Consider the following 57,671-nt stretch of genomic DNA (forward strand, 5'->3'; position numbering starts at 1 on the left):
TAACCATAACTAAGATAGCTTAAAAATAGGTGGTGGGGCATTATCACTTTACCGATAACTTGTTATGATTTACGAATGGTTTTTAACAAATGGATGGAACCTTATGAAACATTTATGATTTGCGCACATATATTTAATGCTAAAAAAAGATATCTTGAAATCGCTTAACAACTTAAAAACGAACATCATGCGAAATATTATTCTATTGTTTTTTTCTACAGGCATCTTTTTTACTGCCAATGCCCAGAAGTCTGATTATCAGCTTGTAGAGCAAACTTTAAATTATTATATGGAAGGTGGTTCCAACAAGGATTTTGATACGCTTAAAAAAGCTTTTCATGAAACCGCAACGATGAAGTACATTACGGACGAAGGTTATAAAGAAGTAAACGCTCTAGAATTTTTTAGTGGAATGAAACCGGGTCCTAGAGTTGATAGAAAAAATCGGATTGCAGAAATCACAGTATCCGGTCATGCAGCAAATGCTCGCTTAGAACTTGAATACGCTAACTTTACTTTTGTGGATTTCATGAACTTGCTAAAGATTGATGGCGAATGGAAAATTGTAAGCAAGATTTTTTATAAGAGAGCAGAATAGTCCTTTTACTTATTTATAAAATAAATACGGTAATTGCTATAGGTAAAGTACCTTGGTTTACAAACTCACCCTCAATTCCTGTCAAGGAGGCGTTATCGATACCCGTATATGGCCCGCAGCAAATGCTCCCTGCTCCAGAAAAAGTGGTCAGGGTAAAATTGAATGAAACTGTATCCCCTAATAGTATACGATAATCTTGGTTTCCAATAGTTGTGTTTTGCAGGTCAACTACCAAGGTGTCTTCATTTTCAAAGTCCTTTTGCAGTTCAAAGTTTACAGGGTTGGAGTCTAAATCGACAATTTCAATCTGAGTTGCATCATATGTGCCATCGGTAATTAGGTTTTCGCCAGAGGTGTTGTCAACGAACGTAATATAAATTGAATTGTCAACAGCTACACAGTTGACAAGGGAACAGTCTTCAATATCTTCCTCAGGGCAGCACAAAGAAGCACATAGTAGAATAGAAGAAAACATTAGTTTTTTTAAAAACATAAGAACATATTTACATGTGAAGATGATATAATTGAACGGAAGTTGCGTCAAAAACCTAAGATTAGGCTCAGGGCATTACCAGCCGCCAGAGGCACCTCCGCCTCCAAATCCTCCACCTCCGAAGCCACCTCCAAATCCTCCAGACCCAAAACCACCCCCAGAAGAAGAGCCACGGTATCCGCCGCGTCCCATATTGCTGAGAATAATCATGTCCCAAATATCCATTCCTGATTTTCGGCCACCACCACGACCACCACGATTGTTCTTATTCCGTCTGGAAAGAATAATGATGATGATGATGAAAATGATAAAAGGAAGTAATGATTTTAAAGAGAATCCTTTATCATTGCCAAAAGTGCGATCTTCTTTAAATTCCCCGTTCAGTACTTGAAAAATGGCATCGGCACCTTTGTCCAGTCCACCGTAATAGTCTCCTTTTTTAAACTCGGGGATGATAACCGATTCTATGATCCGTTTAGACATGAAATCGGTTAAAGAGCCCTCTACACCATAACCGGTGTTAATAGCAATTCTGCGGTCGTTCCTAGCCAGTAGCACAAGAACGCCATTGTCCTTGTCCGCTTGCCCAATACCCCATTTTTGACCCCATTGTGCACCTAAGAAATTAATGTTTTCTCCCTCAGTAGAATTAATGACGGCCACAACGATTTGAGTAGAGGTGCTGTCGGAATACCGAATTAGTTTTTGCTCCAAAGCTTTACTTTGGGAAGCGGACAATAGGTTTACATAATCGTAAACACTGGTTTGTTTTTGTGGTTTTTCAGGAATGGTGAACTGACTCCACCCAATAGAAACAAAACATAAGGCAATAAGAAGACTAACCTTTGGATATAGCATCGCTCAGTTCATTGGTATCATTGTGGTTCCATGGAAAGTGAGCTTCCAATTCTTTGCCGGTTTTTAGGACACCTTCTACAATCCCTTGTTTAAAATTGCCTTGTTTAAAGTGTGAAGCGATAATATCTTTGGTGGTATCCCAGAAACCCTTGGGAACAGCGCGATCAATGCCACTATCACCATAAATGACAAACTTTTTGTCATCAACGGCCACATAAAGTAAGACACCATTCTCTTCTTTGGTGTTGTCCATTTTTAAGAAGTGAAACACTTGCTGCGCTCTACTAAAATGGTCTATTTGGGTAGTAGCTTCAATATGTACTCGAATTTCTCCCGAAGTGTTTTTTTCAGCCTCAAGGATAGCTTCTATAATTTCCTGTTCCTCCTGAGCAGTTAAAAATTCTTCTACGTGCGACATACTTAATTAAAATCGAAGTTCACATCTGGAGCATTTTCAGCACCGGAATCAGCTTTATAGCGTGGCATTTCACCAAACCCAAACCAACCCGCAAGCAGTTTTCCAGGGAATTTGGTGGTATGAACATCATAGATGTTTACCTTTTCATTGTATCTGTTCCTTGCAATATTGATTCTATTCTCCGTACCCTCCAACTGTGATTGCAGTTCCAAAAAGTTTTGATTGGCCTTTAGGTCGGGATAGCGCTCTACAGTGACCAAAAGTCTTGAAAGGGCAGAAGAAAGACCTGTTTGCGCTTGCTGAAATTGAGCCAATTGCTCAGGCGTAATGTTGTTAGCATCTATATTAGTGGAAGTGGCTTTTGCCCGAGCTTCAATAACGTCCTTTAAAGTACCTCTTTCAAAATCTGCGGCGCCTTGGACTGTTTTTACCAAATTCCCAATCAAATCATTTCTTCGCTGATAGGAGCTTTCTACATTTGACCACGCGGTTTTAGCATCCGCTTCATATTGCACTGCGGTATTATTGAATCCTACCGCCCATTGATAAATTACAAATGCAATAATGGCGACAACGATTAACGGAATTAACCATTTTTTCATTTTCTTAAGTTTTAGTGTTTATAGTTGTTCTTTAATTTTTAGGAGTTCAGCCTTCACCATTTGGAGCTTTTGAATGACCTCAAAATTGGACAGGGTTTTTTGCTTTTCTTCTTTCAAATGAATTTTAGCACCTTCCAAGGTAAACCCGCGTTCCTTTACCAAGTGATAAATCAACTGCAGATTCGTAATATCTTGTGGTGTGAATTTTCGGTTGCCCTTGGCATTCTTTTTAGGTTGAAGCACATCAAATTCCTTTTCCCAAAACCGAATCAACGAGGTGTTCACGCCAAATGCCTTGGCTACTTCACCAATGCCGTAATATCGCTTTTCAGGAAGATCTACATGCATTAATCCAGTGATTGGTTCTCTTGGTTGGCGAATTTGAGCATGTTTTCAAACTCTTCCGCCGTCAAACTTCCATAGTAGAAGTTAATAGGGTTGATGCGTTCTTCATCTTTGAAGACTTCATAATGCAAATGAGGAGCTTCGGAACGCCCTGTATTTCCAACAAAGCCTATTAAATCTCCTCGTTTTACCTTTTGCCCTTTACTAACGTTGTATTTGCTTAAATGGGCATATAAGGACATATAGCCATACCCATGATCTATTCTAATGTGTTTGCCATATCCAGAAGAGCGGTTGTCTGCGCGTTTGACTGTGCCGTCACCTGTAGCATAAATTGCAACTCCCCTTGGTGCGGTAAAGTCCATTCCCCAGTGCATTTTTCTAGCTTTAGTGAAAGGATCGGAACGCCAGCCATAACCAGATGCCATTCTGGTCAAATCTTCATTTCTTACAGGTTGTATGGCAGGAATAGCGGCTAAAAGTTTTTCTTTTTCTTCGGCCAATTTGGCAATTTCATCCAAAGACTTGGACTGGATTACCATTTGTTTTTGGATAATATCTAAACGCTTGGTAGCATTGGTAATGATTTCAGAATTATTAAAACCTTCTAGGGATTTATATCGGTTTATCCCTCCAAAACCGGCTTTGCGCTGTTCTTCAGGTATTGGATTTGCCTCAAAATACAATCTATAGATATTATTGTCCCGATCTTCTATATTGGCCAAGACCTGCTCCATTTGCTCCATTTTCCTCGTCAATATTTCAAACTGAAGCTCATAATTATGAACCTCGCGATCTAGTGAAAGTTCTTTGGGAGTGTTCAACCAATTCGTATTTAACAATACTATAAGGCCAATAAGGCCAAACAAAGCAGCTCCTACAATGAAAAAAAAGAAGTTCCGATACCTTTTTGACTTTTTAGGTTCAATCTTCCTGTAAGAAAGTGTATCTGGATCGTAATAGTACTTAACTTTAGACATGAAGGGATTTTATCCTATTTTTGCGCATTCTTCTAATCAAAACAAACAAATATAAAAATTGTTTTGCTTAAAATGTTAAATTTAATAAAACCCTAGCAATTCCAATGACATCCCAAGAAGTTAGAGCTCAGTTTTTGGACTTTTTTAAAGAGAAAAAGCATAAAATAGTCTCTTCTGCCCCTATGGTCATGAAAGATGATCCCACTTTGATGTTCACCAATGCCGGAATGAATCAGTTTAAAGAGTTTTTTTTAGGGAACTCCACTCCAAAATCCAAACGAATTTCTGATTCCCAAAAATGCCTAAGAGTAAGCGGAAAACATAATGATTTGGAGGAAGTAGGCAAAGACACTTACCACCATACAATGTTTGAAATGTTGGGAAACTGGAGTTTTGGCGATTACTTTAAGAAAGAAGCTATACAATGGGCATGGGAGTTATTGACAGAAGTTTATAAAATTGACAAGGACAGCCTTTATGTTTCTGTTTTTGAAGGGAGTGATGATGCGGATAATTTAGAAATGGACAAAGAAGCTTTTGAACTATGGAAAGCCATTGTACCTGAGGACCGAATTATAATGGGGAACAAAAAGGACAATTTTTGGGAAATGGGCGATCAAGGCCCCTGTGGCCCATGTTCCGAAATTCATGTTGATATACGTTCAAAAGAAGATAAAGCAAAAGTCTCTGGTGCTTCTTTGGTGAATCAAGACCATCCTTTAGTTGTGGAAATTTGGAACCTGGTTTTCATGCAATACAACCGAAAAGCAAATGGCGCTTTAGAAAATCTTCCCGAAAAACACGTAGATACGGGAATGGGCTTTGAACGTTTGTGTATGGTCTTGCAAAATGTAAAATCTAATTATGACACTGACGTTTTTATACCCCTTATTAGGGAGATAGAAACTATCACCGGACGTAAATATGAAAAAGACGAAGAGGTAAATATTGCTATTAGAGTTGTTGCCGACCATGTTAGGGCAGTTGCATTTTCTATTGCTGATGGGCAATTGCCAAGTAACACGGGAGCGGGCTATGTAATTAGAAGGATTTTAAGGCGTGCCATAAGGTACGGGTTCACTTTTCTGGGCACCAAAAAACCATTTATTTACAGGCTAGTGAAGGTGTTGGGAGAAACTATGGGTAAAGCATTTTCTGAACTCCGTGAACAACATCAGCTTATCGAAAATGTAATAAAAGAAGAAGAAAATTCCTTTTTAAGCACTTTGGAACAGGGATTGATGTTATTGGACTCGGTAATTAAATCCTCCAAGAATAAGACCATTAATGGTCAAAAGGCTTTTGAATTATATGATACATTTGGGTTTCCAATTGATCTTACTGCCCTAATTTTAGAAGAAAAAGGGTATCAATTGGATATAGAAGGTTTTGAAAAAGCTTTAAAAGTGCAAAAAGACCGTTCTAGGGCTGCATCTGAAGTGTCCAAAGAAGATTGGACAATACTTTTGGATGATGCTGAACAAGAATTTATAGGTTATGATAGCCTTGAAGCTGATGTGAAATTGGTGAAGTACCGAAAGGTGAGCAGCAAAAAGGAAGGAGAACAGTTTCAATTGGTCTTCAACCTCACCCCATTTTATGCAGAAGGAGGAGGTCAAGTAGGAGATAAGGGATATTTAGAGGCGGCAAACGGAGATGTTGTTTATATAATAGATACCAAGAAAGAGAACAATGAAATTGTTCATTTTTCTGAGAATTTACCCAAAAATATTTCGGGCACGTTTAAAGCCGTTGTAGATAAGAAACAACGATGGCGGACTGCTAGCAATCACACAGCGACCCACTTGTTGCATCAGGCATTACGGGAAATTTTAGGCACCCATGTGGAGCAAAAAGGTTCGGCCGTACATTCCAAATACCTCCGTTTTGATTTTTCACACTTTTCTAAATTAAGCGTTGAAGAACTTAGAAACGTAGAGAGTTTTGTGAATGCACGGATAGAAGGTCAACTCCCTTTTGAAGAGAGCAGAAATATTCCTATCAAAGAAGCAATGGATCAAGGAGCAATGGCTCTTTTTGGTGAAAAATATGGTGATACGGTACGCACAGTACGTTTTGGACAATCCATTGAGCTTTGTGGTGGTACTCATGTAAAGAACACTTCGGATATCTGGCACTTTAAAATAGTATCTGAAGGAGCGGTAGCTGCTGGAATAAGAAGGATAGAGGCCATTACTTCAGATGCTGTAAAGGAATTCTATTTTAAGAACAACCGTATGCTTTTTGAAATAAGGGACTTGTTGAACAATACACAAGACCCTGTTAAAGCGGTAACCGGGCTGCAAGAAGAGAACACTGCCTTAAAAAAACAAATAGAGCAGTTGTTAAAGGACAAGGCAAAAGGGCTTAAGTCTGAACTGATTTCTGAACTAGAGGAGATCAATGGTATCCAGTTTTTGGCCAAGAAGGTTGATTTGGATGCCAATGGCATCAAAGACCTTGCTTTTGAAATAGGAGGGCAGTTTTCCAATTTGTTTTTATTACTTGCAGCAGAAAATGACGGAAAAGCACTTTTGTCGTGTTACATTTCCAAAGAATTGGTGTCCAATAGAAAATTGAATGCAGGGAATATCGTTCGCGAATTGGGTAAATATATTCAAGGCGGTGGAGGTGGACAGCCTTTCTTTGCTACTGCTGGAGGCAAAAACCCTTCAGGTATTCCAGATGCTTTGAAAAAAGCTACGGAAATGGTCAATCAAATGGAATAGCCTATGCGATTTATTAAACTTGGAGAAATCAATTGGAAGTACATTCTTAGTGAAATCTTCTTGATTTTTGTAGGGATAAACCTTGCCATTTGGTTTAATGACTGGAATACTTCAAAAACAACAAATTCCAATATTGAAATTGCTTTGCACAAAATAAAAGGCGAACTCAATACTAATTTAGAGCAGCTTACAGAAAATAGGACAAACAATCAAGAAATCACTTTCTTCCTTGATGCTATTAAGGAAATACAGAAGGAGAATTCAGGTAAGTTATTGGTTTCGCCAAAAACCATGAGTGCCTTTGAAGATACATACAAGGATTTTTTCACAGTAACCGATTCCACTTATGTTGATACAGATTTATACAATTATGAGGGGGATACCTACATTAACCTTGATATTACAGAACTGAGCAGAATTGCATGGGAAACCTCAAAATCTACAGGAATATTTCATGAATTTGGGTATGAATGCCTTTATGAGTTAGAGGGTATATACAATACCCAGAATTTGGTTCAAAATGAGATTGATAAAGCCACGGAAGCTTTGCGAAATCAATCTATTGATGATTTGGGTCGTATTTTAAAATTTGTGAACCAGCTGGAAATACAGCTAGAATCTCAATACAAAGAAATGATTAAGGATTTAGAAAATTGCAGATAGTTGAACGGATACTTCCAAAATGAAACTCCAAACCACAGTCCCTCTTATAAAATTTGAAAATCCAATAGATTATCAGAGTAAACTATTGTTGCTGGGTTCTTGTTTTGTAGAGAATATAGGAGACAAATTGAAGTACTACAACTTTCAGCAATTGCAAAATCCTTTTGGAATATTATTCCATCCATTTGCAATAGAAAATTTGGTGGAACGCGCTATTGAAAATCGCAACTATCAGGAAAGTGAAGTTTTTGAACAAGACGGAAGATGGCATTGTTTTGATGCCCATTCTGCCAATAGTGCCACTTCTAAGACGATATTACTTCAAAATTTAAACGAAAGTCTTGAAGAAACCAAGCAGCAACTAGAACAGACTACCCATATCATTATTACTTTGGGTACTGCATGGGTATATAGAGACAATAAAACTAAAAAGGTTGTTGCCAATTGCCATAAGGTTTCCCAAAAGGAGTTTTCTAAAGAATTGTTGTCCATAGAGGTGATTAAAAACAGCCTTGCACGATTGATTGAATTGGTGCATTCTATAAATGAAAGTGCACAGGTAATTTTTACAATTTCCCCAGTACGGCATTTAAAAGATGGCTTTATGGAAAATCAACAAAGCAAATCACATTTGATTACTGCCCTTCATGGTGTTTTGTCATCTCGAGCTCAGTCGAGAGGGATTTATTTTCCATCTTATGAAATTATGATGGACGAATTACGAGACTATCGTTTTTACGGGAAGGATATGGTGCATCCTAACGAATTGGCAATAGATTACATCTGGGAGAAATTTAAATCCAGTTGGATTTCCTCACAATCTTATACTGTTATGGAAGAGGTGGACACAATTCAAAAAGGCCTGCAACATCGAGCTTTTAATCCTGATTCTGAAGAACATCAAAAATTTAAAAAGTCGCTCCAGGCTAAAATCACGTATCTTAAAGAAAGGTACCCGTTTATGAAATTTGACTAAATGAAAAAAGTACTCATTGGTGCAATCATTGCCTTGGCATCAGTTTTGATTTATAAATCCTGTGCTGATGATAATGCACAGCAATCGATTCTTAAAGAAGAATCAATGCTTATTCAGCAAGAGTTAAAGCAGGTATCCAAACTCATTGTTACCGAAGGGCATTTTGTTGAGGTTTACAATTATGCAGATTCCAAAGAATTGTTCGGTACATTGATCACAGCAGATAAGAAAGCATTAGTGGTGGTTAATGCAGAAGCAACAATTTCATATGATCTTTCTAAAATTGAATATGAAATGGACCAGACCCAAAAAACAATTCGGATTAAGTTAATCCCTGAGCCTGAAATCAAAATCAATCCAGATTTTGAATATTATGATGTTACCGCAGATTATTTTAATCCCTTTAACGCCGAAGACTACAATGCCATAAAGCAAAATGTAACCACTTCACTGGTAAAAAAGGTAAAAGCATCATCGCTAAAATCCAATGCGGAAAATAGGTTGATAAGTGAACTTTCCAGAATATTTGTTCTTACAAATACCCTAGGGTGGACTTTGACTTACGGCGAAGAAAAGGTTACCTCCATTGATGCACTAGAGACTATGGGAAAAGCTATTATTGATTAAGCCTACACCGTCATCAATTAAATGCCCGACTTTTGGGTTGTTTAGCTTTACAGTTTCTAAGTGCACCAATATTTCTTGTTGAAAACCCTTGTCATCACTTTTTTTGGCCAGCTCATAAAGTTCGATGGGTAGAAGCCAATCATCTGGATGGTCTTTCTTAATTTCTTGAAAAACCTTGTTTCTGGAAATGGTTGTATTAATACCCTCTCTAAAATCTCTTATTTGAGCGTAGTACAATTCCAATTGCATTCTTTTTGTACTTTTTTCAGGTTTAATGGTGGTTTCTGTTAGCTCATGAGAGATAAGGTCAAAACTATTTAAATCGGCCGGGCCATTAAAAGCAGAGACCACTTTTTGACCCACTGCCATATGATATAATCCCCAATTGGGCAGAAATAAAAGCGTGCCATCATAAGTTACCGTGCAATCCTTAAAGGTTATCAAGATGATTTTACCTTGCAGATTTCGAGTTCCGGTAACAATGGTACCTTCTATTTTTACACCTCCTTCAAATTCCAATGAGGTTTGCTCGCCTTCAAAAATTTTGTACGCCTTTAAATCGCGTGGTCCCATATCTTCAATGGCAAGGTTGATGCCTTTTAGTTTTCCTACTGGGGAACCAAAACCTTCTGGATGCTGTTCGGTACTATGCCCTACCAATTCCTTTTCCCGATAAGCTAAGGCAGTGGGGCCTACTGTTCGTATGTAAACGGGTTTGCCGTTATACTCAATAACCGAATCAAATTGTCCAGATACTTGAATTCCAGTACTAAGCTCAATACTCCCCAAAGCTTTGGAGTCTATTAGCTTTTGTACTCCAGTTAAGCCTCCGGTGCGTAAGGCCATGATGTTGGCAAAATCTTCCAAAACCTGGCTAAGGTGAGCAAAATTTGGCGTGACAAAAAGTTGCGGTTGCGGTTTGGTAATGTCAAACGCTTTTTGGGCCGCCTCAATGGTATAGGGCTCTTTAACAACATCGCTTTGCATGCACCATTTACTTTCTCCAATGGAAGAAAGAAGTCCTGCTCCATATATTTTTGGCTGGTCCAATGTGCCAATCATACCATATTCCACCGTCCACCAGTGCAGGTTGCGGATAAGGGCCATTTCACTGGGAATGCCCATATTTTTCTGAAGTTCTTCAATATGCTTTTCAGACTCTTCTATTTCCGCTTGTGAAGTCCCTGTTGCTTCTTTGATAATGGACAGGTGTCTTACAGCTTGGTAGAGTTCATAATCTTTGGCGCTTGAAATAGCTTTGCTTCCAATTTCTCCAAATCGTCTTAAGTATTCAGCGTATTCTGGGTTCGCAATGATGGGGGCATGTCCTGCACCTTCATGAATGATATCGGGTGCTGGAGTGTATTCAATGTTTTCCAATTGTCTAATGTCCGAAGCAATGACCAATACATTGTACGCTTGAAACTCCATAAAAGCGGAAGGAGGAATAAAACCATCCACGGCAACGGCCGCCCAACCAATCTCTTTTAGGATACGGTTCATTCCGTACATATTGGGAATGTGGTCAATGGAAATTCCCGTTTTAAGCAAACCATCTACATAAGATTTGTGGGCCACTTTGCTCAAATAATCCACATTTTTACGCATTACATAGCGCCAAACTGCTTGGTCAATGGCGGAATAGTCGTCATAATTCTGCGGTTTTATAAATTGCTTTAGATGTTCTGGAAGCTTGTCTAGGATGGGATTGGACTCGTAATTCATTGCACTTTTTTAATGGATATAAAGATACAACATCGTAACGTGTTTCTTTTTACTGGATAGTAAGACAAAAAAACCGCCTCAAGAGCGGTTCTAATTTTTTAGTTTGCTGCGATTTCAGCGGATGGCGGATACTCTTTTAGAATACTAGCTACAAATTCACGAATCCGCTCCTCTTTTTTATCAATATTCTTGGTATTGTTTAAGGTGCCTACACCACGACCCTGCCACACCAATCCTTTGTTTTTGGCGTCTATCAAATCTATGTACAGAGAACCCTCGGTTCTAGTACTTACATTATTTCCAAAGCCTCCACCTGGGCCCCAAAGCCATGGGTTGTAAAAACCCCCGTAACCCCAACCCCAGCCGCCCCAGCCAAAGTTGTTGTTGTACACATCTACTTGTTCACGTTCTTTGGTGAAAATATTTACTAATAAATCTGGTTGTTGAGATTTTACAAAACCTCGAGAGCTCATTTCTACATCAATGGCTTTCAGAATTCGTTTTTTATCCAAATCGGAGATTTGGGCCTTATCTATTCCTGTTTTATAAAAAGCATATGTTTTGTATGTTTTAAAATCAGCTTCTTTATCATAGTCGGCAACAACCCTAACTGAACTGCAGGATGCCAAAAAAGTAACTGCAAGAGCAGTCAAGGTAAATAGTTTTAAATTTTTCATAGTAATCTTTTTTTTTGAGTTCACTGAAATGACTATAAACAATTCACAAATATTATGCCGAATATTCCCGTTTAACGCCTGACATTTGTTTTTTTGTCATACCCATAAGGACAATGTCTACAGCCACTTTCACAGCAATAACCACGTTTTAAATGGTATTTTTCAGTAAACACTTTATACCCTTCTTCAGAGAAGTAAAAATCACCCTCTTCTAGGGGAATAAACTCCTTCATATCTTACCAAACCAATTTCATCACCCATAAAATTAAGGTATTCCAGCGAATAGGGCTAAGACTTTATGATTTGAAAAAACCTGAAGTAGTTCAACGAAAATGTTAATGTTATTATCGAAACAATTTAACTTTCACCATATTTTGCTATTATATTTGTAGGAATCTTATGATAGTTTTAGTGTGATATTAGTATTTAAACACTTTTTTTATCGAAATTATGTAGGTCTGTCCCTTTGGCCTTTCATCATCTTAAAAGAGGATGCGCTCAAAAGAGATGAGACACTCATTAACCATGAGCGTATACATCTTAAGCAGCAGCGAGAACTACTTATTCTTCCTTTTTATATCCTGTATATTTCAGAATGGTTGTTGAGAACACTACTTTATCTTGATAGCTACAGAGCTTATCAAAATATAAGTTTTGAGCGCGAAGCATACGCCAATGAAGAGGATAAAGGTTATCTTTCCCGCAGAAAAATCTTTGGTTTCTTGGACTATTTGACGCGATAAACTCACAACTTGGTAATTCCCAATCAAAAAGTACACTTACCTCTTCTTGAGGAAAAAGACGTAACACTTTATATCAAAAGGGAAGATACAGTGCACCCATTTGTCTCTGGTAATAAATACCGAAAGTTAAAGTACAACGTGATTGAGGCAAAAAAACGGGAGTATACCGGGTTGCTCACCTTTGGCGGTGCATTTTCCAACCATATTGCAGCCACAGCATTTGCAGGTAAAGAAGCAGAACTAAAAACGCTTGGAGTTATTCGTGGTGAAGAACTAATAGATAACTGGCAAGAAAACCCCACTTTGAAACAAGCCAAGGAACATGGAATGGAATTCCATTTTGTATCACGAAGTGATTACAGAGAAAAAGATTCTACTGAATTTATAAAAAAATTAGAAGCGCTTTTTGGCGACTTTTACTTGCTTCCAGAAGGCGGAACCAACACCTTGGCGGTAAAAGGCTGTGAAGAGATTTTAAATGAAACAGATACAGATTTTGATTTTATTTGCAGCTGCGTTGGTACTGGCGGTACAGTGGCCGGACTCATCAATTCGTCAAAACTCCATCAGACCGTTTTAGGGTTTCCAGCGCTAAAGGGTGATTTTCTAAAGCAAGATATTCTTAAATTTGCCGGTAATAAAAATTGGGAGCTTATTTCCGATTACCATTTTGGAGGCTATGCCAAGGTTAACGAAAACTTGATTGATTTCATCAATACCTTTAAAAAAGAAACGGGAATTCCATTAGACCCAATTTACACAGGAAAAATGCTTTTTGGTATTTTTGATTTGATAAAAAAGGACACTTTTAAAAAAGGAGCCCAAATTTTGGCCATCCATACAGGAGGGCTACAAGGCATAAAAGGCATGAACCTTGTATTGAAAAAAAGAAGTTTACCCTTATTGGACGTATGATTAGGCGAATAGGATATGTAGTAGTGTTGGCTTTGTTGGTTGCAAGTTGTGGGGCAAAAAAGCGAACAGCATCAAAACAAACAAAAACGGTGGTCAAGGCCAAACCAACCCGTAATCCCAATGCAGGAATCCCCAAAGATGATTCCAAAGAAACTGCGTTGTATCCCTTACCGGCAAATCCAGGAAGATTTGTAAAGTTTCCGGTCGTTAACACACAAGAGTATATTGAAACCTTTGCTGAGATGGCCCAATACGAAATGAGGGCCTTTGGTATTCCTGCAAGTATCACCTTGGCCCAAGGTATTTTGGAAAGCGGTTCTGGTAAAGGGGAGTTGACCCGGAAGACGAACAATCACTTTGGCATTAAGTGCCACACTGGTTGGGACGGCGAGTTCGATTTTCATGACGATGATGCCAAGGGCGAATGCTTTAGAAAATACAACCACCCCATGTATTCGTTCAGAGATCACAGTATCTTTCTTTCTTCCCGTTCCCGTTATAGTTTTTTGTTCAATTACCGTCGAGATGACTATAAAAAATGGGCCCACGGACTGCGCCAAGCAGGCTATGCGACCGACCGTAAGTATCCACAAAAGCTGATTGCCTTGATTGAACGATACCGTCTTGATCAATACGATGAGGAGGTGGTGCGCGGTGGATTGGAAACTGTTCGCAAGCCCAAGAGCTACGAAGTATTTACCCATGTGGTGGAAAAAGGGGAAACGCTGTACGCCATCTCCCGAAAATATGCCATTTCAGTGGACGAACTCAAACAGATCAATAATTTAGGCGGCAATACTATATCAATTGGACAGATACTGAATATCCGAAAAGAAAAATCAAAATAACCCTTGTCATCCTGAGCCTGTCGAAAGGAGACAGTATAAAAAATTACAACTCAAAACTAAATGCTATACCAACGAAGTAGCGCCTTGTTTGCCGAGGCCAAAAAATATATCCCCGGAGGGGTAAATTCCCCAGTTAGAGCTTTTAAAGCAGTAGGGGGAGATCCCATTTTTGTGAAAGAGGCAAAAGGTGCCTATCTCTATGATGAAGACGGTAACCAACTCATCGACTATATCGCTTCATGGGGCCCACTGATTTTGGGTCACGCCCATGAACCTGTAATCAATGCGGTAGTGGAGAAGGCCAAAAAAGGAACTTCCTTTGGCATGCCTACAGAAATTGAGACGGAACTGGCAAAATTGGCCGTTTCCATGGTGCCCAATATAGATAAGATCCGTTTTGTAAATAGTGGTACCGAAGCTTGTATGAGCGCTGTAAGATTGGCGCGGGGCTATACAGGAAAAGATAAGATCATCAAATTTGCTGGCTGCTACCATGGCCATTCTGATTCTTTTTTGATACAAGCGGGAAGTGGTGCCGTAACCTTTGGGAGCCCAAATAGTCCTGGGGTAACACAAGGAACTGCCAAGGATACCCTTTTAGCGGATTATAACGATTTGGAAGGCGTAAAAGCGCTGGCCACAGCTAACAAGGGTGAAATTGCAGCAATTATTTTAGAACCCGTTGCAGGGAATATGGGCTGTATTATTCCAACCGATGAATTTATTCAAGGATTGCGAAAATTATGCACAGAAGAAGGTATTCTGTTGTTGTTTGATGAGGTGATGACAGGTTTCCGATTAGGAAAAGGTGGTGCACAGGAAGCTTTGGGAATTGATGCAGATATCGTTATGTTCGGAAAGGTAATAGGAGGCGGACTTCCTGTAGGAGCTTTTGCAGCAAAGGCAGAGATCATGAGTCATTTAGCTCCAGATGGGCCAGTATACCAAGCAGGGACCTTGAGCGGAAACCCTTTGGCCATGAGTGCCGGGCTTGCCATGCTTACAGAATTGAACAGCAAACCAGAAGTTTTTACCAGTCTGGCCAAGAAAACTGAATACTTGCACAAAGGCATTGCCAGTATATTGATGGAAAAAGGCGTAGCAAATCAAATTAATAGATATGGAAGTATGATTTCAGTGCATTTTTGCGAAGAGCCAGTTGTTGATTTTGCTTCTTCAGCCAATGGGAACAATGATACTTTTAAAAAATACTTTCATGGTATGTTGGATCAAGGGGTTTATTTACCTCCTTCCGCATTTGAAAGCTATTTTTTAAACGACGCCATCAGCTATGCTGATTTGGATAAAACCATTGAGGCGGTTAAGAACGTTTTCTAAACAACCCCAACAATCCTAGAATAGGACCAATAGCCAATATCACATACAAATAATTGAATTGGATCGCGGGTTGAAGCGCAGTAATTAGCTGAATACTTATGATAGTGATGGCAAAGCCAATAGAATTGACAATGGTCAATGCCGTGCCCTTGATTTCTATAGGAGCATTTTGCGCGACAAGGGTAGAGAATAGAGGTGAGTCTGCAATGACCACCATCCCCCAAAATATTAGGAAACCAACAAATATTTCTTCTGAGTCTACCATAAAAAATAACGGTGATAGTAAACAGCAGGCCCCCGATAAAAGCAAGGCCGTAGCAGCTGTTTTTTTAACCCCCATTTTTTGGGAAACATACCCGCCAATTACGCAAGCCAACCCACCTAAAGCAATGATTACAAAAGATAGGAGTGAAATGTTGAGGCCCGTATGCCCATGCGCTTGGGTGTAGGCATGCAGCATTATAGGTACAAAGGCCCAAAAAGTGTACAACTCCCACATATGGCCAAAATACCCAAATGCTGCAGCCCTAAAATTTGGTTTTTTAAAGATGGTAAAACAAGCTGTAAGGTCTAGATGCAGGCTAGATTTTCTATAGGGTCCGTTTGGTACAAGGGTTACGATCAACACCCCACCTAAAACCGTTAGGGTTGAGGTGGTCAATAAAACCGATTGCCATGAAAAAATAGAGGTAAACCCTTTTAAAAGGTGTGGTAATGCGGTGCCAATCACCAAAGCTCCTACCAGATAACTGAGTGACTTTCCCAAACCCTTATCAAAGTAGTCTGCGGCTATCTTCATGCCTACGGGGTAGATGCCGGCCAAGAAGAAACCCGTTAAAAACCGAAGCCCTAAAATACTGCCTAATGTATTGCCCTGCCAAATAACCCCTGCATTACATAAAGCCCCAAGCAAAGCACTTACCAAAAATACTTTTGAAGGGGAGTACCGATCTGTAAGGGTAAACATGGCAAAAAGAAGGGTGCCCAAAATAAAACCAAACTGTACCGCTGAAGTTATGTGACCCAAAGCAGTGGATTTTAGCCCAAAATTGGTAACCAGATCATCCATAATTCCATTGCCGGCAAACCATAAAGATGTGCAAAAAAATTGCGCAATTACGATAATGGGAAGAATATGCTTAGGAGGTTTCACAAATTTATTTGAAACTGAAAAATAGTCATTTCGAGGGAGCTAAGAGACCGAGAAATCTAAAATTAGAGGATAGATTTGTCATATTCGTTGGAAATGAGGAGTAAACAACAATGGAGAAACCTCTTTGCTAAAATAAAATCAGTTTAATCCTTGATTATAGCCCGTAAAAAGGCCTCAACGACTGGAGAACGCCCCAACGGCTCCAAAAAGCAGGTGTAGACATTTACCAATACGGCCAAATAGGTAGCAGGGTGTTTTAGTTTTTTATATTTAAAGGCGGCCAACAAAATCATACCAATGATCAAAAATTGGGTAAAGTACACAGGGAGCATAATATCGATATGCGGCCAATCCTTGGCATTGATGCCTACATAGACATTTTGTATGCCACGACCCAAAGCAGGCATCATAATGATAAAAACCGTGGTGATTAGCCACCATGCATGGTCTTCCAGACGTTTTCGTTTTAGAATGCTCATGATCACGGCATAGCCAAAGGCCAAGATCATAACAATTTCTACAGCGGCCACCCCAATAAAGAACCAAGGCTCAAAAGGCCCAAAATTATCTCTTAATTGAGCAGAATCGTTTGCATTGGCAATATCTCTAAATAACATGCTAAAGGCGGTAATGGCAACACCTCCAGCTAAAAACATGCCTATAATGCCATTGGTGCGGTGTTTTGCCAATTGGCCATGGGTTGCATAGTATGGTTGCATGATCAGGTATAGGTACCAGATGGTCCCTGTCCAATAATGCACATGCACAGCCCAACCGTTTCTGGTGAAATCTCCCCAATAGTCCCTGAAAATGCCAAATTGCATTAATACCATCGGTATGATCATCCATTTGTAGAGGCTTTTGTAGTGGTCCATTACGCTACTTTTAGAGGTTAGAAAATGACATTGCTAAGCACACTGCATGGGGATATGCAGTTAATGTCTTAAAAAAATAGGGGGAGTTTGCTGATTACAAGATAGTTAAAAATTATTTTGGACTATAAAACTTCTTTTGTCACCTCGATATGATGAGCTAACGAAGATTAAAAACCCTGAAAGGAGAATTAGTTCTCTTACATTCACTTTGCTTGGCACAAAGCGATGTGAGTGTTAAACAATGTTAAAATTTAACCGAACGTTCGGTAATATTGAAATTATTCATACATTTGTCCCATGAGAATAGCAAAAGTATCAGATCAAGAAATTTTAAACGGCTTAATGTCGGTGTTCCGTGCAAAGGGATATGACGGAGCTAGTTTAAATGAGCTTGCAGAAGCAACAGGTCTAAAAAAAGCTAGTCTCTATCATCGTTTTCCTGGAGGCAAAAAGGAAATGACCGCAGCTGTGCTAGACTTTATGGAATCTTGGATCAATACCAAGGTATACAAAGTACTGTCTGATGATAAAATAGTACCCACCCAACGCTTGCATGAAGCATTGGTAAACATAAAAGCGGTTTACAACAATGGTAAGGAAGTGTGTTTGTATCGTTCACTATCAATGGATACGGGAATGGCCCTGTTTGGCGAGAAAATAGAAAAAGGAATCAATCAATGGTTGAAATCGTTTAGCATTATTGGTATGGCGCTGAATCTGGATGAGGTAGTGGCCATGCAAATGGCCAAACAAACCTTCATTGAAGTGCAGGGAAGCTTGGTTTTGTCTAAAGCAATGGACAGTACTGAACCATTTTTACATGCAATGAAACAAATTGAAACGCGATACACCAACACTTAAAAAAATTTGATAAATAAAATTACCGAACGTTCGGTAAATTAAATAGACACAATTAAATCTAAAACAATGAAAACTAGAAAAATCACAGTAGCACTTTTTACATTGGCAGTAGTATTTGCCATGAACCTTAACGGACAGAACAAAAGAAAATCCGTAACAACAAATAGTTATCCAACAACGTTTCATACGGCCAAGGTTGCCGGATTGGATATTTTCTACAGAGAAGCGGGACCTAAAGATGCACCAACCTTACTTTTATTGCACGGTTACCCAACTTCTTCGCACATGTTCCGTAACCTAATTGAGGACCTATCATCTGACTATCATTTAATTGCTCCGGATTACCCTGGCTATGGTCGTAGTTCCCAACCGGCAATGGCAGATTTTGAGTATTCTTTTGACAATTTTGCTGAAATCGTAGATGGGTTATTGGTGCAGTTAAATGTAGAGCGTTATAGCTTGTACTTAATGGATTATGGTGCTCCTGTAGGCTATCGCATCTTTGAAAAACACCCAGAGCGTGTGGATGCATTCATCGTTCAAAATGGGAACGCATATGAAGAGGGATTGGTGGACTTCTGGATTCCCCTAAAAAAATATTGGAATGATTACACCGTTGAAAATGGGAAGCCTTTGGAAGGATTTCACCAACTGGGAGGTCTTAAATGGCAATACCTACACGGGGTGCAGGACAGTACCAGGATTAGCCCGGATAACTGGAACAATGACCTACAACATTTAACACGGCCAGAAAACAACGAGATTCAATTGGCCATGTTTTATGATTACAGAACCAATGTTGGAAGATATCCTGGATGGCAAAAACTTTTTAGGGAGTATCAAGTACCTACCTTAATCGTTTGGGGAAAAAACGACTACATTTTCCCACCTTCTGGAGCACATCCATATAAGAGGGATTTGAAAAACGTAGAGTTACATTTGCTTAACACAGGTCACTTTGCCTTGGAAGAAAAGGGTGATGAAATTGCAAACTACATCTCCAAATTTTTAAAGAAAAATAAGATACAATAATAACTTCGCTGCTCGTAGCATTTTTTCATGATACTGCGGGCAGTTTTTTTGTTTTTTACGACTCAATGGTAAACAATCATAACAAGCAAGATATGGAACAGGAAGAAATAAAATTACCTAAACCTCCTTTTACTTTAGAGACGGCAAAACAAAAGATTCAGTTGGCAGAAGATGGTTGGAACAGTCAAGACCCAGTAAAAGTTTCAAAAGCTTACACCCTGGATAGTGAGTGGCGCAACCGTTCTCAATTTGTTAATGGGCGAGAGGAGATTCAGGCGTTTTTAGCGGATAAATGGGAAAACGAGCGTAATTACAAGCTTAAAAAGGAATATTGGGCACATACAGCCGATCGGATTGCCGTACGTTTTGAATATGAATACCAAAATAAAGAGGGTCAGTGGTTCAGAGCCTATGGTAATGAAAACTGGGAGTTTAATGAAAAGGGATTAATGAAGAAACGTTATGCCAGTATCAATGATGTTGCTATTAACGAAGAGGAACGAAAGTTGAGGTAATTTTTGGTTAGCGAGCTGTGGATAAATAACTTTCTTAAGAATCTTGAGAAACTGCACAGATTTCTACTTTGTCTTTTTTTCCTTTGAGAGGAATACTCCCCATAGTCTTATAAGCAAAGTCACTCGAAGCCAATTGACCTTTTAGGCTTTCTGAAAGCAATAGAGCACTTCCTAAGGTATTGCATTGTCCTTGAATACGTGCTGCGGTGTTGATGGTATCTCCGTGATAGGCGATTTCCTTTTTATATTTTCCAACTTCGGTAACGGTTACCAACCCTGCATGTAGCCCTGCCTTAAAGAATGGTTTGCAGTCGTATCTTTTTTGATAATGGTCACTCTTTTTTTGAAGTAAGGCAACAAAGTTGTAGTAAGCCCTAAGGCAATTTTCATTTTGCAACCCTTGTTTCAATTTCCATGTAAGTACAGCTTCATCTCCTACATATTGGTATATCTCCGCTCCATTTTTTGCCGCTACTCCCAAATCGTTAAAGCAGTCTTGTACAAGCATACTATATTTCACATGTCCTAACCGTTCTGCATGTTCAGTAGAGGATTGTAAATCCAAAAACATGAAAATACGTTCTTCTTCCCGGGGAGTATAGAACTTACCGAGTATTAGTCTACCCAGATTGCCTTCGCCCAGCATTAAATTTACCTGACGGAATATTGCCAAAAGCAAATCCACAACAATTACATAAAAATAAATAGCGACACTACCTGTATCAAAAGCAAAGGTGATAATGTCAATATGAACACCAAAGTACATTTCGTAGACGCCATAGGCAATAATGACGAGCAATATGATAAATAGTATTGAATATAGACTGTTTATTAGCAGAAGCCTTCCTATAGAGACATGCCTGTATACGCGTTCCTCCATTAATATTTGGGCAACTGCTGAGCCTGTCCCCATTATTGGGCCAAGAGTGAAAGCAATCATTAGGCTAGGAATAAAATCAAATTTTAGGGCTCCCAATTCCTCCGTTCCCACGCCTCTAACAATGCTAAGAAAAACAAATGCCAAGGTCCAACCAATAAGGTAGAACCTAATAACACGCCATCTACGTTTGTTAATCAATTTGGATAAAAAAGAAATCATAGCTTTAAAGGTATCCTTTTTGAATAAATTTTATGACCTCCCCTGGCTAAAAAGAAAAACGGGGCAATTGCCCCATTTTTACAACAAACTAACTGAAACTAAACCAAACTAAATCGGTTTTATCCAAAGCAAATGTTTCCATTTTGCTTTTTCTTTTAATACTAAAGCTATATTAATGGCAAACAGGCCTCCAGTCTGCAATAGCTCACCCATTTCATCAGATTCTAGAAAGACGTGGAACAAAAAAATATGTAAGGTGATGGGCAACAAGAAAACAGCTCCAATAAAACTAGTTCCTTGCAAGAGGAGCAGCAGCCCAAAAAAGAGTTCGCAAATACCTAGAAGCTGCCAAAAATAGCCAGTCTGTTTCGCTCCGCTGATATATAATATCTTTTGAAGTGTGTCCGCTTTTTCTGGAGCTTTAAATTTTTCGGCTTTTTCTACAACTTCGATTGGATAGGGAATTGGTTGTTGAAATTTTTGAATTCCACCATAAACCATCATCCCACCCAAAATCAGTCGTAAAACAATGAATAAAATGTTGATTGCTTTCATCTTATTCTACTAACGAGGTTTCACCTTCATTTGGATTGTATACATATTTGAAGGTATATACACGTGACTCATCGCTCATTGGATCTGGCTGAGCGGGAGCGTCTCTATAATAGCTTAAGATTTCAATTTTAGCATATTTACCGTCATGTGTTCTAATAACTAAAATTTTACCTGGAATTGGGGTAATCGTAAATGTTGCAGGGTTATAGTTATACCAACCATTGTCGCTACCCGCTGGTACTGCAAATGCCCCATCAGTGTCCTGTGTAAAAGTAAGCCCAGAGGCGCTTGCAACCTCTGAAAAAGTGCTATTTTCAATGGCAGCTCCTGCATTTCCATTACGTTCAGGCTCGTCAGTTGTGCCAGTTGTGGATCCTCCATTAACGGCAATGCTCGTTCCCCTAAAGGCTATGTCCCAATCGGTTTCGCTGTTTGTAGTTGTACCAGTTTCAAAACTGAATTTTGTAAAAGGTCCACCAACCGGTTCTCCCTGTCCACCTGTTTGAGGGGCAGGAATATTGCTGGCAGTATTGGCTTCTATGGCAACTAGGTCAGGTACATCATCTTCATCATCACTGCAAGCTATAAAGGCGACAAACATAAATAATAAGCTAAAAAGTTTTAAAGCGGATTTCATCATGATTTAAAGTTTAAAATTGAATATTAAGTTTTGTGAATAATTGTATTCCTGGGTTAATCAGCACTTCGCTGTCTTGTGCTGCAAGGGGGTTATTCCCTTTAAAATCCAGAAGGTTGTTCACCCCCAGTTGCAGACTGTAATGTTTAAGAAAAGTTTTTCCAAAAGCCATGTTGACCAATGCATAGCCATCAACGAAGCTGTTATCAAAATCGTCCAATAGGTCATTGCCGTTGCGATCAGTTAGCCCAAAACGACTGCGGTAAGTAATTCTTAGGTTGGCATTGGCGTTCCATTTGGGAATATCATAAAAGGCCTTAAAATTGAAGGTATGGCGAGAGCGGTTTTCCAGTCCAAAATAGTCTGATCTGGATAGGCGAATGGTTTCTAATGTCTCTGGGTCACGAGCAAAGACCTCTCCATTATCAAGTGCGTTTTCCTTGTCTTTGTCAAAAGCGAACAAGAGCTGATACCCGGTGGAAAGGTTCAGTGTTTTAAAGAGTTTATACTTCAAGTCCAATTCAAGCCCTTGGGTGTATACGCTCTCACGATTAATATAGCCAAATACGTTTTGGCCATTCGTTTTTGCGGCAAGGATTCTAGTATCAATTAGGTTTTTAAAATCGTTTCTAAAGAAGTTGAGTTCTGAGGACAGTTTTCCTTTTTTGTAGGCGAATCCAAAATTGTAGCCAACCGAACTTTCCGCGTTCAAACTTTCTCCCAATTGAGAGGGTTCCACCTGTAGCGTGGCTATTTCACCATTTTCTTCAAGTCTTTGAATTCCAACAGTTTCAACCTCTTTTCCGAAAACTGAATATCCACCACCAGTGGCATTTGTAAAGTCTAAATACAATTGACGAAAGTCTGGGGCTTTGAAACCGCTTCCAACGGATGCTTTTACTGCAAAAGAATGCGAAATATCGTATTTGGCAGAGATTTTTGGGCTTAGTTGAGCGTTGTATTCACTATGATTGTCAAAACGGGCACCGGTTATGATATTCAGTTTCTCGATAGGTTTGAAATCGTATTGAGCAAAAACATATTGCGAGTTAAAAGTGATTGTTTCAGCAAAAAGGGAACGCTCTAAATTTTCAAAATTGTAGCCCCCTCCAATGGTCAAGGTATTATTGGGATTAAAAGAATGATTAAATCGTATTTCTGGTCTGAAGAGTTTTTGGTTAAAATCATTGGCAATTAACAATTCATCATCAATGGGGTCAATGACCTGCTCATCTGTAATATAGTTGGTATAGTAAAATTCATATTGTAGGTTGGTTTTCTTTGAAACATTATGATTGATTCTTAGTTGTGCGTTGGCGTCCTTTTCCTCGCTGGTGCTTGGCGTTACATCAAATTCTTGAAAGAAATACCTGCCAGATGCAAAAACATTTATGTTTTTGGAAACATCAAAAAAAATCCGACCATTAAAAGTGTAATTTAAAAAAGGGTTAACGGTTTGTCCATCTTGCGTAGGGGTAAGGTCATAACCATCTGTGCTTAACCGATCTGCAAAAATGGAATATCCTATTTCCTTGGTTCGCTGGTTGAGGCTGAGGTTCGTATTTTGATTGTTAAAAGTTGCTGCACGATGGGAAACTTGACCGGTAATGTTTTCGGAAGTAGGTTTCTCTGTAATGATGTTGATAACACCGCCAAGGGCTTCTGAACCAAAAAGACTGGACGAAGGGCCTTTCACAACTTCAATTTGTTTAATGTTGCCAATGGCAAAACGGCTTAAATCTAAGTTCCCAGAACTACGGCCTACAACAGGAACCCCGTCTATAAGAACCAATATATAATCTGAAGCTATGCCTTGAATCTGCACTCCCTCACCACCCCCAGTAGTGGCATCGGGAGTCATGATAATTCCTGTTTGTTCGTTCAATATCTCGTTTAAACGGGTTACCCCCGTTCGTTGTAATTGTTCTTTTCCTATTAGTGTTACGGGTAATGGTAATGACGAAAGTTGTCTAATTGTGCGGGTTGCGGTTACGATTACTTCATCTAGGTTTTCAATGAGGATAGAGTCATTTTTGTTTTCAACCTGTTCTTGGGCAACACTTAAAGCACAGAAAAAAAGTAAAAAATAAAAGGTGATATTATTTTTATTTAGACTCATTCTAATTAGATTTGCGGCAAATATATATTTATTTTAAATTAATCTAAATAAGAATAGTCATTATTTTTAATTTTTTTTTGAATCCAAAAAACAACACATTTAGAATGAAAAGAGTAACACTTTTTAGCATGTTATGCTTAGTATTTGCATTTACAACAATTGCACAGAACAAGAAGGAAAAAGACAAAAGGGCCATAAAGGACATGTGTGGCTGCTATGACATTACTTTTAAGTACACCGAAACTTTTGCACCCGAAATTGATTACGAGAAAAAGATGGATTATACCGCTGGTGCCTTAGAATTGGCACTTCCCATCTTAGATGAGGAAAACAAAATATCTATTCAGCATCTTCTGGTCGTCAACGATTCTATGGTGATTAAGCACTGGAGGCAGGACTGGGAGTATGAAAACCAAAATGTGTTTTACTATGATAAGGATAACAATTGGAAATTTCAAGACTTATCTGCTGAGCAAGTCAAGGGGCAATGGACCCAGAAAGTATATCAGGTGGATGACAGTCCGCGTTATTCTGGGTCTGCATCATGGATCCATGCGGATGGAAAACACTATTGGGAAAACAAAACGGATTCACCCTTGCCCAGACGGGAATACACCAAAAGAAGCGACTATAATGTAATGCTACGTGGTAATCGTCAAGAAATCACTGATTATGGATGGGTTCATGAACAAGATAATGATAAAGTGGTTCGCGCAGATGGTCAGGAGGATGTTTTATTGGCCCAGGAAAAGGGAATGAATATTTACAGGAAAGTAGAGGATGCCAAATGTAAATTAGCCCTTGACTGGTGGAAAGAACACCAAGACTTTTGGGCAAATGTTCGAAGTTCATGGGATCAGGTTTATAACCGCAAAGGAGATTTGACCCTACTTAAAAAAGTTGAGGACAAGCCTTTGTTCATGCACTTTTACCCATTGGAGAAAGAGGGAGCAGATAGTGATAAAATTACCGAAGTAATTTTAAAGTTTGTCACGGAAAATAAAACAACTACTAGTGCGCAAGGCAAATAACTTTTGGAAATACAAATTGGCCATAGTATGCATAGCTTTTTTGTTTTCAAGTTTTGCGCCAAAGAAAATTTCACCTCTTTTGCAGCAAAAGCTAAATAGCGCTGTTCAGACCACCTTTGCAGTTGAGGTTTTTCAATTGGATATGATTCAAGTAGATCTTGGAACGGATATTCTGTTTAAAATCAACCAAGAGAATGAGTTTTTGGGTTATGCATATTTGGGTAAGGCTCCAAGCATGAAGGATATTTTTGATTATGTGGTGCTTTTTAATCCAGATTTGAGCATTAAAAAATCCAAAGTTCTTATTTATAGAGAAAATCACGGCAGACAGATTGGAAGTCAGCGATGGTTAAAACAATTCATTGGAATAGGGATAGGGGACACCTTGGATTATGGTAAGGATATTGATGCTATATCTGGAGCCACCATTTCCGCTAAATCAATGACCAAGGCCGTAGAAAAGATGCTAGGGCGCCTTGCAGTTTTAAAAAAGGAAAAAGTTCTATAAGAACTCCCCCTCAATATTGAGACTAAAGAAAGCGAGGCCAAAGGCCTCGCTTTTTGCATGTAAGAATTGTTTCTTATTGAATGGCTTCACCAATTAAAAACACGAGGTTTTTTAAGCTTGCATCCCGTTTTGGAAAAAGTGCCTTCATTCTAGGGTCCTGGACCATGCTTTGCATCCCTTCTTGGCTGTCAAAATAAAACCTGTGGATTTCGTCAGGTTGCTCTTGAAGGTTGTTGGCTGATGCAAAGGGAATTAAAAAACGCTCAAAGTGGGTTCCAAATTCTGGAATAATCTCGCAAGCTGCATTGTGGTATTCGGCAAATTGCTCTTGGTATTTTTCCCCTTCTTTGTAATAGATCAAGGCAACGCCATAAGTTTTGGTAGCATCACCAATTTCCCTGTAGAATTTAAAATTGGGATCTTTTTTGGTGGTAAAACCAAACATCTTGTCCACAGATGTTGCAATATAGTCTTGCTTCAATTTTATAAACTCCGGGTCTTGGTCAAAAGCCTCTTTAGCCTCTTTATTGGGGTAAACTGCAAAATGGATTTCATCTGGCAATTCCAGTTCCCCTGCAGCTAGCATTTTTGGTTTTATTACACGTTCTATTTTAGCGCCATACTTTTCCAATAGAACATTTCCACGACTACGTAGTTTTTCAAATTCTTTTTCTTTTCCTTTTTTGATATAAAAGAATCCGGTATTAATGATCTGTTCGTTGTCCTCTACAATTTTTTCCATGCGCGTTGATTTAAGTTTTTTAGAAATGATGAACCCACTTGATATGGTGAGTGCCAATAGCGATACAGTAATGATGTGTGCTTTTTTCATGATATCATTTACGAGTTTTATATAATGGCACAAAGATCTTTTTATGGCAGGGAAAAGAATTTTACCAGCGGGTCAACTATTTACCTGAGAGGGTCTTTCTGTAGAGAGAAGGTGAGACACCAAAGCTTTCTTTGAACTTTTTGGAGAAATGGTTAATGGTCTTAAAACCACAATCAAAGGCGATATCTCCGATGGACTGTTCTGATATGGCCAAAAGTTCTTTGGATTTTTGAAGTCGACGGGAATGAATGTACTGCAATGGAGGGGAGTGGTAGGTAGCTTTGAATTTTCGTTTGAAGGAGGAAAGGCTCCTATTGGTGAGCTGTGCTAGCTCGATCAATGTAATATCTGAAAAAAGATGGGACTCTATGGTAGTTTTGAAATCCACAGTGCGCTCTTCAAATAGATTTTCCAGAATCTGAAGCACATTTGGTGCGTTTTGGGTTTGCATCAACAACAAAATGATTTCTTTGGTTTTTAGGATTAGGATTTCTTCATTTACCAAATGTGGATTTTCAAAATAAAACAACACATCTTCCACATATTTATCCACTGGAATGGAAGCTTCCATTAAGACCATGTTGGTTGCTATAGGATTTTTCTTGGGTTTGGTTAGAAATTTTGGAAGGTTGTTCATATAGATTTTCCTGAGCACATCTGGATGAAAGTGCACCGCCACGGCCTCATAAAGACCAGTTTGCTTATCAGGAAGTATTTGGCCCAAGAAGTTCCCACATTTCATTAAAACCGATTGTCTCTTAATGGCGCTTAAGAATTCATCTTCTGAAATAGAATTGTACTTCCCTTGTCTGATATGTAAAAAACAAGCTTCGTTGTTCATGGGATTGGGCCTTTTTATAGGGGGCTTTATAACCGCTCGCTCAAAAAGCATTTTACCAAAAAGGTCTATTCTTTTATAGTCAATGATCATTAGAAGTTTGTTGGTATGGTTGAACAAAAGGAAAAGTGGGGCAAAAAGCCCCACTAAACCATAAATTAAGAATACATTCTCATTATAGCATTGGAATGTCTTGCATTACCCAGGCCACATCTATTTAGTTCTGGGCAACTGTAAGCAGATGCTCCATTTGCAATGTTTCCTTAATTAATGCATCTTGAATGGGTTGGGTTTTTTCATTGTACTCAACCGTTCCATAATCAATGCCTGAAACTGTTCGTGCTGGGCGCGTTCCTTTTTCCATTTGAATCAACTTTAAGGTATCGTCCGCTACCAATTGCGGGTCAAGTGCATCCTCACTATTGAAAAAACTTTCAAAATTCTTCAGCATGGCATGAGGCACTTCTTTGAAATCTCCATATTGCTCTATGGTGTTTTTATCTGCTTCCTCTGGACCGGTAAACAATAAGTTGGTTCCAAAAGGTCCTGGTTCAACAATACTTACTTCCACACCAAAAGGGGCCAACTCGTACCGTAACGACTGTGAATATGCTTCAACCGCATGTTTACTGGCGCAATAAATACCAAAGTATGGGAAAGCCAATCTACCTGCCAAAGAGGTGGTATTGATGATCAATCCATCCCCAGCTTTTCGCATATGTGGAGAAACTGCTTTTATCATTCTTGCAATACCAAAAAAATTGACATCAAATTGTTGTTGAATCTGGTCTATACTATACGCTTCTGTTATTCCAACAAACATAAACCCCGCATTGTTGACCAATACATCAATATTACCATCTTCAGCTACAATATTGTTAATTGCTTTTTCTATGGAAAGAGAATCGGATACATCCAATTCTATCACTTTAATTTGAAGGTTTTCATTAGTTGCCAGTTGCTCCAGTTCCTTTTTTTTAGGGGCATTTTTACCATTTGTATTTCGCATGGTCGCCCAAACTTTATGGCCTTCCTTTGCTGCACTAAGTGCAGTTAAGTAGCCAAATCCACTACTACTTCCTGTGATTACTATGTTTTTCATAATAAATAAATTTATAGTAGACTAGTCGTCTACTGATTGAATAAAAAAATTTAGGTTAATAAACTATCTGTGAATTCTATGAATAGAGATAAGGGTTTTTCACTTTTTTTGGATTTCATCCGCAAGATGGCTCCTTCCCAATTGTTGAGTATATAGGCTGCTAATTTTTTGGCGTCTGAAGGATTACCAATGCTACCGTCTGCCTGACCCTCTGCAATACAAGTTTCAAAAATGTTTTCCCATCTATCAAGCTCATGAGCTATTCCATGGGCATAGCTCGACTTTAAATCGCTGAGCTCCAAGCTGCAATTGCCCAACAAACACCCTTCTGTAAAGTCTTTTTGAATATAAACCAACCTAATATCTCGAAAAAAGGACATCATTCGTTCCTTAGGGTCTTTAGTTTTGTCATTGAAATAACTGCTTAAGAGTTTTAATGATTCATCTCCATAGTTTTTAATGACCTGCAAACCAAAGTCTTCCTTACTTTTAAAATAGTAATAAAATGAGCCCTTGGGTATATCCACAGCGCTCAGAATTTCGTTGAGCCCTACATTATTAAACCCTTTTTGGATAATAAGTTCTCCTCCAATTTTAAGGATGCGTTGAAGTGTGGTTTCTTTTGCTGTTTCCATTTTATATTAGACCAGTCGTCTACAAAGATAATGGAATTTTTTAAGCAACTATAAAAAGAACAGTTTTTTTAAGGTGTTATTATTTAGATGTTTGAATATTAAGCGGGTAGGGGAAAATAAAACCTCAATGGCATCCTTTTTTAACCAGATGTTTGGATATCCACCAGTAATTTCCCGCAGGATCTATGATTCCTCCTTGACGGTCTCCATATGGCATATCCGCAGGCTCAAATACAGTTGTTGCGCCATGGGTCAATGTATTCTGATACAATGTATCTATATCTTCCACATACAAATAGATAACAGTGCGCATTCCTTCAAACTGACCTCTTGCCTGACTGATCGTAAAGCAACTATTCCCAATTTTAAGGATTAGATTGCTAATATCGCCGTTGGTTTCGTTGATAGATCTATTTATCTCTTTGGCATAAAATACTTTCTTTAAAAAGCCCACTAGCTCTTGTGGCTGGGCCACGAATAAATAGGAATTTAGGGTTCCAAAGCCATCTGGAACATATGTATTAAAAAGTTGCTTCATGGTTAAACCTAGGTTATAAGATAACTGAATAGCATTCCTGCCAAAATTGCCATTCCAAAACTTAACAAAGTACCTATAAGGACATATTCTGTTAGCTTTCGGTTTTTGCCTTTGTTCACATCCCCAAACCTAAATACAGATTTAGCTATAATCAACAAGCCGATAGCGGTCCATAGGTCAGTTAGGATAAATCCAAAAAAAGCGAAAAACCCCTTCTCTATATTCAGAAAGAGCTAATTGTTTTTAATTTGAAATTTTCTCTCGATAATTCGGAATCAATTTTCCTTCTACCCAACTCAACTCTCTGGTTTCCGTTGTAATTTTTGTCCATTTAGAGGTATCATCTAAATTTTGGAAGCGTTCTTTCTTGAAGAGAATTCTTTCTGGAACACCACCCTCGTCAAAAGGAAAAATGAATTTTTCCGAATAAAAGAATGCCCCGGCATCTGAAACCTGTGAAAGAGAAGCGACCCTGGTAAGTTCATCATCTTGGACGAAAAGGTAAATACCTCCTCCTTCCATGCCACATGCTTCAGCGTAATAATCAATAAACAACATTCCATCTAGATCAGGGATGCCTTTGTCATCCATAACTTTGATATGAATATTTGTGTTGGCCAATGGAATCTTTTTTTCAATATAAGAGCCGTTTTTTATGCTTCTTATATTTAAAAAAGTGGTCTCACCTTCTTTGGAATAGGCAAAAAAATAGTTCTGATCATTCAATACTTTTTTTTCAAAAGACAATAGGCCTGCTAGGATGTAACCCGTTACACCGGTATCGTACTTTACTTTATAAAAAGCAGAATCAAACCCTCTATAGGGCCATGTGAATTCTGTTTTTTCTATGATTTTCACCCATTCTCCAATTTTCAATAGTTCCAACACTTCAGATTCGGTGTCCGGTTCAGCTCGCAACTTAACATCATTTCCAAACAGATATACCTTCTCTCCAGGTTTAAAGTCACACTCTTCCAATGGACAGTTGTGTCCATTCTGAGCTGTAATTAAAGAAATTGTAAATAGGGTTGTTAGGACTGTACTGTAAAAAACTGCTTTCATCTTTTCTGATTTTAAGGATTAAACAGTTCTTAGGAGGGTTATGATATATACGGAGTAAACTGGTAAAATGGTTCGTCACAATGGATAATTCGGTAATAACAGGATAACAATAATAGCGGAAGATCTTTGTCTAAATTCATAAAAAAAGCCACGTCCATGGCTGACGTGGCTTTTAAAATCAACAAAAAACATTATCCTCTTCTTCCTTTCTCCTGCATTTTCTTTTTGCCGTTCATTGCCTTTCTCAACTTCAATTTTTTCCATGTTTGGTACTGCTCATCTGACAGTACCTTTTTCATTTTTTGATGTTGTGCAATTTGATAATCCAATCTTGCATTTTCTATTTCAAATCGTTCTTCTGCCGTGGGTTTTTTCCAAACACCACTTTCTTTTTTTGCCCTGATCTCTTCGTGCTTGGTCTTGCGCATTTCAGCTTCTTCCAAACTAATTTGCATGACCTGTTTTTGTTGCCCTTGACTTAGGTCCAGTGCTAAAGTCAATTTTTTAGTGTGTAATGTGGCAATTTGGGCTGCGGTCATATCAGCTTTTGCGCTTTTTCCCGTCCTAGGGCCTTCATGTTTTTGTGCCGTTGCACTCATTGTGGCCAATATGACCACTAATACTACGAATCGTTTCATATGTTTAAACTTTTAATGATTTGGTTATTGGACATGGGTTGAGACCAATGGTTTAATAGCCAATACATTATTTATAAAGCTTTTAACAATAAAATTTAGAGGGGAGACCTACTCTTCTTTTTCTAAAAGATTTTCCTTGGATTTTTCTTGTTTGTTGGCATCTTCAAAGTCAGCTTCAACAAACTCCTTGGACTTTAATTGAGCTTGAAACTCATCTTCCTGTTGAATGCCATTGTAGATAAAAGCGGCAACTACAAAACAGGACAAATAGATAAGACTTTTGATTTTGTAGGTCATGATACTAAGATTTGGGATTACTAAATTAGGGAAACCATTTTGCAATCTTTATGATATGTTGCGAAATGGTCTTTTATAGATGTGAAACTGTCAAAAAGTATGGTGTATCCGACAAAATACACAGTTTGCCCAAAAACTAATTGTAATGGTAACTCCCTAAACAATCTAATATTGAACTTAGCTAGGATCTAGAATAGAATCAATACGTTCTAATGCATCTTGCAAGTGATATCTGCTCATTTGGTCTGAAATACGGCCCATCCCATTCCTGATGTCTCTTTTTAAGTTGTTCAACTCAGCTCTTGCCACAGAGCGGATATCAGATTGACTGGTATTTACTACTGTGGATTTGCGGTAACCTCCAAAATCTGAAAGCTTTTTCTGGTTTTCAGCGGTCATTAAGTAAGCCAACCGATCAATATGTGCTTTTTGAAGGTTCCTTCTATAGGTGTCAATCGATTTTCCACTTCTTGTTTCGGACCAAATACCTTTGCGCAAATCACTCATCATATCCAGTAAACTGTATGCCTTGTTTCCATTTATAGCTTCGTTCTCTATAATGCGTGCCATTTTCCCTAAATGAAGAATAGTGTTCAAATAGCGCACTTGCGTTGAGCGAATTCGTTCAATAGAACCGGAGTATTGAATCTTATTGAAAATCTCTTGATCAATTAGCCATTCAGGTGTTTTGAACAATTGTTCTTGTATAAAGTCCATGCAATTTTTTTGATGCTCTTTATCTACATGAGCGTAAACTGGACCTTGTTGATCAGAAGTCTTATAATATTCATATACTCCCCCAATATTATTGGAAACGTGTCCCATATACCTTCTATATTGACTTACTACTTGCCCATACAATGTTTCTAGGTCGTCATAATTCTTTCCATCTTCCGTAGTCCATTCCGTCAAATTTGGAACTATTCTTTTTAAATTTTCAATGCCATATAGACTTGCCTTAATGGCATCATCCCCTAAGTCCTCTGTTTGGGAGCTGGGGTCATGGATGTCTCCCACTTGCTGGTGTCCAAAACGATAATTGGGGTCATTTTCATGAGCTAGAATCCAATTGTTCAAAGTTGATTTTTCTTCTTCAGCAGATGTATTCAAAATGGGTTTATATCCCCAGCGAATAGCATGCTTATCATAAATACCAATGTTGGGCATTAGGGCAACTCCTTCATCCCCTGGTTGGGCCACATAGTTAAATCGAGCATAATCCATTATACTGGGTGCCGTACCGAACTTTTGTGTAAACTTCTTTGAACGAAGAGAATCTACCGGGTAGGCAACACTGCTTCCCATATTATGGGGCAACCCCAGCGTATGTCCTACTTCATGGGAAGAAACAAAACGAATCAATCTTCCCATAATTTCATCCTTAAAGGCTACGTTACGGGCTTCTGGGTTAATGGCTGCCGTTTGTACAAAGTACCAATTGCGCAATAAGGTCATTACATTATGATACCAGTTAATATCCGATTCCAAAATCTCTCCACTACGGGGATCACTAACATGGGGTCCGTTTGCGTTTGGTATGGGAGATGCCAAATAACGAACCACGGAATATCGAATGTCTTCAGGAGACCATTCAGGATTTTCTTCTTTTGTTGGTGGGTCCCTGGCCAGAATTGCATTTTTAAATCCGGCTGCTTCAAAAGCAATTTGCCAATCTTCAATACCTTGTTTTATAAAAGGAACCCACTTTTTAGGCGTGGCTCTATCTACATAATATATAATTGGTTTTTTGGGTTCTACTAATTCACCCGCTTTATATTTTTCAATATCTTCATCCTTCACTTCCAATCTCCAACGGTCTAAATAACGCACAGTCTTACTTTCCTGTGCATCTAAACCATAATCAACTTGGCCTCTTGCAAACCAACCCACACGTTCATCAAAATAGCGACGTTTCATCGGCTCTTCTGGCAAAAGAATCATAGAGTTATTAATTTCTATAGAAATGGAACCCAAACTTTGGTTACTTGGTGAAGCTTTGGCCAGATAGGTCTTTACATGGCGCGCTTCTAGATTTAGCGGGTAGCTTTTTATAGATTCTATATAACTTCTTTCCGCATCTAGACGACTAACCTTATACCGTTTTCTATAAAACTCCGGCATCCCGATAGCATTAACATCTTTGGTGAACATAGGGTCGACCTCAATAACGGTAGCAGGATTCAAAGAATCCTTTTTGTTAAATGCCTTGATATCAAAAGCAAAGAGCACTGGCTCAAAGTTGGAATTTACAACTGCCTCATGAACAGGTAAAGAATCGGCAGCTACATTTCCATAAGAGATAACGCGTAATAATACTTTTTTGGGCTTTTTTTCCCACCGGAGTACTTGAGTATTTATTTTTCCACCTCCAAAACCAATTCCGGTAGCTGTTTTCGAAATTCTGCTCACCATTAGCATCTCACGATTAAATAGTGAATCCGGAATCTCATAGTAGTGTTTGTTTTCTACTTGATGAACCTGAAAAAGGCCTTCATCTGTTTTTGCTTCCTTGGTAATTACCTTATTATAAGGTTGGATATCACCTTTTTTTGGTTTGGCTTCCGCTTTTTGCTCGGAGTTTTTCTTTTTCTTTTTAAAAAGTTGGGCTTCGGTTGTCTGAAAAGTGCCAACAAAAAAAATAAGTATGAGGACTTTTGGTAGTAATTTTTGAATCATTTTATGTCAGTTTGATATGATCAACGCGATCAAAGAACCTAAAAAACATGAAAACAGACTGTTAAATAATTATTAACTCTCATTTTTTTTCTAAAGAAGACCAACCTCTGGGAGTATTGCGTTTTACTGGTACTTCCCGTTGAAACCCCAGCTATAGTTGAGCTGAGAGGAAATAGTTTTTTCCTAAAAAAAACAAAAAGCTGTAACAATTTGAAATTTGGGTAGTCTTATAAGCATATTACATCAATCAAAAAATTCAATCAAAAATGAACAAGTTATTAATGATTTACGGATGTGTACTATTAGGTAGTCCCGCCGTAGCAGAAGACCAACAAAGTACTACTGCCGTAGCAGAAACCAAAACAGAAACGGTTAGTACGTTTGAGAACGATTATACAGTATTGAACATCAATACTGAGTTAAGTGCGACCAATTTAAAATTTTATGGTACAGTAAATGAAAATTTCTTTGAGCTAAATTTAAACGAAATTGAGTTTGTGGAAGAGGAATCGGAAATTGATTTAGGTTTTAATACCTCTGATTACCTTCCTGAGGATTTTAATCCTTACGAAACTTATTTTGATTTGAATTCCCTTATATACATCGAAGACGAAAATGATTTGAACCTTAATTTTAATGCTGGTGACTACTTGCCAGAAGGTTTTGATCCTTACACGGAAAATGTAGATGTACATTCTATCAATTATATTGAGGATGAGGATGAGGATTTAGGATTTAACGCATCAGATTATCTTCCTGAAGGATTTTCACCTTACGAAGCGTATATAGACTTAAATAATATTCCTTACATAGAGGAAGAAGTTGATTTAAAATTAGGGTTTAACAGTAAGTATTCTTTACCAAAAGGTTTTGATCCTTATACAGACCTGGTAGAAGTTACTTCCATCAACTATGTTGAAGATGAAGAAATAAACTTAGGTTTTGATACATCTGAGTATCTACCTGAAAATTTTGACCCGTATACTGGGGCAAACTAAGTAGGATGTTTTAGTTTTCATTTTACAAATTTTTGAGTTAGTTAGTTATGAAAAGCCCTCATTGGAGGGCTTTTTATATGGCGCTTGTCCTCTTTTGTCTAGTAAATTCATCGGTTAAAGGTGCTTAACAAAAAAATAACACAAAAATCGATGAAGTGTAAATGTTAACAAAACCGTTTTAAACCTGTTAATCTGATAATATTTGAAGCTCTAAACTAATAGTTTGCCAATTCCCGAAAGCAGGAATTGATAATTCAATGACCCCACTGTTTTTGCGGGTTCGTTAACAAAAAACTAAATATAATAATCTTCAGTTTTAGTGGTTTTATCTTTGCTGTAAATTAAAAAACAACGGTTATGAAATACAGGAATTATATATTGACAACAATTGGATTTGCCTTATTGGCATTTAACGTAAATGCCAAACCATTGGTCACAATGGATGAAGATTTTGATATAAACAAAGTCATTTTCATTGAAGAGGACCAAGATTGGGAACTAGGTTTTGATACCTCCAAGTATCTACCTGAAAACTTTGATCCGTACAGTGGTGGTTTTTCTGTAAAAGCAATCAATTTTGTAGACGAGTGTGATGAAATTGAGTTAGGTTTTGAAACTACTGGTTACCTGCCAGAAGGTTTTGATCCTTATACAAAGTAAGTTAGTTTCTTACTATTTTTTGAGTTAGTTAGTTTATCAAGAGCCTTTCCAGTTTGGGGAGGCTCTTTTTATTAAAACAAAAGTGGTATTACAAATTGAAACACCAATATTAGCAACGCCACCGAGATAAGGTTAAGTATAATCCCCACTTTTGCCATTTGCGGAACCTTTACATACCCACTTGCAAATACAATGGCATTTGGTGGTGTTGCCATTGGCAACATGAAAGCGCAGCTACTGGCAATAGTCACCGGAATCAATAAATAAAGTATAGGAACTTCTAGACCAATCGCTATTCCCGCAACCACAGGTGCCAGTACAGCAACAAGTGCTACGTTGCTCATAAGTTCTGTCATAAATAGCATTAAAAGGATTAAAAGCGATGCGGTTAAAAGAATACTTATATCACTACTTGCAATTGCGGTGGCCACCATATCAACAATTCCACTGGAAGACATTCCTTTTGCAAGGGCCAGTCCTCCTCCAAACAATATTAAAATACCCCATGCTAGCTGAGATGTATCTTTCCAAAGGATTATAAAATCCCTCTTTTTTAGGTTATAGGGAACGGCGAAAAGAGTAATTGCCGCAAAAATGCTGATCATGGTGTCTGTAAGGCCAAGACCTGGGAAAAGGTTGTTGATTAGTGTCCTAAAAATCCATAAGAAAACAGTAACCCCAAAAATGACCAACACCATTTTTTCTTTTCCAGAAGTGGAACCTAATTTTTTGAGCTCCGCATGGATAACATCTTTGGAGGCATTGAATTTTAAATCTCTATTTGGAAACATCCATTTTACCAATACCAAATAGCTAATGCCAATCATAACAATTGAAAAAGGCAATCCCAGAGTCATCCATTTTAAAAAAGAAATCTGTGTATTGTACTCATTTTCCAAAAGCCCAATTAGAATAGAATTTGGTGGAGTTCCGATTACGGTCGCAATTCCTCCCGCATTGGCGGAGAAGGCAATGCCCAACATAACACTAAGAGCAAAGTTCTGATCATTTTTTGTAAAGCCATCTTCATCATCAACTAACAAATTGATTACAGAAAGAGCAATGGGCAACATCACCACAGTGCTTGCTGTGTTGCTTATCCACATACTTAATGATGCTGTCGCAATCATAAACCCAAGAATCACCTTGTTAGGTGTGGTACCTGTTAAGCGTATGATATTTAACGCTATGCGTTTGTGCAAGTTTACTTTTTCTAAGGCCAGTGCCATTACAAATCCGCCAAAAAATAGAAAGACTATAGGGCTTCCATAATTTGCACCCACTTCAGCAATGGGCAATATCTTAAGTAGTGGAAAAAGTAACAAAGGTAAAAGTGCGGTCACTGAAATGGAAACAGCTTCTGTTATCCACCAAATCAACATCCAAACCGCCACTGCAACAACAGGGTCACCTTTTTGAGAGACAATGTCAAATGGTAAATTACTTAAAATAAGAAAGACAATTGGGCCTGCAATAAGGCCTACTTTTTTACTCAACCTCAAAAAGTTTTATTAAGGCCTAAACTAAGGTTTTTTAGTAGAATAAAAAAGCTACTTTATTAACCCTTGGCAAAGCGATATTTGTTTGGGGAAATAGAAACATGTCTTTTAAAGTATTTTATAAAGTATGATGGGTCGTCGAACCCAACACGAAAAGCCACTTCTCCTATTTGCAAGGAGGTAAATTTAAGTAACCGTTTTGCTTCTAAGATGATTCGGTCCGAAATGATTTGAGAGGGAGGTTTGTTAGCAACTGTGTTTGTTATTGTGGTCAATGTTTTGGAAGATATATGAAGTAAATTGGCAAAGTCAATTACAGAAAGACCATTGTTGTAGTTCTCCTCAACAAGTTCTTTAAACCTGAAAAACTGAAGCTGGTAAGGACTTGTAAACTCTAACTTCTCATCCAAATCTTTTAGATGGGCACGTTCAAGGTTTATTAGTAAAGACTTTAGTAAAAACCTAACAATATCTTCAAAACCAAAGCGATTTCTATTGTCAAGCTCATTTAAAATTAATGTCACGTAATTTTTTGCAGTTTGGATAGCCGCAAAATCCATGGCATAGCAAGCACTTTTTTGGGCTTTAAAAATGTTGTGTTTCAAAAAAATATCAACATCAGTATGCATGAAAAAACTCTCATTAAAATGGATGAGCCAACCAGGAATATCTAGATTGTCATCAAAAAAGTGGATTTGATCTTTAGAGATAAATAGAATGGTATTTTCATTAATGTCATATGTTTTAAAATCTACAGTATGTGTTCCTCCTTTGTTGAAAAACCAAATTATTTGATAATAGCTATGTGAATGTGGAGCGGCGGCCTTTTTAATGTTTTTTGCTCGGTACTCTTTTAGGTCATATACCTCAAATTGTAACTTTTTCGGGTTTGTTTTATGCAGGTGGTATTGCGCTATTTTTGTAGAATTATCTTTCACGTAGATAAAGTGCTATTTCCTCTAAAATTAAACCAATTCTTTGTTTAACAGTTTTTTTGCTGCATTTAATCCACTGTAAACCGCACCATCTAGGTAGCCGCCATACATAGGAGAGGTTTCTGTACCGGAGAACAGCAGTTTTCCATTGCAGTGCCATTCATTGTATATTTCATTCCCGTATTGAGGACTCATGTAAACTGACTTTAGATTTTCACATGATGTTTGTGGGTCTTTTGACCAGTCCTTTTCAAAATAGGCAGTATAACTTTTAACCTCTTCGCCCAAATACTTTGTTAGATAGTCTAAAACCTTTTCTTGTCGTATTTTGGCCTTAGTCTCCCTTAATCCTTCGTTGATAAAGCCCATGAGCGCAAAGGTGTTCTCTTTATGGTCGCAGTGATCATATAATTCTATAACAGACCCTACTTGCCCTATAACTGTCCCGGAAAAGTCTTTTTCTTTCCAAAAGGGCTTGTTGAACAGGATACCAACTTTAATGGCATTGCTCATCCAAGTATGGGTGAATTTCATTGTCTGAAGCAAGCTTTTTGGCAACTCTGGACTAAAATCCATTTCTGATGCCAGTTTGGGTGGTAAGGTAATTATAGATTTTTCTGCAAAATAGGTTTTACCGTTAGTTGTTAAGCTAATTTTATCATCGCATTCATTGATGCTAGTAACTATTGATTTAAGATGAATCTTACCTTCTAATTTATTGGCAAGTTTATTGATGACGGCAATGGACCCATCGGCAATTCTATATGCCGATGGTCCGTTATGTTGACTTTCAAAATAGTGTGCGGGAGCCATGGTATTGTACACCAGTACACTTTTGCCCTTGCTATACTGCTCAAACTTGTGAATGGATAGAGTATCGAGCAGTTTGGATAAATTGACATGGTGGTCTTGAAACCAGGTCGCTCCCAAATCGATACCGTCCTTTGTAAGAATTCTACCTCCAATTCTATCCCTTGCTTCTAAAATGATAAAATCTTCTTCGCCGTTTTCAATTAGGGAGTAAGCCGTGGTCAAGCCAGATAATCCAGCTCCCACAATAACATATTTGGAATGTATTGTTTTCAAAAGTCAAATTTAGTTTCTTCCTGACATTACGCCACCATCAGTATCCCAAATAGCACCGGTAACCCAAGAAGCTTTATTTGAAAGTAAGAATGAAATGGTATTGGCAACATCCTCAGCACGTCCATTTCTACCTATTGGATGGAAGGCATGAAAGTTCTTAAGCGCATCATTTGCCTCTTGTTTTCCACCAAATACGCTTTCGTACACTGGGGTCTCAACGACAGCAGGTGATACGGCGTTAACACGAATTTTATAATCTGCCAATTCCATGGCCAAGTGCTGTGTTAAACTGTGCAAACCTGCCTTTTGCATAGAATATGCAGAGGAAGGTGTTGCTTTTACCGATTGTTTGGCCCACATAGAACCAACGTTCACAATGGCACCACCTTCGGTTGCCGCCATTTTTTTGGCAGCAGCTTGAGTGATGAAAAAGAAACCTCTGTTCAAATCTAAATACGAATCGTAATCAGATGTAGTATGTTCTAAAAATGCCTTTGGGCCAAAAATACCTGAAGCGTTTACTAAGTAATCCAGATTGTCCCAATCAGCAATAGTGCTTTGTAAAGCATCTACTTGGTCTTTGTTGGTAATATCCACTTTATGTGCGAACAGATTGTCATTGGCTTCGTTTTTAAAGGCATTCAATTTAGTGTCATTGGTGCCTACTACATGCACTTCAATACCTTCGTTTAAAAGGTTTTGTGCAGTTGCTTTTCCAATTCCGCTACTGCCTCCTATGATTAATGCTCTTTTCTTCATTTTAATTTAATTTTTAATAATTGTAGCGCAAAATTAGATTGGTCCAATCTGTTATTTAAGCTATAAAAAGAGAACAAATGGTAATTTTAGGAAACCATTTATCATTAATAAAAAAACCTTCCCGTTAAGGAAGGCTTTTTTGATAAACTAAACTTGACTAATTCAACACCTATGCGACTATAGGCTCAATCTTAAACGTGCAAAAAGAAAACGGCCGCTATATCCAAATTGAGACGTTCTTCTTGAATATACAAACTGATCTCCGGAGGTACCGCCTTCCCTGTTTTCATCTGGGTAAACATCAAAAAGATTATTGGCCCCTACGGTTAGTGATAGATTTTCAGTGAATGTTTTTGTTATTGTAAGGTCTGTAACCAATTTTCCTCCGTAAACAGCATCATCGCTTACAGTTGTGCCACCTACACGGGCATCTCCATTGAAATCATCAGGATCGGTCACCTCTCCAAAGTATACATTTCTTAATAGAAAATCCCAAGAATTCCATGAAACCAAATTTGTCAGATTCAATTTTGTCCTTGGTTGTGCAAGGGTCAAAAATGCCTCTTCTTGACCATCAAAGAAAGATCCACTTAGGCCAGCATTCTCAATAAGTTCAGGGACAAAAATGTTTTCAACTTCTGTTTTGTTGAAGGTAGCCGCCAAATCATTTTTTAAGATTGCATCTCCCAAATTTGTTTTATGGGATAGAACTATGTCCAAACCTGAGGATTTAGTATCAATGGCATTTACAAAGAACCGGGCACTAGTGGCACCGGCAGATGCGAAAATCGATGTAAGCTCAGGATCGCCGCCATTTCCGAAGCTTCCGCTATAAACAATTCGATCATCTATATAAATTAGGTATCCATCAACAGTAATTGAAAAATCACCAAAATTACCTGTTAATCCAGCACTAAAACTGTTGGAAGTTTCTTCTCGTAACTTATCAATCCCGATAAGTGTTGCTGCTCTACTGTCATTGGTAAAAGTTCCTTGCTCAAAAGGTACGTTGTCCACAAACACCGTACTTGTCCTGCTAAAGAATTGTTGGTGCAATGAAGGTGCTCTAAAACCAGAACTGCTCGCCGCTCTTAGGGCTAGATTTTCTGTAAGTTTTAATCTTGTTGCTAATTTATAGTTGAAAGTGCTCCCAAAATCTGAATAATTCTCATATCTACCGGCTAAACTCAATAACCAGTTTTCGGTAAAGTCTGCCTCAAAATCAGCGTATAGAGAAATGTTGTTCCTGAACTTTTCGGTTGCATTTCCGGGGTCATATCCGCGGAAAACTTGAGAACCCCCGCCTAATGGTGAACCAGTAAAATTATTTCTTACCAATTGATCGTCCGGTGTAACGCTGTTCACTGGATTTCCATTGATATCATAACTTGTATATGAAGACTCTTCGCCAGCTATGATCTCGTACTTTTCAACCTTGTATTCTGCCCCAAAAGCAACATTAAATCCTTCAAAAATATCTTCATGGAACCTACTGAAATCTAAATTGGTTGTGTTCTGGGTAAAGCCCAACCCACCTGCGTCAAAACTACGAGGGGTGGCAACGCCCAATGTTCCGTTGCTTGAGTTTCCTACGGTAATGTCAAATGTATTTCTACCATAGGTATTTGAAAAATCAACATCCCATTCATTTACCTTGCCCTTGATTCCCATAGCGATGGATTGATCTATAATATCTGTTCCAATGTTAGGTAAGAATCCGTTTGGAAATGCAGGTGTGTTTGCACGGCCATCACCTTGGGCGGGTCTTCTGTAAAATCCAGAGGCCAATCCTTGACGATAGCTTATCCCGCCAAAACCATAGATCTCTGTTGTTTCTGAAACTGGAATAGAAAGGTTTGCAAAGAATTTTCCTTCTCGTAGTCTTGATGTACCTACTTTAAACCTAAAATCTTCTCTTGTAAGTCCACGTGCAGAGAGTTCATCCTCATCGGCGTCAAAACCTAATAGACCACGAAAGGTGTCAATATCAGTATCATCATTTAGGTCAAGACCTGCAATTTGATCTTTTACTCCTTGGTCTAGGTAACCAATGCCCTGGGCGGCATTTGCATAATCCTGTAATGTCATGTCGGCCACTGTTCCTCCACCTGCAGCAAAAACACGCTCCGCACCATGAAACCCTTGAAAAATATCACCTGCATAATCTTTGTTTCTTAAAGCAGGTTCTCTGGTGGATAAGGAACCGGTGAAATTAATATATCCTCGATCTCCAATCGGAAGTCCAAAATTAGCATCTAACTGAAACTTTTCCCCATCACTTCCTCCTTCAAACTGGTTGCTATTTTCACTAAAATTTGCTCCAGAAGTCAATGAAAGATCAAGCTTTCCAGTAGATTTTTTAAGGACGATATTGATAACACCGGCAATGGCATCAGAACCATATTGGGCTGCTGCTCCATCTCTAAGTACTTCAATACGCTGTATAGCCGCTACTGGAATAGCATTCATATCTGTACCTACACTTCCTGCACCAACAGTTCCATTAACATTTATTAGAGCAGTGTTATGTCTTCTTTTACCGTTTATCAATACCAATACTTGATCTGGACCTAAGCCACGAAGCGAAGCGGGATCAATATGATCTGTACCGTCTGACACTGTTTGCGATTGTGAGGTGAAAGAAGGTGCAACATAGTTCAATATCTCATTTACACTAACCTGTGGTCCTTGATTGGCAATGGTTGCTACATCAATTACATCCACAGGAACGGTAGTCTCAGTAGCTGTTCTATTAGGGTTTCTGGACCCTACAACGACCACATCATCCAACTGGGCGGCGTCTTCCGCTAGAACTATGCTGATGGTAGATTGTCCGTTTAATGAGACCTCAGTGGTCTTAAAACCAAGATATGAGATGACCAGAACAGCATTTTCATCATCAACTTCTAGTGTAAAATTTCCATCAAAATCGGCTTGTGATCCATTTGTGGTGCCTTTGACCAAAACATTTGCCCCAGGCAATGGGTTGCCATCCCCGTCTTTAACGGACCCGTTTACTTGCCGCTGATCATTTATTGGACTGATAGTGCTTTTGTCCAGCGATTGTTTTTTTAGAACGATCTGATTTCCGTTTATGGAATAGTCTAAACTTTCTTGTGCTGAGAGCCTATCCAAAACCGTGAATATCTTTTCGTCCGATGCGGTCAATGAGGTTTTTTTAGCATCATTGATTTCATTCACGTTATAAAAGAAGTTGTAACCAGATTGTTTTTTTATCTCGTTTAAAATGTCTTTTAGGGGAACATTTTCAAATTCAAAATGAACTTTCCTCTGCGAATAAATATCATTGGCAGTGAGCTGACAAATAATAAACAAAGTGAGAAAAAAACTTAACTTCATTTTTAAGGTCAATTTTGTGCTGGCCACCAAGAAAAAGGGTGACTTGAAAACCATGCTTTTTTTCATAATTTTGAGTGTTTGATTGTTAGTAATAATTCTTGTTAGCGATCTACAATTGGGGGAGGTGCTGCAACACCTTCCCTTTCTATTTTGATATGGTGATTACGTTGTTTTCTATTTCATAAGTAAAAGGTGTGCTAGAAGCTATTGTATTTAAAATAGTTTCAATGCGTTCGTTCTGAAATTCTCCTTTGAACATCTCGTTGTTCAAACTTTCAGCATTGTTGATAATTGAAACATTATGGGCCCTTTCAAGTTTTCGAAGAATTTGTTCAAATGACAGATTGTCTATAATCAATCTATTTTCCATCCAACTTGTGTAAGTACGCACATCAACCTTCTGTTTGGTCAAAGTGCCGTTCTCTTTTATAAATGCCGCTTGATAACTTGGACTGAGGAGGATTTTTGTGTCAGGATTGGAATTCTCATAAACATTGACCGAACCTTCTACCAAAGTGGTGGAGATATTACCATCGGATTTATAGGCAGATACGTTGAATTGTGTTCCCAAGACTTTAATGTCCAGGTTTTCTGCATTAACAATAAAAGGTCTTTTTTTATCTTTGGTTACATCAAAAAACGCTTCGCCTTCCAAGTAAACCATACGGTTTTGGGCAGATGTACCCAGGTTTTTTGGAAATCTGAGGCTAGATCCTGAATTTAACCAAACCTTAGTCCCATCAGAAAGGGTTATTTTGAATTTTTGACCATAGGGAATGTAAACTTCATTAAAAACCAGGTTGGCACCAGAGGAGTTTTCAATTTTACTAAAATCCAACCCTGCCGATTCTTTTTCTGCTATGATGTTCCCTTTTTTATCTGTTAGCACTTTTGTGTCATCCATAGCTATTACCTGCTGTGTTCCATCCGCAAGGGTAATCACTATTTGATTGGAAAGATTACTCACATGGGTAGACTCAGAATTATCATTGTTGTTAAATTGGGCAACGTAAATAAAACTTGCTGTGGCCAAAATGCCTATGAAGAGTGCTGCATAACGAACAAAGTGAAGTTTTTTCCTTCTTTTGGTTCTTCCTTTATCCACTGCAACCATGAATTCTTTGAAAGCATCTTTGCCGTCGAAATGATGCTGCAAATTGTTTTCCGATCTATTATTTATTTCCTTTTTAAAAGTGTTTAGGTTTTCCTTGTTGGATAGAACCCACTTTTTTAATCGCTTTCTCTCGCTGACGGAAATAGTTCGGTTTAAGAATTTCTCAATTAAATCTTGCATTTTTAATAGTCTTACAACTCTATGATACGAATTTGACAAAAAACCCCTACTTTTTTTATAAATTTTATACTTTAGCCTATATTTTTTTATGATGAACGAAAAAATACTTGTAGAAAATTTGAAGAAAGGTGACGTAGTTGCCTACGAGTATTTGTTTGATGAATACTACGATTGGTTGTGCAACTATATCTTTAAACTTAGCGGTAATAGAAGTCTTTCCAAGGATATTGTTCAAGAGACCATGATTAAAATTTGGGAAAAGAAACACCAGATTACCATAAGGGAATCACTTAAGGCCTATCTCTTTAAATCTTGCCATAATCAATTTTTGCTTCAATTAAGAAAAGATAAAAAGAAGCCAGATCTTTTAGATAGAATTAGATGGGAGACCATTTATGACAGCTATTTTGAATTGAAGGAAGATGATGACCTTGTTAGGGCCAGTTATAACAAACTGGAAGAACTAATCGATAAGTTGCCACCAAGGTGCAAGGAGATTTTTATAATGAACAAGCTAGAGCGCAGAAAATACCGTGAAATAGCCGAGGACATGGGTATTTCCATTAAAACCGTAGAGAACCAGATGTCCAAGGCCTTACGGATAATTAGAGAGAATGCTTCTGTGTTTTTATTCTAATTGATAAAAACTAATTTTAGAATGAGAGTACTGGTGTTTTTCTGACTAAGAACAGTTCCCTAAACTTTACAAAACAGATTTAGTTAGCACATTTGCCTGAATTAAATTTTTTAAAATATGCAATAAGTTTTAGCTTGGTGTATTCAGGTGGTTTAAACTTCATTTTTTTATTAAGACAGCGAGCTTCTGAATACAATTGTCTATAATAAAAGTTATTTTCATCGGAGAAGTCATTGCCAATATAATTAGCGGCACGTTGATATAAGTATTTTTTATAAAGCAATTGAACGATATTGCCATTGTGATCTTTAATAAAGAATTTCTCAATATCATTAAGATTGGTCCGGTAAAGAGGTACAACTCCATTTACTAATAATTCCAGATAAAGTCTTTTTTTCTGAAAAGTGAATTCTTTGCTTCTGTCTATGCGCTCCAAAACCAAAAGGTTGTTGTTTCCATTGTCGATTTCTACCTCACGGATAAGAAGTTTTTTCTTTTCTTTTAGAATTACTTCCTTCACCTCTGAAGCAGGGATAACCTGAAATTTTCCACGAGCACTCGTTGCATAAGAGACAACATTAACCTCCTTACTTATTATTATGTTTTTTACTAAACCATCAATTTGTTCACCGTTTTTTTTAGTATTACGGCTTTGGTAGCTCCTATTTGAGCATGAATTGATATAGATAATAATGTGAACAATAAAAATAGCCTCATGTATAGTAAAGTATGGTTAGAATGAAATATAGATTTAAGGGAACTCTAGGATTTTGTTTTAGCAACTAAACCTTTATCTGTTTTTTGTACTTCAAAAAGTGCCAGCTTTGCTAAATTTTTGGTGCTCTTATCCCATTTTTTGCCGCTGAGGCCTGCTTTTTCCTTAAGTTCTGACAAAGGCATTTCGCCAATAGGTTTAAGCACGTCCATGATGATTTTTTCTTCCTCAGTAAGCTCCACAGCTTTTTTCTCTGGTCGCATTTGAGGGAAGAACAATACTTCTTGTATGGATGAATTATTGGTCATCAACATAACCAAGCGATCTATTCCTATTCCAATACCTGAAGTTGGGGGCATGCCGTATTCAAGGGCACGCAAAAAATCTTGATCAATGAACATGGCTTCGTCATCTCCTTTTTCAGAAAGCTTCAATTGGTCTTCAAAACGTTCGCGTTGATCAATGGGGTCGTTCAGCTCAGAGTAGGCATTTGCCAATTCTTTACCGTTCACCATAAGTTCAAAACGCTCTGTAAGTGCAGGGTTAACCCGGTGTTCCTTGGTCAAAGGACTCATTTCTTTTGGATAATCTGTAATAAAGGTAGGTTGCACATAATGGTGTTCACATTTCTCACCAAATATTTCATCTATCAATTTACCAACACCCATGGTCTCGTCCACTTCCAACCCGAGTTTTTGGGCAACTTCTCTCAACTGGACCTCATTCATTCCGGCTACTTCAAAACCAGTATGTATTTTAATGGCCTCTAAAATAGGAACACGGGCATAAGGTGCCTTAAACTCTATTTCATTTTCACCAACAGTAACTTTTGTACCTCCAGTGGCATCAATAGCGATTTTTTCAAGCAATTGTTCTGTGGTATCCATCATCCAGTTGTAATCCTTATAGGCCACATAGAGCTCCATTACTGTAAACTCAGGATTATGGGTACGGTCCATGCCTTCATTTCTAAAGTCTTTGGAAAACTCATATACCCCATCAAAACCACCAACGATCAATCTTTTAAGATATAATTCATTGGCAATTCTTAAATACAAAGGAATATTCAATGCATTGTGGTGCGTTAAAAATGGTCGCGCCGCAGCTCCACCAGGAATGGGTTGTAAAATAGGAGTCTCTACTTCTAAATATCCTTTTTCATTGTAAAACTCACGAATACTGTTTGTTATTTTTGTGCGCTTGATGAAAGTTTCTTTTACAGATGGGTTTACCACCAAATCCACATAACGCTGACGATAACGCATTTCAGGGTCATTGAACTCATCATAGACATTGCCATCGGCATCTTTTTTTGGTAGGGGCAAAGGTCTCAACGCCTTGCTCAACAAACTAAAGTTTTTGACCATGACCGTCTTTTCACCTACTTGGGTGGTAAATAGTTCACCTTCAATGCCAATAATATCGCCAATGTCCAATAACTTTTTATAAACTTCATTATATAGGCTTTTGTCTTCCCCAACACAGATTTCATCCCTATTGAAGTAGACTTGAATTCGCCCCTCACTATCTTGCAATTCAGCAAAAGAAGCTTTACCCTGAATTCTTCTGGACATTAATCTACCGGAAATCACTACCTGTTTACCTTCTTCAAAATCGTTTTTGATGCTCTTGGAAGTAGCATCAACTGGATATAGCGCAGCAGGGTAGGGGTTAATTCCCATTTCCCTAAGCTTGGATAATTTTTCCCTTCGAACGATTTCCTGTTCCGATAGTTGCATAGTCTATAAAAAATTAAAGCGCAAAATTACACTTTTGCGCTTTAATTCCTTACTTGGTCTTGCTTAATGTGGCATAATTAGGGGTATAAGGTTTCCCGCTTACAATTTGAACTGTGTCTTCCTCTAGAGATTCAATTGGACTTTCCACTATTCTATTCACCTCTTTGCCATCTTTAAAGAAGATTATTGTTGGCACTTTTATGATATTCAGTCCTTGTTCTTCGCCAGTTGGGCTGGTCTTTACAAGCCCCTTTCTTCGATCAAGAGCAACAATTTCCAATTTCTTCATTGGAAAGTTGGCAGTTTCCAAAATCTTAATGATTCTAGGGACCTCTCTCTTGCTGTCTCCGCACCAGGTGCCAAGGAACAATTTAATCTGATGACCCTTTAATGGCTTTTTAATGACCTTGATCAAAGTCTCATCTACATCATAGGACTCATGTTGCTGTTGGAACCAAGCTTGATAGGGTTCTGAATTTAGACCATCCAGATTAATTTTTCCGAGCAGGAACTTTTTTCCGTTTTCCAATGTGATTTCCTTGTTGAATTCTTGAGAAAAAATCATTGAGGAGCAAATGAATAAGACCGTTACTAAAATTGATTTCATGATTATCGGTTTTTACGTTTATGACCGAAAATTCAATAAAATCAATAGGTGGTGAGCTTTTTTGAGGATGGAAATTAGGACTAGACCCTAGGTGGATTTTCTAAAATTAGAGCATTGACTTGATTTCATTACGTGAAGAAACATCAAGCTTTTTGTAAAGGTTATTGATGTGTGTTTTTACCGTACTTAAGCTAATAAACAGCTCTGAAGCAATTTCTTTGTTGGATTTTCCTTCAGAAATTTTGGTCATGATATTTCTTTCTTGAACGGTAAGTAAATCAAAAGGGTTTTTCTTTTTTTCTCTTTCGCGCCTTTTAAAATTGAAATAGGCAACTTGTAAAATCAAAAAGAGTATACCGCCATATAAAATGTATTTCCAATGATTTATGGGAGATGTTGTATTGGTATCATGTTGCACTAATTTATCTCCGTTCAACTCATTTTCATACTGCAACGTAAAAGGAGCATTGGGATATTTGTTCATTAATCGTGTCAAAAGTTCGTCATAGTAACCATTGAATTTTACATCCATCATGTAGAATGTGTGGGTCTCGTTTTTTCTATCGGATAGAAAGTCATAGATGTATAATTCAGCCAAAGGCTCATCTGACCTTTCTGCAAAGTCTTGTAATCTTTTAAACCATTTTTTTAAATTGAGGGAGGCACTTGATTCGCTATTGTAGTCCATGAATTCGAATATCATTTCTTCTTTAAGCGCATCTATCTCAAGGAAAACAGATGATTTAGCATTAGTAGAGGTTATTGTGCATAGTGCTTGGTTTTCGAAAGAAGTGGGAAATTGAATGGCATCTTTGTTGTTTGCTATAAAAAGCAGGCTCGTACTGCTATCACACTGTCCTAAAAAATGATTGGTCTTTAGCTCATTTGAGCATCCGTCCAGATGAAGCTGGTATACTCGATTTTTGGTAAAGAGGTTATTTCCTTCAAACTGAAAGTACCCTAAGGAGTCCACTACGGTTTCTTGGATGATTTGGTCCAAATAGATTCTTGAGGACTTTCTGTAATCCTCAATTAAGGATAGATAAACCGATCTGCCTTCGTTTTCCTTAGATACTTGTCCGGAGAAATGATATTGACCAACAGCAATAAAAGTGTTCAGAAAAATAAAAAGGAATATAAAAACCCGCATGTTACTTTTGTAAAGTGGTTAAATTTAATGGTTTTGTGTAACAAATCCAGCAAATTGTATACCTATAAGTATCATCAATCAAAATCAAATCAATGAGTTTTTGGAGAGTTTTATTAGCAATCATTTTCCCTCCTTTGTCGGTCATCGGAAAAGGTTGTGGTTCTTTTGTTATTGTGTTACTTTTAACCCTCTGTGGATGGGTGCCAGGCATTATTGGGGCACTTGTCATACTAAACAACACAAACTAAAAGTAACCGCATGAAAAAAATCCAAATCTTGGCATTGTCTCTAACAATTGCCCTAACCTCTGCATGTAATTTTACTGAAGAAATTTTTTTAAAAGAAGATGGGTCTGGGAAATTATCAATCAATTTTGATGGTTCCGAACTTATGGAAATGGCAGGTGAAGAAATGATGAAGAGCAATGAAAAAGCTATTGATTCCTTGATTTCTTTTAAGGACATGCTAGAGGATAAAAAAGATAGCATAGCTGGTTTGCCACCAGAAGAACAGGCCAAATTGAAACGGCTTGAGCCTTTTAACATGCATATGGTCATGAACCCAGAGGAAAAATTGATGAGATTTGACTTATTCAGCGAGTTCAAAAATGTAAGTGAAGTCAATGATGCATTCAATGCTTTTCAAGGGGCAAGTGCACTTGGCCCAAATAGCGGAGAAGGCAAGCCTTCGCCAATGGGTATGCAGGATCCTACAACGGAGGTTCAGTATGCATTTTCAAAGAATAACTTCTCCAGAAAAGCCAAAATTATAGATGAAGAACTGTTTAAGCAAAGCTTGGACAGTCTGCAAGGTGCAGAAATGTTCCTTTCGGGTTCTACCTACACACTTAAATACCATTTTCCAAGGAAGGTAAAATCTACCAATGTTGAAGGTGCTACATTTAGTGCTGATGGTAAAACCTTGTTTTATGAAGTGGGATTCATGGACCTTATGAAAAACCCTGCAGCATTGGACCTGGAAGTGGAATTGGAAAACTAGTTTTCCTATATAGGTCTTCGTATCTTTGTTGGATGAACAAGAAAGTTATCCTGCAAGATTTAGGTTTAAAGGATTACAAGGAAACTTGGGATTACCAAGAAGCTCTTTTTAAAGAAATCGTTGATTCCAAAATCAAAAATAGAAGAGAGCAGTCCAATCTTGAAACTCCTAATTATTTTCTTTATGTAGAGCATCCGCATGTGTATACTTTGGGAAAAAGTGGGGACATCAATAACCTTTTGGTAAATGAAACTCAGCTTAAGGAAAAAGAAGCCAGTTTTTATAAAATCAATAGAGGGGGTGATATTACCTATCATGGCCCTGGACAAATTGTGGGTTACCCAATATTGGATTTAGACAATTTCTTTACTGATATTCATAAATATCTTCGTTTTTTGGAGGAAATGGTAATCTTAACCTTGGCTGAATATGGTTTGAAAGCCGAACGCTCCGAGGGAGAAACAGGTGTTTGGTTAGATGTAGGAACTCCTTTTGCAAGAAAAATTTGCGCCATGGGTGTGCGTGCCAGTAGATGGGTGACCATGCATGGTTTTGCTTTGAACGTAAATACGGATTTAGGCTATTTTGATTTAATGATTCCATGTGGAATCAAGGACAAAGCTGTTACTTCTTTAAATATTGAATTGGGAAAGACGAAAGTAGATGAAGAAGAAGTAAAACAAAAGTTACTTCAACATTTTGAAACGCTCTTTAGCGCTGAACTCATAAAGGAAAAAACCGAGGTGTGAACCTCGGTTTTTTTTTATAAAAGTGTAATTTACTTTTCAAGTTTGGTCAAGACCATGCTGTTGGTCAACTTCCCTTTTTGATTATAACTTTCTTGCTTTACCATGCCAATACCTTCAGCAAGCCAAATTCTAGATGGAAAGGTTTTGTTGCCCATCATTGCCATTTTTGTCTTGTTTTCACTATAGATGACGTAACAGTCAAATTCGCCTACAGGCGAAGATACCATTTCCTTTTTCTCAACCTTTCTGTTAATGGTCTCAACATTCATGTTCATGGTCATGCCGCCCATATCAGCTGCTATGTTCACATTTGCATCCGCTAATTCTTGACCTACGGTTAAATTATTGGGCAATTCAATATCTGTGCCGGTAACATCAATTTCAACCGCGGCAAATTGTTGCATCATTTGCTGGTTCATCAAAGATTGGAAATCTATCTTCACTACATCACCTTCGCATGTAAAGCCGTATTCGGATGACATGACTTCTTTGCCTTTATGGTCCTGATATTTCATTTGCATGGTAGCAGAGGTCTTTCCTTCAGAATCTGAAACATTTGTTACGGTATAATCTGTTTTTCCTTGCAATTTTCCTTTTCCGTTGTAACTGGTGTATTGAAAGGATGCACCATCTTCAAGCGGATAGTATTTGCTGCATTCTGATTGAGCGGTCCCAATTTGAGTTGAAAGAATACAAATAACTGCGGATATCAATATTTTTTTCATGGATTATTGTTTTATGAATTCTACCCTTCTATTTTGTGCCTTTCCATCTGTGGTACTATTGTCACCTAAAGGTTCAGACTCTCCTTTTCCTTCAGAAGACAATCTGTCTGCTGAGATTCCGTAAATGGAAACCAGAGCACTCTTGACCGCTTCGGCCCGTTTTTGAGAGAGGGAAAGATTACTTTCATTACTGCCATCGGAATCTGTATGTCCCACTATTTTAAGGTTCATTGAAGCTTCTTGCATTAATACTTGTGAGATTTGACGGATAATCCCCATGGATTGTGGTTGTATGTTAGCAGAACCAGAATCAAACAAAATGCCATTAGTAGATACCTTTCCTTCAGAGATGAGTTTTCTTCTTAAGTCAACCCCACCTTCTGCAATTTTGAGATTGCCAATAAACAAACGCTCAATACCATCCCTGAAACCGTTCATGTGGAATTTTAATGTTGTTAGTGCCGCTCCAGTTGGAACAATACGGGGAATATCTATGTGTTTTTCCTCGTTTACCCATAGCCGAAAGCGTTGCTTGTTCACCGCAATGGATATGTGTGGCCTGTTAAGTACTTCATCTCTCAGGTCTGCTTTGACGGTACTATAAATGTCTCTTTTATTGTCCACCCTACTTTCCATGGTGATACCAATGGGAGAGTATTGGCAAAAGGAAATACTTGAATATACAAAGTAGCTACCTTCTTTAAATTTATCATCGTTACTGAGCTCAATCCTGAGCTTGGCATTAGATGAGGTTTTGTTATCAAGGCCAACGTTCATTAAATCAAATTCAATGGTGTATTCTTCTGGTAGTTGGGGTACATCTGGAATGTAATACATTCTGTATCCAGAAATTAGCTCGAGCCATTTTTCCGGAGAATCGCCCAAGGTGACTATTTCACCGCCACCATTGGTATTCCATTTAGAGGGAAAGTCTCCAACAAAATCATAAGCGAAATCATCATAGAACATTAATTTGTCACCCGGAACATAATCAAATTTGCTATATACCTGAATGGTCTTGGCACCAGAAGCATCTGGATTTCCCGTATTTGGGGATTGACCTGAATCATTTCCAGAATTTGGTGGATTACCGGTATTTCCTTGAGTATTTGGGGATTGTTTTTTTCCTGAACCTGGTTCTAATATACTGTCTAAGGCTTGATCTGTTTTCTTTGATGTTTCGTTCTCCACACGACGTTCCACCGTGCGTTCTGCGGCTTTTTCAGCTTTCTTGGCCAATTTTTTAAAAAATTGCGCATTGCCGTTCATGCTAAAAGCCATGGCAAAAACCAATAGGATTTTGCTTACAAAGGAGGTTTTCATTTATGTAGTGTTTTGATTTTGTGTTCTTTAAGGTAAAAAATATCTTTTGAATCTACGAAAAGTACTTTACGGAAAAGCGTAATTTGTATGTTCTGTATAAACTAATGTATAAGTTGTTGCGAAGAAGCTATTAATTCATCTTGTAGAGAATTAAAGAATTCTCCTGATCCTTGGCCACCAATTCCAGTTTTTTGTCATTGTCCATATCCACTAAATCTATTAAAGAGTTCCCAAAAACAGGAAAATTGGGAATGGGTTTGCCTTGGCTGTCGAACAAGTATATCTTTTGATTTTGAATGTCCGTTACACTAACGTAAATCTTGTCATAGATGTAAAAGATTTTAGGTTTGGTATAAACACCTAATTCCAATTCCACTTTCTTTCCTCTAATGCTTAGAACATTATCATCCATAAAGACCAAAGTCTTGCTGGTGGCATACATTCCATGATCTTTATTAAGATTAAAATTAGTGCTGGTAAGTTTTCCCCTTGTGTCAATTTGATGAAGTACTCCTTTTTTATTCGTAGTGGAAAATTTGTCTTTGTACAAAAAGACCTCATTGTCAGAAAAATCAATCTTTTGGGCAACTTTGATACGGTCACCACCTGATCTATGTAAGATTTTAAGGGTCTTGTCCTCTAATTGAAATACCAAATAATCTTTATTGGCAACCCTAAAGTGCTTGGGCTCCTTTAGTATGGGGCTTTGAGCTGAAGTATAGGTGAATCCATCTACAATGTTGGCTTTGTTATTGTACATGAAGACTTTTTCACTTTGCGTTATTAAGAAACGGTAATTCTTTTTTCCTTCATAGTCAAATACCGACAAGGGATTTAAATTTCCACCTTCAAACGTTTTTTTAAAAGGAGGGACTTCCTCTCCGTTTCTATCTATGATTAGAAATTGATTATTGGTGCAAAACGCTAATTGCAAACGACCATTTTTATAGATGTCTACCTGTTGTATTGAGCCTTGTATTCTGCCATCCAATTGTTTTTTCCAAAGAACCTTGCCATCTGTTGAAATGAGATACAAAAAATTGTTTTGGTCCTGAACAACAATTTCCTGTTTATTGGTTCTGTGGTTTTTTACAAACTGAGGGTCAATTGCCAGGTCAGTTTCCAATTCCAAGGTAAACAAGGGAGTTACTGTGTTACTTTTAACTGTCTTCTCAATTTTAGAGATTAGGAAGTTGATGTGTGCAAAATCATTATCGGCCACAACCTGGGCTGCAAAGGCATGATCTGATAGTTCTGCTTTTTTAACTGAACTCAAAGGTTTAGGTGCAAATTCTTGCTCTGCCAAAAAGTTTATTCCTGAGGAATTTGAAACAAATAAAATACTGGACTCGTTAGCTAATGGAGCTTTGGCCGTTTTATAAATAGGGGCATTGTTAAATGACGTTCCATTCCTGTAATTGCTTATTACTGTTTGTAAAGACTCTTTGCTTTCTGAAAAAACAAAAGTGTTTTCTAGAATAGTACAAAAGTTGGATGCAAAATCTTTCAATAATGGAGCAAACCCTTCGGACAAAAATCCCTGACTCTTCAATTCCAAAATTTCACTTCCTTGATAGGTGTAAGAAGAATTTTTATCGGTATTTAGGAATTCTGATAAACTTTCGGTGCCAAAGGAGTTAAGTAGTGCTACTTTTTTATTGTTTAAATAGATAATACCAACTTCCTCAACAGTATTAAAAAGTGTATCAATTGGTTTTATCCTATCTAAGTAGACGTTTTGGTTTTTGGCAAAAACCTGATAGTCATCAAAAGTATAAGAAAGCACCGCTTGGGCGTTTAATGGTGCAAAAAGCTGAGTTTTATTGGTTAGGGGGGTTGTTCCTCTGAATAAGTTGATGAAATTTTTGGTAGAGTCTGTGGCAACAGCGACCCCATTAAAATTTATGTTGTCTGAATTTGCCGAAAAATCCACAGAGACCCAATCAGAAAAAGTTTTTACACCGTTATGATTATCCTTTAAAAGTGGGGACAAAAAGGAAGATGGCTCTTTTAAATTAAAGAACAAGGTTGCCGATTTGTTTGGTCCAGAGGTGTCGTACAATTTTTTCAGTGCTGGATTTACATTGCTGTTATTGGAGCGAGCCATATTTTCCATAAGCATTAGTGAGGAACTTAGCACAATGGTGTCATCCGTAAGCATACTATAGACCTCATGGTCTGCCATGGTATATTTGGTTATGCTTTTGTTTTGGTAGACAAGTGTCTCAACTTTTTTATCAGTTACATCTTCTAAACTAAAAAAATTGGGGTCCCGGTCAGAGATGAGAACAAATTCGAAATTCTCTTTCCCAATTTCATAAAAAGCTAAAATACTTGTGGATTCAGTTTCAATATGTTCTAATCCGGCTGTCTTTTTCAGAATGTCCTTGTGGATTTGAAAATTGCCGATTTTTTCAAGAAAAACATTGTTTTTAAGCTCGCTCTTGAAGTTGGATAGATTGTTGATTTTTACTATCAGTGCGAAATTTGGTGGCAAGTGTTTTAATAACGAATCAGTAATTTTCACCTCGGTCTTGCAAGAAAGGAAGAAAAGGAGGAGGAAGGGCAGCAGTACCTTGGGTTTCATTTTCGGTGTTTCGAACAAATTTATGATTTTAAATATCCAGTGTCAATTGTTCTGGAAGTTGTCTGAAGCTTTTTCTGTGATATTTAGTTAGTCCATGCTCTCTAATGGCTTGCCGGTGCTCTTTTGTAGGGTATCCTTTATTTTTTTTCCAATTGTACATGGGGAACTCTTCATGGATTTTGTTCATGTATTCGTCCCTGTGGGTTTTGGCCAATACAGATGCTGCCGCAATACTCATAAATTTACCATCCCCTTTAATGATGCATTCATGTCCTACAGATGGGTAGGGTTTAAATCGATTGCCGTCTACGATTATAAAACTTGGAACCTGAGCTAATTTGTCCAAAGCCCGGTGCATTGCCAGTATGGATGCATTCAAGATATTTATGCTGTCAATTTCATTTTCAAAAACATGACATACGGAAAAAGAGATGGCCTCTTCTTCAAGAATGGGCCTCAAAAACGCTCTCTTTGATTCTGACAATTGTTTGGAATCGTTCAATATTTTGTTTGAGAAACCTTTGGGAAGGATGATGGCGCCTGCCGTCACCGGTCCGGCCAAACAACCTCTTCCAGCTTCATCTGTGCCCGCTTCATTTGGGTATTTAAAGATGTTTTTAAGCATTTTGTTTGCAGGCTAATATTGACGCTCTAAAATAGAGAATGAAATCCAAAGGGAAAAAATCAAAATCAAAAACCCTTAAAACGCAATCCAAATACTCTTTTATCCCTCATGTGTTTCTTGATGAAAACTTTAGAGCTTCAAACTTTCACATTTCTTTATAAACAAAACATATACCTTTGCCTGACGAATAATATGGAATGAGATTTTTATTTTTTGCCCTACTCTTTTTTCTGGGACAATTACTATTTGCACAACAAGACTCTTTGCCTCCGTTAAAGAAAGCTGACTCTACAGCCAAAGGAAAACCCAAGTTCATAAAACAAAAAAAAGAAAAAGAGGAAGCCCCAACAATCTCCATTGTTGACTACAAAATTGTTTCTTATGCAAGGGACACTACTTCATTAGATACCACTCTAACCATTTTAAAGGAATATAAATACAATTACTTAAGAAAGGATGATTTTGAGTTGATGCCTTTTTCAAATATTGGGCAACCCTATAATGTGCTTGGAAGAACTTTTTCCAGTAACTCTTTCTATCCGCATTTGGGGGCACTTGCAAAACATAATAACTATTTTGAAGTAGAAGATATAGATTATTACAATGTTCCCACTCCAATGACGGAACTGATGTTCAAAACCACCTTGGAACAAGGACAGTTATTAGATGCTTTGCTGACGTTTAAC

At 37.9% G+C, this 57,671-nt stretch carries 59 protein-coding genes and 1 pseudogene (1 of these 60 only partly in view); 21 read left to right on the forward strand and 39 right to left on the reverse strand.

Annotated features, from left to right (window positions below; genetic code table 11):
- Window positions 1–187: 187 nt before the first annotated feature.
- Window positions 188–598 carry a nuclear transport factor 2 family protein gene (locus tag DKG77_RS06345; protein ID WP_165819353.1) on the forward strand — a complete coding sequence of 137 codons (411 nt, stop codon included), beginning with the start codon at window positions 188–190 and terminating at the stop codon, window positions 596–598.
- A gap of 13 nt (window positions 599–611) precedes the next feature.
- Here DKG77_RS06345 and DKG77_RS06350 read toward each other — a convergent pair whose 3' ends face one another.
- From DKG77_RS06350 to DKG77_RS06375, 6 genes are all read right to left on the reverse strand, one after another.
- Complete coding sequence (locus tag DKG77_RS06350) at window positions 612–1,091, reverse strand: hypothetical protein (RefSeq protein ID WP_109661242.1); 480 nt, start codon at window positions 1,089–1,091, stop codon at window positions 612–614.
- Between the two features lie 75 nt (window positions 1,092–1,166).
- A complete protein-coding gene (locus DKG77_RS06355; RefSeq protein WP_109661244.1) occupies window positions 1,167–1,949 on the reverse strand; it encodes a TPM domain-containing protein in 783 nt (260 codons plus the stop codon).
- Complete coding sequence (locus tag DKG77_RS06360) at window positions 1,930–2,367, reverse strand: TPM domain-containing protein (protein ID WP_109661246.1); 438 nt, start codon at window positions 2,365–2,367, stop codon at window positions 1,930–1,932. The genes DKG77_RS06355 and DKG77_RS06360 overlap by 20 nt, the downstream gene beginning before the upstream one ends.
- A gap of 2 nt (window positions 2,368–2,369) precedes the next feature.
- Window positions 2,370–2,969, reverse strand: a complete 600-nt coding sequence (locus DKG77_RS06365) for a LemA family protein (RefSeq protein ID WP_109661248.1) — start codon at window positions 2,967–2,969, stop codon at window positions 2,370–2,372.
- An 18-nt stretch (window positions 2,970–2,987) separates the two neighbouring features.
- Complete coding sequence (locus DKG77_RS06370) at window positions 2,988–3,317, reverse strand: MerR family transcriptional regulator (RefSeq protein ID WP_109661250.1); 330 nt, start codon at window positions 3,315–3,317, stop codon at window positions 2,988–2,990.
- Window positions 3,317–4,294, reverse strand: a complete 978-nt coding sequence (locus tag DKG77_RS06375) for a M23 family metallopeptidase (protein WP_109661252.1) — start codon at window positions 4,292–4,294, stop codon at window positions 3,317–3,319. The genes DKG77_RS06370 and DKG77_RS06375 overlap by 1 nt, the downstream gene beginning before the upstream one ends.
- Before the next feature lie 104 nt (window positions 4,295–4,398).
- On the opposite strand from DKG77_RS06375, the gene alaS reads away from it, so the two are divergent.
- Genes alaS through DKG77_RS06395 form a run of 4 tightly spaced genes read left to right on the forward strand, consistent with a single transcriptional unit; the run spans window position 4,399 to window position 9,289 of the window.
- On the forward strand, window positions 4,399–7,023 hold the full coding sequence (gene alaS, locus DKG77_RS06380; protein ID WP_109661254.1) for an alanine--tRNA ligase: 2,625 nt from the start codon (window positions 4,399–4,401) through the stop codon (window positions 7,021–7,023).
- A 3-nt stretch (window positions 7,024–7,026) separates the two neighbouring features.
- The gene (locus DKG77_RS06385) at window positions 7,027–7,686 is read left to right on the forward strand and encodes a hypothetical protein (protein ID WP_133248422.1); all 660 of its coding nucleotides are present in this window, start codon (window positions 7,027–7,029) and stop codon (window positions 7,684–7,686) included.
- 19 nt (window positions 7,687–7,705) lie between these two features.
- The gene (locus tag DKG77_RS06390) at window positions 7,706–8,662 is read left to right on the forward strand and encodes a GSCFA domain-containing protein (protein WP_109661258.1); all 957 of its coding nucleotides are present in this window, start codon (window positions 7,706–7,708) and stop codon (window positions 8,660–8,662) included.
- Window positions 8,663–9,289, forward strand: coding sequence for a DUF4230 domain-containing protein (locus tag DKG77_RS06395; RefSeq protein ID WP_109661260.1), 627 nt, complete (start codon window positions 8,663–8,665; stop codon window positions 9,287–9,289).
- Here DKG77_RS06395 and DKG77_RS06400 read toward each other — a convergent pair.
- The 3 genes from DKG77_RS06400 to DKG77_RS16955 form a co-directional block, all read right to left on the reverse strand.
- Window positions 9,257–11,014 (reverse strand): aromatic amino acid hydroxylase, encoded by a 1,758-nt coding sequence (locus DKG77_RS06400; RefSeq protein WP_109661262.1) that lies wholly within the window; start codon window positions 11,012–11,014, stop codon window positions 9,257–9,259. The two genes, DKG77_RS06395 and DKG77_RS06400, sit on opposite strands and share 33 nt — an antisense overlap.
- Before the next feature lie 98 nt (window positions 11,015–11,112).
- Entirely contained in the window at window positions 11,113–11,691 is a 579-nt protein-coding gene (locus DKG77_RS06405; RefSeq protein ID WP_109661489.1) for a DUF4136 domain-containing protein, read from the reverse strand.
- Window positions 11,692–11,762: 71 nt separating this feature from the next.
- The gene (locus DKG77_RS16955; RefSeq protein WP_165819354.1) at window positions 11,763–11,924 is read right to left on the reverse strand and encodes a DUF5522 domain-containing protein; all 162 of its coding nucleotides are present in this window, start codon (window positions 11,922–11,924) and stop codon (window positions 11,763–11,765) included.
- 180 nt (window positions 11,925–12,104) lie between these two features.
- Between DKG77_RS16955 and DKG77_RS06410 the strand changes: the two genes are divergently transcribed.
- From DKG77_RS06410 to hemL, 4 genes are read left to right on the forward strand one after another with little or no spacing between them, the layout of a single operon-like run.
- Window positions 12,105–12,434 carry a hypothetical protein gene (locus DKG77_RS06410; RefSeq protein WP_109661264.1) on the forward strand — a complete coding sequence of 110 codons (330 nt, stop codon included), beginning with the start codon at window positions 12,105–12,107 and terminating at the stop codon, window positions 12,432–12,434.
- A 9-nt stretch (window positions 12,435–12,443) separates the two neighbouring features.
- Window positions 12,444–13,349 carry a 1-aminocyclopropane-1-carboxylate deaminase/D-cysteine desulfhydrase gene (locus tag DKG77_RS06415; protein WP_109661266.1) on the forward strand — a complete coding sequence of 302 codons (906 nt, stop codon included), beginning with the start codon at window positions 12,444–12,446 and terminating at the stop codon, window positions 13,347–13,349.
- Window positions 13,346–14,197: a glucosaminidase domain-containing protein gene (locus tag DKG77_RS06420; protein WP_109661268.1), complete on the forward strand. Its 852-nt coding sequence runs from the start codon at window positions 13,346–13,348 to the stop codon at window positions 14,195–14,197. Before DKG77_RS06415 ends, DKG77_RS06420 begins: the two co-directional genes overlap by 4 nt.
- A 60-nt stretch (window positions 14,198–14,257) precedes the next feature.
- Window positions 14,258–15,535 (forward strand): glutamate-1-semialdehyde 2,1-aminomutase, encoded by a 1,278-nt coding sequence (hemL, locus tag DKG77_RS06425; protein ID WP_109661270.1) that lies wholly within the window; start codon window positions 14,258–14,260, stop codon window positions 15,533–15,535.
- Here hemL and DKG77_RS06430 read toward each other — a convergent pair.
- The gene (locus tag DKG77_RS06430; protein WP_109661272.1) at window positions 15,519–16,688 is read right to left on the reverse strand and encodes an MFS transporter; all 1,170 of its coding nucleotides are present in this window, start codon (window positions 16,686–16,688) and stop codon (window positions 15,519–15,521) included. The genes hemL and DKG77_RS06430 overlap by 17 nt on opposite strands.
- A 143-nt stretch (window positions 16,689–16,831) precedes the next feature.
- Window positions 16,832–17,563, reverse strand: coding sequence for a hypothetical protein (locus DKG77_RS06435; protein WP_109661274.1), 732 nt, complete (start codon window positions 17,561–17,563; stop codon window positions 16,832–16,834).
- A 297-nt stretch (window positions 17,564–17,860) separates the two neighbouring features.
- Between DKG77_RS06435 and DKG77_RS06440 the strand changes: the two genes are divergently transcribed.
- The 3 genes from DKG77_RS06440 (at window position 17,861) to DKG77_RS06450 (ending at window position 19,971) form a co-directional block, all read left to right on the forward strand.
- Entirely contained in the window at window positions 17,861–18,424 is a 564-nt protein-coding gene (locus tag DKG77_RS06440; protein WP_109661277.1) for a TetR/AcrR family transcriptional regulator, read from the forward strand.
- A 66-nt stretch (window positions 18,425–18,490) separates the two neighbouring features.
- Entirely contained in the window at window positions 18,491–19,456 is a 966-nt protein-coding gene (locus tag DKG77_RS06445; RefSeq protein ID WP_109661278.1) for an alpha/beta fold hydrolase, read from the forward strand.
- Window positions 19,457–19,548: 92 nt separating this feature from the next.
- A complete protein-coding gene (locus DKG77_RS06450) occupies window positions 19,549–19,971 on the forward strand; it encodes a nuclear transport factor 2 family protein (RefSeq protein WP_109661491.1) in 423 nt (140 codons plus the stop codon).
- A 34-nt stretch (window positions 19,972–20,005) separates the two neighbouring features.
- On the opposite strand, the gene DKG77_RS06455 is transcribed toward DKG77_RS06450, so the two are convergent.
- From DKG77_RS06455 to DKG77_RS06470, 4 genes are all read right to left on the reverse strand, one after another.
- A complete protein-coding gene (locus DKG77_RS06455) occupies window positions 20,006–21,070 on the reverse strand; it encodes an adenylate/guanylate cyclase domain-containing protein (protein WP_109661280.1) in 1,065 nt (354 codons plus the stop codon).
- A gap of 108 nt (window positions 21,071–21,178) precedes the next feature.
- A complete protein-coding gene (locus DKG77_RS06460; protein ID WP_109661282.1) occupies window positions 21,179–21,625 on the reverse strand; it encodes a DoxX family membrane protein in 447 nt (148 codons plus the stop codon).
- 1 nt (window position 21,626) lies between these two features.
- Window positions 21,627–22,265: an HmuY family protein gene (locus DKG77_RS06465; RefSeq protein WP_313789690.1), complete on the reverse strand. Its 639-nt coding sequence runs from the start codon at window positions 22,263–22,265 to the stop codon at window positions 21,627–21,629.
- 10 nt (window positions 22,266–22,275) lie between these two features.
- Window positions 22,276–24,381 carry a TonB-dependent receptor plug domain-containing protein gene (locus tag DKG77_RS06470; protein ID WP_109661284.1) on the reverse strand — a complete coding sequence of 702 codons (2,106 nt, stop codon included), beginning with the start codon at window positions 24,379–24,381 and terminating at the stop codon, window positions 22,276–22,278.
- A gap of 104 nt (window positions 24,382–24,485) precedes the next feature.
- Here DKG77_RS06470 and DKG77_RS06475 point away from each other — a divergent pair, with 104 nt between their 5' ends.
- Complete coding sequence (locus tag DKG77_RS06475) at window positions 24,486–25,412, forward strand: DUF6607 family protein (protein WP_109661286.1); 927 nt, start codon at window positions 24,486–24,488, stop codon at window positions 25,410–25,412.
- Window positions 25,396–25,920 carry an FMN-binding protein gene (locus DKG77_RS06480; RefSeq protein ID WP_109661288.1) on the forward strand — a complete coding sequence of 175 codons (525 nt, stop codon included), beginning with the start codon at window positions 25,396–25,398 and terminating at the stop codon, window positions 25,918–25,920. Before DKG77_RS06475 ends, DKG77_RS06480 begins: the two co-directional genes overlap by 17 nt.
- Window positions 25,921–25,993: 73 nt before the next feature.
- Here the strand turns inward: DKG77_RS06480 and DKG77_RS06485 are convergent, their stop codons facing one another.
- From DKG77_RS06485 to DKG77_RS06530, 10 genes and pseudogenes are all read right to left on the reverse strand, one after another.
- On the reverse strand, window positions 25,994–26,752 hold the full coding sequence (locus DKG77_RS06485) for a hypothetical protein (RefSeq protein ID WP_109661290.1): 759 nt from the start codon (window positions 26,750–26,752) through the stop codon (window positions 25,994–25,996).
- A gap of 76 nt (window positions 26,753–26,828) precedes the next feature.
- The gene (locus DKG77_RS06490) at window positions 26,829–27,683 is read right to left on the reverse strand and encodes a helix-turn-helix domain-containing protein (protein ID WP_133248423.1); all 855 of its coding nucleotides are present in this window, start codon (window positions 27,681–27,683) and stop codon (window positions 26,829–26,831) included.
- A gap of 124 nt (window positions 27,684–27,807) precedes the next feature.
- Complete coding sequence (locus DKG77_RS06495) at window positions 27,808–28,692, reverse strand: SDR family oxidoreductase (protein ID WP_109661294.1); 885 nt, start codon at window positions 28,690–28,692, stop codon at window positions 27,808–27,810.
- Between the two features lie 50 nt (window positions 28,693–28,742).
- On the reverse strand, window positions 28,743–29,327 hold the full coding sequence (locus DKG77_RS06500; RefSeq protein WP_109661296.1) for a TetR/AcrR family transcriptional regulator: 585 nt from the start codon (window positions 29,325–29,327) through the stop codon (window positions 28,743–28,745).
- Between the two features lie 124 nt (window positions 29,328–29,451).
- The gene (locus tag DKG77_RS06505) at window positions 29,452–29,865 is read right to left on the reverse strand and encodes a VOC family protein (RefSeq protein WP_109661298.1); all 414 of its coding nucleotides are present in this window, start codon (window positions 29,863–29,865) and stop codon (window positions 29,452–29,454) included.
- Between the two features lie 8 nt (window positions 29,866–29,873).
- Window positions 29,874–30,062 (reverse strand): annotated as a pseudogene (locus tag DKG77_RS17115) (DUF3307 domain-containing protein); the annotation flags it as partial.
- A 46-nt stretch (window positions 30,063–30,108) separates the two neighbouring features.
- Window positions 30,109–30,927 carry an SH3 domain-containing protein gene (locus DKG77_RS06515; protein WP_109661300.1) on the reverse strand — a complete coding sequence of 273 codons (819 nt, stop codon included), beginning with the start codon at window positions 30,925–30,927 and terminating at the stop codon, window positions 30,109–30,111.
- A 191-nt stretch (window positions 30,928–31,118) separates the two neighbouring features.
- Entirely contained in the window at window positions 31,119–31,565 is a 447-nt protein-coding gene (locus DKG77_RS06520) for a hypothetical protein (RefSeq protein WP_133248424.1), read from the reverse strand.
- Window positions 31,566–31,673: 108 nt separating this feature from the next.
- Window positions 31,674–31,862: a hypothetical protein gene (locus DKG77_RS06525; protein ID WP_109661304.1), complete on the reverse strand. Its 189-nt coding sequence runs from the start codon at window positions 31,860–31,862 to the stop codon at window positions 31,674–31,676.
- A 177-nt stretch (window positions 31,863–32,039) separates the two neighbouring features.
- On the reverse strand, window positions 32,040–34,538 hold the full coding sequence (locus DKG77_RS06530) for a zinc-dependent metalloprotease (RefSeq protein ID WP_109661306.1): 2,499 nt from the start codon (window positions 34,536–34,538) through the stop codon (window positions 32,040–32,042).
- 266 nt (window positions 34,539–34,804) lie between these two features.
- Between DKG77_RS06530 and DKG77_RS06535 the strand changes: the two genes are divergently transcribed.
- On the forward strand, window positions 34,805–35,536 hold the full coding sequence (locus DKG77_RS06535) for a hypothetical protein (protein ID WP_109661308.1): 732 nt from the start codon (window positions 34,805–34,807) through the stop codon (window positions 35,534–35,536).
- Between the two features lie 357 nt (window positions 35,537–35,893).
- Entirely contained in the window at window positions 35,894–36,196 is a 303-nt protein-coding gene (locus DKG77_RS06540) for a hypothetical protein (protein ID WP_109661310.1), read from the forward strand.
- A gap of 71 nt (window positions 36,197–36,267) precedes the next feature.
- On the opposite strand, the gene DKG77_RS06545 is transcribed toward DKG77_RS06540, so the two are convergent.
- The 6 genes from DKG77_RS06545 to DKG77_RS06570 all read right to left on the reverse strand — a co-directional run bounded on the left by DKG77_RS06545 (window position 36,268) and on the right by DKG77_RS06570 (window position 45,129).
- Window positions 36,268–37,698 carry an SLC13 family permease gene (locus tag DKG77_RS06545; protein ID WP_109661312.1) on the reverse strand — a complete coding sequence of 477 codons (1,431 nt, stop codon included), beginning with the start codon at window positions 37,696–37,698 and terminating at the stop codon, window positions 36,268–36,270.
- 56 nt (window positions 37,699–37,754) lie between these two features.
- Entirely contained in the window at window positions 37,755–38,633 is an 879-nt protein-coding gene (locus tag DKG77_RS06550) for a helix-turn-helix domain-containing protein (RefSeq protein WP_109661314.1), read from the reverse strand.
- A gap of 27 nt (window positions 38,634–38,660) precedes the next feature.
- Complete coding sequence (locus DKG77_RS06555; protein WP_109661316.1) at window positions 38,661–39,716, reverse strand: flavin monoamine oxidase family protein; 1,056 nt, start codon at window positions 39,714–39,716, stop codon at window positions 38,661–38,663.
- Window positions 39,717–39,725: 9 nt separating this feature from the next.
- Window positions 39,726–40,475 (reverse strand): SDR family NAD(P)-dependent oxidoreductase, encoded by a 750-nt coding sequence (locus DKG77_RS06560; protein ID WP_109661317.1) that lies wholly within the window; start codon window positions 40,473–40,475, stop codon window positions 39,726–39,728.
- A 177-nt stretch (window positions 40,476–40,652) separates the two neighbouring features.
- Entirely contained in the window at window positions 40,653–43,901 is a 3,249-nt protein-coding gene (locus DKG77_RS06565; RefSeq protein WP_243414867.1) for a TonB-dependent receptor domain-containing protein, read from the reverse strand.
- Between the two features lie 79 nt (window positions 43,902–43,980).
- On the reverse strand, window positions 43,981–45,129 hold the full coding sequence (locus tag DKG77_RS06570; RefSeq protein WP_109661319.1) for a FecR family protein: 1,149 nt from the start codon (window positions 45,127–45,129) through the stop codon (window positions 43,981–43,983).
- Between the two features lie 88 nt (window positions 45,130–45,217).
- Here DKG77_RS06570 and DKG77_RS06575 point away from each other — a divergent pair, with 88 nt between their 5' ends.
- Entirely contained in the window at window positions 45,218–45,766 is a 549-nt protein-coding gene (locus DKG77_RS06575) for an RNA polymerase sigma factor (protein ID WP_243414869.1), read from the forward strand.
- A 79-nt stretch (window positions 45,767–45,845) separates the two neighbouring features.
- Here the strand turns inward: DKG77_RS06575 and DKG77_RS06580 are convergent, their stop codons facing one another.
- The 4 genes from DKG77_RS06580 to DKG77_RS06595 all read right to left on the reverse strand — a co-directional run bounded on the left by DKG77_RS06580 (window position 45,846) and on the right by DKG77_RS06595 (window position 49,977).
- Complete coding sequence (locus tag DKG77_RS06580; protein ID WP_109661323.1) at window positions 45,846–46,286, reverse strand: hypothetical protein; 441 nt, start codon at window positions 46,284–46,286, stop codon at window positions 45,846–45,848.
- Window positions 46,287–46,528: 242 nt separating this feature from the next.
- Window positions 46,529–48,220 carry a lysine--tRNA ligase gene (gene lysS / locus DKG77_RS06585; RefSeq protein WP_109661324.1) on the reverse strand — a complete coding sequence of 564 codons (1,692 nt, stop codon included), beginning with the start codon at window positions 48,218–48,220 and terminating at the stop codon, window positions 46,529–46,531.
- A gap of 49 nt (window positions 48,221–48,269) precedes the next feature.
- A complete protein-coding gene (locus DKG77_RS06590; protein ID WP_109661326.1) occupies window positions 48,270–48,827 on the reverse strand; it encodes a thioredoxin family protein in 558 nt (185 codons plus the stop codon).
- Window positions 48,828–48,933: 106 nt separating this feature from the next.
- The gene (locus DKG77_RS06595) at window positions 48,934–49,977 is read right to left on the reverse strand and encodes a helix-turn-helix transcriptional regulator (protein WP_109661328.1); all 1,044 of its coding nucleotides are present in this window, start codon (window positions 49,975–49,977) and stop codon (window positions 48,934–48,936) included.
- A 92-nt stretch (window positions 49,978–50,069) separates the two neighbouring features.
- Between DKG77_RS06595 and DKG77_RS06600 the strand changes: the two genes are divergently transcribed.
- From DKG77_RS06600 to lipB, 3 genes are read left to right on the forward strand one after another with little or no spacing between them, the layout of a single operon-like run.
- The gene (locus DKG77_RS06600; protein ID WP_082433465.1) at window positions 50,070–50,225 is read left to right on the forward strand and encodes a YqaE/Pmp3 family membrane protein; all 156 of its coding nucleotides are present in this window, start codon (window positions 50,070–50,072) and stop codon (window positions 50,223–50,225) included.
- Between the two features lie 10 nt (window positions 50,226–50,235).
- Window positions 50,236–50,976, forward strand: a complete 741-nt coding sequence (locus tag DKG77_RS06605; protein WP_109661330.1) for a hypothetical protein — start codon at window positions 50,236–50,238, stop codon at window positions 50,974–50,976.
- 32 nt (window positions 50,977–51,008) lie between these two features.
- Window positions 51,009–51,725: a lipoyl(octanoyl) transferase LipB gene (gene lipB, locus DKG77_RS06610; protein ID WP_109661331.1), complete on the forward strand. Its 717-nt coding sequence runs from the start codon at window positions 51,009–51,011 to the stop codon at window positions 51,723–51,725.
- Between the two features lie 29 nt (window positions 51,726–51,754).
- On the opposite strand, the gene DKG77_RS06615 is transcribed toward lipB, so the two are convergent.
- The 4 genes from DKG77_RS06615 to DKG77_RS06630 form a co-directional block, all read right to left on the reverse strand.
- A complete protein-coding gene (locus DKG77_RS06615) occupies window positions 51,755–52,450 on the reverse strand; it encodes a TapB family protein (protein ID WP_109661333.1) in 696 nt (231 codons plus the stop codon).
- Between the two features lie 3 nt (window positions 52,451–52,453).
- Window positions 52,454–53,773: an OmpA family protein gene (locus DKG77_RS06620; protein ID WP_109661335.1), complete on the reverse strand. Its 1,320-nt coding sequence runs from the start codon at window positions 53,771–53,773 to the stop codon at window positions 52,454–52,456.
- 130 nt (window positions 53,774–53,903) lie between these two features.
- Window positions 53,904–56,360 carry a ribonuclease HII gene (locus DKG77_RS06625; protein WP_109661337.1) on the reverse strand — a complete coding sequence of 819 codons (2,457 nt, stop codon included), beginning with the start codon at window positions 56,358–56,360 and terminating at the stop codon, window positions 53,904–53,906.
- A 28-nt stretch (window positions 56,361–56,388) separates the two neighbouring features.
- Window positions 56,389–56,985, reverse strand: a complete 597-nt coding sequence (locus DKG77_RS06630; protein WP_109661338.1) for a ribonuclease HII — start codon at window positions 56,983–56,985, stop codon at window positions 56,389–56,391.
- A 197-nt stretch (window positions 56,986–57,182) separates the two neighbouring features.
- Between DKG77_RS06630 and DKG77_RS06635 the strand changes: the two genes are divergently transcribed.
- Window positions 57,183–57,671, forward strand: partial view of a putative porin gene (locus DKG77_RS06635; RefSeq protein WP_109661340.1) — the beginning only. It continues 1,497 nt past the right edge of the window; only the first 489 of its 1,986 coding nucleotides appear in the window; it begins with the start codon at window positions 57,183–57,185; the stop codon falls past the right edge of the window.

Source organism: Flagellimonas aquimarina, assembly GCF_003149745.1.
Taxonomy (GTDB): domain Bacteria; phylum Bacteroidota; class Bacteroidia; order Flavobacteriales; family Flavobacteriaceae; genus Flagellimonas; species Flagellimonas aquimarina.

Bases quoted from the DNA above. Each gene is read 5' to 3' on its own strand.
- DKG77_RS06345 (WP_165819353.1), top strand. From the start codon at position 188: ATGCGAAATATTATTCTATTGTTTTTTTCTACAGGCATCTTTTTTACT.
- DKG77_RS06350 (WP_109661242.1), bottom strand. From the start codon at position 1,091: ATGTTTTTAAAAAAACTAATGTTTTCTTCTATTCTACTATGTGCTTCT.
- DKG77_RS06355 (WP_109661244.1), bottom strand. From the start codon at position 1,949: ATGCTATATCCAAAGGTTAGTCTTCTTATTGCCTTATGTTTTGTTTCT.
- DKG77_RS06360 (WP_109661246.1), bottom strand. From the start codon at position 2,367: ATGTCGCACGTAGAAGAATTTTTAACTGCTCAGGAGGAACAGGAAATT.
- DKG77_RS06365 (WP_109661248.1), bottom strand. From the start codon at position 2,969: ATGAAAAAATGGTTAATTCCGTTAATCGTTGTCGCCATTATTGCATTT.
- DKG77_RS06370 (WP_109661250.1), bottom strand. From the start codon at position 3,317: ATGCATGTAGATCTTCCTGAAAAGCGATATTACGGCATTGGTGAAGTA.
- DKG77_RS06375 (WP_109661252.1), bottom strand. From the start codon at position 4,294: ATGTCTAAAGTTAAGTACTATTACGATCCAGATACACTTTCTTACAGG.
- alaS (WP_109661254.1), top strand. From the start codon at position 4,399: ATGACATCCCAAGAAGTTAGAGCTCAGTTTTTGGACTTTTTTAAAGAG.
- DKG77_RS06385 (WP_133248422.1), top strand. From the start codon at position 7,027: ATGCGATTTATTAAACTTGGAGAAATCAATTGGAAGTACATTCTTAGT.
- DKG77_RS06390 (WP_109661258.1), top strand. From the start codon at position 7,706: ATGAAACTCCAAACCACAGTCCCTCTTATAAAATTTGAAAATCCAATA.
- DKG77_RS06395 (WP_109661260.1), top strand. From the start codon at position 8,663: ATGAAAAAAGTACTCATTGGTGCAATCATTGCCTTGGCATCAGTTTTG.
- DKG77_RS06400 (WP_109661262.1), bottom strand. From the start codon at position 11,014: ATGAATTACGAGTCCAATCCCATCCTAGACAAGCTTCCAGAACATCTA.
- DKG77_RS06405 (WP_109661489.1), bottom strand. From the start codon at position 11,691: ATGAAAAATTTAAAACTATTTACCTTGACTGCTCTTGCAGTTACTTTT.
- DKG77_RS16955 (WP_165819354.1), bottom strand. From the start codon at position 11,924: ATGAAGGAGTTTATTCCCCTAGAAGAGGGTGATTTTTACTTCTCTGAA.
- DKG77_RS06420 (WP_109661268.1), top strand. From the start codon at position 13,346: ATGATTAGGCGAATAGGATATGTAGTAGTGTTGGCTTTGTTGGTTGCA.
- hemL (WP_109661270.1), top strand. From the start codon at position 14,258: ATGCTATACCAACGAAGTAGCGCCTTGTTTGCCGAGGCCAAAAAATAT.
- DKG77_RS06435 (WP_109661274.1), bottom strand. From the start codon at position 17,563: ATGGACCACTACAAAAGCCTCTACAAATGGATGATCATACCGATGGTA.
- DKG77_RS06440 (WP_109661277.1), top strand. From the start codon at position 17,861: ATGAGAATAGCAAAAGTATCAGATCAAGAAATTTTAAACGGCTTAATG.
- DKG77_RS06445 (WP_109661278.1), top strand. From the start codon at position 18,491: ATGAAAACTAGAAAAATCACAGTAGCACTTTTTACATTGGCAGTAGTA.
- DKG77_RS06450 (WP_109661491.1), top strand. From the start codon at position 19,549: ATGGAACAGGAAGAAATAAAATTACCTAAACCTCCTTTTACTTTAGAG.
- DKG77_RS06455 (WP_109661280.1), bottom strand. From the start codon at position 21,070: ATGATTTCTTTTTTATCCAAATTGATTAACAAACGTAGATGGCGTGTT.
- DKG77_RS06460 (WP_109661282.1), bottom strand. From the start codon at position 21,625: ATGAAAGCAATCAACATTTTATTCATTGTTTTACGACTGATTTTGGGT.
- DKG77_RS06465 (WP_313789690.1), bottom strand. From the start codon at position 22,265: ATGATGAAATCCGCTTTAAAACTTTTTAGCTTATTATTTATGTTTGTC.
- DKG77_RS06470 (WP_109661284.1), bottom strand. From the start codon at position 24,381: ATGAGTCTAAATAAAAATAATATCACCTTTTATTTTTTACTTTTTTTC.
- DKG77_RS06475 (WP_109661286.1), top strand. From the start codon at position 24,486: ATGAAAAGAGTAACACTTTTTAGCATGTTATGCTTAGTATTTGCATTT.
- DKG77_RS06485 (WP_109661290.1), bottom strand. From the start codon at position 26,752: ATGAAAAAAGCACACATCATTACTGTATCGCTATTGGCACTCACCATA.
- DKG77_RS06490 (WP_133248423.1), bottom strand. From the start codon at position 27,683: ATGATCATTGACTATAAAAGAATAGACCTTTTTGGTAAAATGCTTTTT.
- DKG77_RS06495 (WP_109661294.1), bottom strand. From the start codon at position 28,692: ATGAAAAACATAGTAATCACAGGAAGTAGTAGTGGATTTGGCTACTTA.
- DKG77_RS06500 (WP_109661296.1), bottom strand. From the start codon at position 29,327: ATGGAAACAGCAAAAGAAACCACACTTCAACGCATCCTTAAAATTGGA.
- DKG77_RS06505 (WP_109661298.1), bottom strand. From the start codon at position 29,865: ATGAAGCAACTTTTTAATACATATGTTCCAGATGGCTTTGGAACCCTA.
- DKG77_RS06515 (WP_109661300.1), bottom strand. From the start codon at position 30,927: ATGAAAGCAGTTTTTTACAGTACAGTCCTAACAACCCTATTTACAATT.
- DKG77_RS06520 (WP_133248424.1), bottom strand. From the start codon at position 31,565: ATGAAACGATTCGTAGTATTAGTGGTCATATTGGCCACAATGAGTGCA.
- DKG77_RS06525 (WP_109661304.1), bottom strand. From the start codon at position 31,862: ATGACCTACAAAATCAAAAGTCTTATCTATTTGTCCTGTTTTGTAGTT.
- DKG77_RS06530 (WP_109661306.1), bottom strand. From the start codon at position 34,538: ATGATTCAAAAATTACTACCAAAAGTCCTCATACTTATTTTTTTTGTT.
- DKG77_RS06535 (WP_109661308.1), top strand. From the start codon at position 34,805: ATGAACAAGTTATTAATGATTTACGGATGTGTACTATTAGGTAGTCCC.
- DKG77_RS06540 (WP_109661310.1), top strand. From the start codon at position 35,894: ATGAAATACAGGAATTATATATTGACAACAATTGGATTTGCCTTATTG.
- DKG77_RS06560 (WP_109661317.1), bottom strand. From the start codon at position 40,475: ATGAAGAAAAGAGCATTAATCATAGGAGGCAGTAGCGGAATTGGAAAA.
- DKG77_RS06565 (WP_243414867.1), bottom strand. From the start codon at position 43,901: ATGAAAAAAAGCATGGTTTTCAAGTCACCCTTTTTCTTGGTGGCCAGC.
- DKG77_RS06570 (WP_109661319.1), bottom strand. From the start codon at position 45,129: ATGCAAGATTTAATTGAGAAATTCTTAAACCGAACTATTTCCGTCAGC.
- DKG77_RS06575 (WP_243414869.1), top strand. From the start codon at position 45,218: ATGATGAACGAAAAAATACTTGTAGAAAATTTGAAGAAAGGTGACGTA.
- lysS (WP_109661324.1), bottom strand. From the start codon at position 48,220: ATGCAACTATCGGAACAGGAAATCGTTCGAAGGGAAAAATTATCCAAG.
- DKG77_RS06590 (WP_109661326.1), bottom strand. From the start codon at position 48,827: ATGAAATCAATTTTAGTAACGGTCTTATTCATTTGCTCCTCAATGATT.
- DKG77_RS06595 (WP_109661328.1), bottom strand. From the start codon at position 49,977: ATGCGGGTTTTTATATTCCTTTTTATTTTTCTGAACACTTTTATTGCT.
- DKG77_RS06600 (WP_082433465.1), top strand. From the start codon at position 50,070: ATGAGTTTTTGGAGAGTTTTATTAGCAATCATTTTCCCTCCTTTGTCG.
- DKG77_RS06605 (WP_109661330.1), top strand. From the start codon at position 50,236: ATGAAAAAAATCCAAATCTTGGCATTGTCTCTAACAATTGCCCTAACC.
- lipB (WP_109661331.1), top strand. From the start codon at position 51,009: ATGAACAAGAAAGTTATCCTGCAAGATTTAGGTTTAAAGGATTACAAG.
- DKG77_RS06615 (WP_109661333.1), bottom strand. From the start codon at position 52,450: ATGAAAAAAATATTGATATCCGCAGTTATTTGTATTCTTTCAACTCAA.
- DKG77_RS06620 (WP_109661335.1), bottom strand. From the start codon at position 53,773: ATGAAAACCTCCTTTGTAAGCAAAATCCTATTGGTTTTTGCCATGGCT.
- DKG77_RS06625 (WP_109661337.1), bottom strand. From the start codon at position 56,360: ATGAAACCCAAGGTACTGCTGCCCTTCCTCCTCCTTTTCTTCCTTTCT.
- DKG77_RS06630 (WP_109661338.1), bottom strand. From the start codon at position 56,985: ATGCTTAAAAACATCTTTAAATACCCAAATGAAGCGGGCACAGATGAA.